The organism is Cupriavidus sp. 05N38 (assembly GCF_056397345.1).
In genome coordinates this window covers 1-56836 of record NZ_JBFTNF010000037.1, presented here as the reverse complement: position 1 = coordinate 56836, position 56836 = coordinate 1, and the positions used below count along the sequence as shown (strand labels likewise).

49 protein-coding genes and 1 pseudogene (1 of these 50 cut by a window edge) are annotated in these 56836 nt (G+C 66.1%); 24 read left to right on the top strand and 26 right to left on the bottom strand.

What is annotated here, in order from left to right; translation table 11 throughout:
- The 9 genes from AC1DK4_RS24930 to AC1DK4_RS24890 all read right to left on the bottom strand — a co-directional run.
- Positions 1–325: the beginning of a class I adenylate-forming enzyme family protein gene (locus AC1DK4_RS24930; protein WP_441615403.1), read on the bottom strand. The gene continues 1292 nt to the left of window position 1, outside the view; the window shows 325 of its 1617 coding nt (coding positions 1–325); the start codon lies at positions 323–325; its stop codon lies beyond the left edge, outside the window.
- Between the two features lie 294 nt (positions 326–619).
- Positions 620–1789: an ABC transporter substrate-binding protein gene (locus tag AC1DK4_RS24925; protein ID WP_441643301.1), complete on the bottom strand. Its 1170-nt coding sequence runs from the start codon at positions 1787–1789 to the stop codon at positions 620–622.
- Between the two features lie 41 nt (positions 1790–1830).
- Positions 1831–4110, bottom strand: a complete 2280-nt coding sequence (locus tag AC1DK4_RS24920; protein WP_441615399.1) for a 3-hydroxyacyl-CoA dehydrogenase NAD-binding domain-containing protein — start codon at positions 4108–4110, stop codon at positions 1831–1833.
- 33 nt (positions 4111–4143) lie between these two features.
- A complete protein-coding gene (locus tag AC1DK4_RS24915) occupies positions 4144–5997 on the bottom strand; it encodes an AMP-dependent synthetase/ligase (protein ID WP_441615397.1) in 1854 nt (617 codons plus the stop codon).
- Between the two features lie 176 nt (positions 5998–6173).
- A complete protein-coding gene (locus tag AC1DK4_RS24910; RefSeq protein WP_441615395.1) occupies positions 6174–6995 on the bottom strand; it encodes an ABC transporter ATP-binding protein in 822 nt (273 codons plus the stop codon).
- Positions 6992–7801: an ABC transporter ATP-binding protein gene (locus AC1DK4_RS24905; protein ID WP_441615393.1), complete on the bottom strand. Its 810-nt coding sequence runs from the start codon at positions 7799–7801 to the stop codon at positions 6992–6994. The genes AC1DK4_RS24910 and AC1DK4_RS24905 overlap by 4 nt, the downstream gene beginning before the upstream one ends.
- A 12-nt stretch (positions 7802–7813) precedes the next feature.
- Positions 7814–8890 carry a branched-chain amino acid ABC transporter permease gene (locus AC1DK4_RS24900; RefSeq protein ID WP_441615391.1) on the bottom strand — a complete coding sequence of 359 codons (1077 nt, stop codon included), beginning with the start codon at positions 8888–8890 and terminating at the stop codon, positions 7814–7816.
- Positions 8891–8897: 7 nt separating this feature from the next.
- Positions 8898–9770: a branched-chain amino acid ABC transporter permease gene (locus tag AC1DK4_RS24895; RefSeq protein WP_441615389.1), complete on the bottom strand. Its 873-nt coding sequence runs from the start codon at positions 9768–9770 to the stop codon at positions 8898–8900.
- Positions 9771–10052: 282 nt separating this feature from the next.
- Positions 10053–10358, bottom strand: a complete 306-nt coding sequence (locus tag AC1DK4_RS24890) for a DUF1484 family protein (protein ID WP_441615387.1) — start codon at positions 10356–10358, stop codon at positions 10053–10055.
- Between the two features lie 794 nt (positions 10359–11152).
- Here AC1DK4_RS24890 and AC1DK4_RS24885 point away from each other — a divergent pair.
- Together AC1DK4_RS24885 and pepN are read left to right on the top strand one after the other, a co-directional pair.
- The gene (locus tag AC1DK4_RS24885; RefSeq protein ID WP_441615385.1) at positions 11153–12310 is read left to right on the top strand and encodes a zinc-binding metallopeptidase family protein; all 1158 of its coding nucleotides are present in this window, start codon (positions 11153–11155) and stop codon (positions 12308–12310) included.
- A gap of 19 nt (positions 12311–12329) precedes the next feature.
- Complete coding sequence (pepN, locus tag AC1DK4_RS24880) at positions 12330–14975, top strand: aminopeptidase N (protein WP_441615383.1); 2646 nt, start codon at positions 12330–12332, stop codon at positions 14973–14975.
- A gap of 149 nt (positions 14976–15124) precedes the next feature.
- On the opposite strand, the gene AC1DK4_RS24875 is transcribed toward pepN, so the two are convergent.
- A complete protein-coding gene (locus tag AC1DK4_RS24875) occupies positions 15125–16243 on the bottom strand; it encodes an extracellular catalytic domain type 1 short-chain-length polyhydroxyalkanoate depolymerase (protein WP_441615381.1) in 1119 nt (372 codons plus the stop codon).
- 51 nt (positions 16244–16294) lie between these two features.
- Positions 16295–16723 carry a CopG family transcriptional regulator gene (locus tag AC1DK4_RS24870; RefSeq protein ID WP_441615440.1) on the bottom strand — a complete coding sequence of 143 codons (429 nt, stop codon included), beginning with the start codon at positions 16721–16723 and terminating at the stop codon, positions 16295–16297.
- A 791-nt stretch (positions 16724–17514) separates the two neighbouring features.
- Between AC1DK4_RS24870 and AC1DK4_RS24865 the strand changes: the two genes are divergently transcribed.
- The 8 genes from AC1DK4_RS24865 (at position 17515) to AC1DK4_RS24830 (ending at position 25985) form a co-directional block, all read left to right on the top strand.
- On the top strand, positions 17515–18399 hold the full coding sequence (locus AC1DK4_RS24865; RefSeq protein ID WP_441615379.1) for a LysR family transcriptional regulator: 885 nt from the start codon (positions 17515–17517) through the stop codon (positions 18397–18399).
- Between the two features lie 276 nt (positions 18400–18675).
- Complete coding sequence (locus AC1DK4_RS24860; RefSeq protein WP_441615378.1) at positions 18676–19689, top strand: PDR/VanB family oxidoreductase; 1014 nt, start codon at positions 18676–18678, stop codon at positions 19687–19689.
- A 57-nt stretch (positions 19690–19746) separates the two neighbouring features.
- On the top strand, positions 19747–20859 hold the full coding sequence (locus AC1DK4_RS24855) for a Rieske 2Fe-2S domain-containing protein (protein WP_477131839.1): 1113 nt from the start codon (positions 19747–19749) through the stop codon (positions 20857–20859).
- Between the two features lie 64 nt (positions 20860–20923).
- Positions 20924–22327 carry a TIGR00366 family protein gene (locus tag AC1DK4_RS24850; RefSeq protein WP_441615374.1) on the top strand — a complete coding sequence of 468 codons (1404 nt, stop codon included), beginning with the start codon at positions 20924–20926 and terminating at the stop codon, positions 22325–22327.
- A 68-nt stretch (positions 22328–22395) separates the two neighbouring features.
- Positions 22396–23577, top strand: a complete 1182-nt coding sequence (locus tag AC1DK4_RS24845) for a CaiB/BaiF CoA transferase family protein (RefSeq protein ID WP_441615438.1) — start codon at positions 22396–22398, stop codon at positions 23575–23577.
- A complete protein-coding gene (locus AC1DK4_RS24840; protein ID WP_441615372.1) occupies positions 23574–24293 on the top strand; it encodes an enoyl-CoA hydratase/isomerase family protein in 720 nt (239 codons plus the stop codon). The genes AC1DK4_RS24845 and AC1DK4_RS24840 overlap by 4 nt, the downstream gene beginning before the upstream one ends.
- 37 nt (positions 24294–24330) lie before the next feature.
- Positions 24331–25437, top strand: coding sequence for an S-(hydroxymethyl)glutathione dehydrogenase/class III alcohol dehydrogenase (locus tag AC1DK4_RS24835; protein ID WP_441615370.1), 1107 nt, complete (start codon positions 24331–24333; stop codon positions 25435–25437).
- A 167-nt stretch (positions 25438–25604) separates the two neighbouring features.
- Positions 25605–25985 carry a VOC family protein gene (locus tag AC1DK4_RS24830; protein ID WP_441615368.1) on the top strand — a complete coding sequence of 127 codons (381 nt, stop codon included), beginning with the start codon at positions 25605–25607 and terminating at the stop codon, positions 25983–25985.
- A 159-nt stretch (positions 25986–26144) separates the two neighbouring features.
- On the opposite strand, the gene AC1DK4_RS24825 is transcribed toward AC1DK4_RS24830, so the two are convergent.
- Both AC1DK4_RS24825 and panE read right to left on the bottom strand, forming a co-directional pair.
- Positions 26145–26756 (bottom strand): methyltransferase domain-containing protein, encoded by a 612-nt coding sequence (locus AC1DK4_RS24825; protein WP_441615366.1) that lies wholly within the window; start codon positions 26754–26756, stop codon positions 26145–26147.
- 95 nt (positions 26757–26851) lie between these two features.
- Positions 26852–27775 (bottom strand): 2-dehydropantoate 2-reductase, encoded by a 924-nt coding sequence (panE, locus tag AC1DK4_RS24820; protein ID WP_441615364.1) that lies wholly within the window; start codon positions 27773–27775, stop codon positions 26852–26854.
- Between the two features lie 212 nt (positions 27776–27987).
- Between panE and AC1DK4_RS24815 the strand changes: the two genes are divergently transcribed.
- Positions 27988–28410, top strand: coding sequence for an NINE protein (locus AC1DK4_RS24815; RefSeq protein ID WP_441615362.1), 423 nt, complete (start codon positions 27988–27990; stop codon positions 28408–28410).
- Positions 28411–28417: 7 nt separating this feature from the next.
- On the opposite strand, the gene AC1DK4_RS24810 is transcribed toward AC1DK4_RS24815, so the two are convergent.
- Entirely contained in the window at positions 28418–29503 is a 1086-nt protein-coding gene (locus tag AC1DK4_RS24810) for a mechanosensitive ion channel family protein (RefSeq protein WP_441615360.1), read from the bottom strand.
- On the opposite strand from AC1DK4_RS24810, the gene AC1DK4_RS24805 reads away from it, so the two are divergent.
- The 3 genes from AC1DK4_RS24805 to AC1DK4_RS24795 all read left to right on the top strand — a co-directional run bounded on the left by AC1DK4_RS24805 (position 29496) and on the right by AC1DK4_RS24795 (position 31230).
- Positions 29496–29678: a hypothetical protein gene (locus AC1DK4_RS24805; protein ID WP_441615442.1), complete on the top strand. Its 183-nt coding sequence runs from the start codon at positions 29496–29498 to the stop codon at positions 29676–29678. The genes AC1DK4_RS24810 and AC1DK4_RS24805 overlap by 8 nt on opposite strands.
- 48 nt (positions 29679–29726) lie before the next feature.
- Positions 29727–30143, top strand: a complete 417-nt coding sequence (locus AC1DK4_RS24800; protein WP_441615358.1) for a DUF1801 domain-containing protein — start codon at positions 29727–29729, stop codon at positions 30141–30143.
- Between the two features lie 145 nt (positions 30144–30288).
- A complete protein-coding gene (locus AC1DK4_RS24795; protein WP_441615357.1) occupies positions 30289–31230 on the top strand; it encodes a LysR family transcriptional regulator in 942 nt (313 codons plus the stop codon).
- Positions 31231–31274: 44 nt separating this feature from the next.
- Here AC1DK4_RS24795 and AC1DK4_RS24790 read toward each other — a convergent pair whose 3' ends face one another.
- Positions 31275–32861 carry an aldehyde dehydrogenase (NADP(+)) gene (locus tag AC1DK4_RS24790; RefSeq protein WP_441615356.1) on the bottom strand — a complete coding sequence of 529 codons (1587 nt, stop codon included), beginning with the start codon at positions 32859–32861 and terminating at the stop codon, positions 31275–31277.
- 79 nt (positions 32862–32940) lie between these two features.
- Entirely contained in the window at positions 32941–33864 is a 924-nt protein-coding gene (locus AC1DK4_RS24785; RefSeq protein WP_441615354.1) for a dihydrodipicolinate synthase family protein, read from the bottom strand.
- A 215-nt stretch (positions 33865–34079) separates the two neighbouring features.
- Here AC1DK4_RS24785 and AC1DK4_RS24780 point away from each other — a divergent pair, with 215 nt between their 5' ends.
- The 4 genes from AC1DK4_RS24780 (at position 34080) to AC1DK4_RS24765 (ending at position 38565) form a co-directional block, all read left to right on the top strand.
- Complete coding sequence (locus tag AC1DK4_RS24780; RefSeq protein WP_441615352.1) at positions 34080–35054, top strand: LysR family transcriptional regulator; 975 nt, start codon at positions 34080–34082, stop codon at positions 35052–35054.
- 97 nt (positions 35055–35151) lie between these two features.
- Positions 35152–36120 (top strand): Bug family tripartite tricarboxylate transporter substrate binding protein, encoded by a 969-nt coding sequence (locus AC1DK4_RS24775; RefSeq protein WP_441615350.1) that lies wholly within the window; start codon positions 35152–35154, stop codon positions 36118–36120.
- 31 nt (positions 36121–36151) lie between these two features.
- Positions 36152–37174, top strand: a complete 1023-nt coding sequence (locus AC1DK4_RS24770) for a 4-hydroxythreonine-4-phosphate dehydrogenase PdxA (protein ID WP_441615348.1) — start codon at positions 36152–36154, stop codon at positions 37172–37174.
- A gap of 215 nt (positions 37175–37389) precedes the next feature.
- Complete coding sequence (locus AC1DK4_RS24765; protein ID WP_441615346.1) at positions 37390–38565, top strand: L-rhamnonate dehydratase; 1176 nt, start codon at positions 37390–37392, stop codon at positions 38563–38565.
- Between the two features lie 49 nt (positions 38566–38614).
- On the opposite strand, the gene AC1DK4_RS24760 is transcribed toward AC1DK4_RS24765, so the two are convergent.
- Positions 38615–39661, bottom strand: a complete 1047-nt coding sequence (locus tag AC1DK4_RS24760; RefSeq protein WP_441615344.1) for a GntR family transcriptional regulator — start codon at positions 39659–39661, stop codon at positions 38615–38617.
- A 315-nt stretch (positions 39662–39976) separates the two neighbouring features.
- Between AC1DK4_RS24760 and AC1DK4_RS24755 the strand changes: the two genes are divergently transcribed.
- The 5 genes from AC1DK4_RS24755 (at position 39977) to AC1DK4_RS24735 (ending at position 44610) form a co-directional block, all read left to right on the top strand.
- Positions 39977–40660 (top strand): amino acid ABC transporter permease, encoded by a 684-nt coding sequence (locus AC1DK4_RS24755; RefSeq protein WP_441615343.1) that lies wholly within the window; start codon positions 39977–39979, stop codon positions 40658–40660.
- 63 nt (positions 40661–40723) lie between these two features.
- Entirely contained in the window at positions 40724–41368 is a 645-nt protein-coding gene (locus tag AC1DK4_RS24750; protein WP_441615341.1) for an amino acid ABC transporter permease, read from the top strand.
- Positions 41369–41402: 34 nt separating this feature from the next.
- Positions 41403–42131: an amino acid ABC transporter ATP-binding protein gene (locus AC1DK4_RS24745; RefSeq protein WP_441615340.1), complete on the top strand. Its 729-nt coding sequence runs from the start codon at positions 41403–41405 to the stop codon at positions 42129–42131.
- Positions 42132–42184: 53 nt separating this feature from the next.
- Positions 42185–42982 carry a transporter substrate-binding domain-containing protein gene (locus AC1DK4_RS24740; RefSeq protein ID WP_441615338.1) on the top strand — a complete coding sequence of 266 codons (798 nt, stop codon included), beginning with the start codon at positions 42185–42187 and terminating at the stop codon, positions 42980–42982.
- A 59-nt stretch (positions 42983–43041) separates the two neighbouring features.
- Positions 43042–44610 carry a UxaA family hydrolase gene (locus AC1DK4_RS24735; protein WP_441615336.1) on the top strand — a complete coding sequence of 523 codons (1569 nt, stop codon included), beginning with the start codon at positions 43042–43044 and terminating at the stop codon, positions 44608–44610.
- A gap of 143 nt (positions 44611–44753) precedes the next feature.
- On the opposite strand, the gene AC1DK4_RS24730 is transcribed toward AC1DK4_RS24735, so the two are convergent.
- The 7 genes from AC1DK4_RS24730 to AC1DK4_RS24700 form a co-directional block, all read right to left on the bottom strand.
- A complete protein-coding gene (locus AC1DK4_RS24730; RefSeq protein ID WP_441650008.1) occupies positions 44754–46337 on the bottom strand; it encodes an acyl-CoA synthetase in 1584 nt (527 codons plus the stop codon).
- Positions 46338–46409: 72 nt separating this feature from the next.
- The gene (locus tag AC1DK4_RS24725; RefSeq protein ID WP_441615332.1) at positions 46410–47195 is read right to left on the bottom strand and encodes an enoyl-CoA hydratase/isomerase family protein; all 786 of its coding nucleotides are present in this window, start codon (positions 47193–47195) and stop codon (positions 46410–46412) included.
- A 26-nt stretch (positions 47196–47221) separates the two neighbouring features.
- A complete protein-coding gene (locus AC1DK4_RS24720; RefSeq protein WP_441615330.1) occupies positions 47222–49213 on the bottom strand; it encodes an acetyl/propionyl/methylcrotonyl-CoA carboxylase subunit alpha in 1992 nt (663 codons plus the stop codon).
- Positions 49214–49260: 47 nt separating this feature from the next.
- Positions 49261–50415, bottom strand: a complete 1155-nt coding sequence (locus AC1DK4_RS24715; protein ID WP_441615329.1) for an acyl-CoA dehydrogenase family protein — start codon at positions 50413–50415, stop codon at positions 49261–49263.
- Positions 50416–50468: 53 nt separating this feature from the next.
- The gene (locus AC1DK4_RS24710; protein WP_441615327.1) at positions 50469–52085 is read right to left on the bottom strand and encodes an acyl-CoA carboxylase subunit beta; all 1617 of its coding nucleotides are present in this window, start codon (positions 52083–52085) and stop codon (positions 50469–50471) included.
- A gap of 117 nt (positions 52086–52202) precedes the next feature.
- The gene (locus tag AC1DK4_RS24705) at positions 52203–53105 is read right to left on the bottom strand and encodes a phosphatidylglycerol lysyltransferase domain-containing protein (protein WP_441615325.1); all 903 of its coding nucleotides are present in this window, start codon (positions 53103–53105) and stop codon (positions 52203–52205) included.
- Complete coding sequence (locus tag AC1DK4_RS24700; RefSeq protein WP_441615323.1) at positions 53102–53914, bottom strand: TIGR03084 family metal-binding protein; 813 nt, start codon at positions 53912–53914, stop codon at positions 53102–53104. Before AC1DK4_RS24700 ends, AC1DK4_RS24705 begins: the two co-directional genes overlap by 4 nt.
- A gap of 269 nt (positions 53915–54183) precedes the next feature.
- On the opposite strand from AC1DK4_RS24700, the gene AC1DK4_RS24695 reads away from it, so the two are divergent.
- Entirely contained in the window at positions 54184–55767 is a 1584-nt protein-coding gene (locus tag AC1DK4_RS24695; protein WP_441615322.1) for a fatty acid--CoA ligase, read from the top strand.
- Positions 55768–55918: 151 nt separating this feature from the next.
- On the opposite strand, the pseudogene AC1DK4_RS24690 reads toward AC1DK4_RS24695, so the two are convergent.
- A pseudogene (locus AC1DK4_RS24690) lies at positions 55919–56026 on the bottom strand (IS5/IS1182 family transposase); the annotation flags it as partial.
- A gap of 42 nt (positions 56027–56068) precedes the next feature.
- Positions 56069–56677: an NUDIX hydrolase gene (locus tag AC1DK4_RS24685; protein ID WP_441615320.1), complete on the bottom strand. Its 609-nt coding sequence runs from the start codon at positions 56675–56677 to the stop codon at positions 56069–56071.
- Positions 56678–56836: the final 159 nt, after the last annotated feature.

Here is a 56836-nt window from a genome sequence, read left to right as displayed (position 1 = left end):
CGAGGATGTAGCGGATCGCGTCGGGCGCCAGCGCGGTGTTGACGGGCACCCACACCAGGCCCGCCTTCTGGATGCCAAGCAGCGCCACGATCATGGCGGTGGAGTTGTTGCACAGCATGCCCACGCGCTCGCCGCCGCCCATGCCCTGGCCCAGCAGGTAATGGGCGAACTGGTTGGAGGCCGCATCCAGCCCCGCATAGCTCAGGCTGTGCTCGCCCTCGATCAGCGCGGTACGCGCGCCGAAGCGCCGCGCCGAGCGGTGCACCACGTCCCCCAGCGCAATGCGGCCGATGCGCTCGCGCGCCTGTTCCGTTGCCGTGCTCATCCCTGTCTCCTGTTGTCGGTTGTCTGCTTTGCCGCATCCCGCGCGGCCTCGCCGCGGGGCCGGACTGCCCGTGTGCATCGGCGGCTGCCCCGTGATCGCGCCCACGGCCTGCCATGAGCTGCCTGCCATGAGCTGCCATGGCCGGAGCAGTTACCTCATCCGTGTTATTACGCACCGGGTCGGGTGCAGCCTATGCTTGGCCTGCACTTTCCAAAATTTGCTCTAGGCCCGCCACGTCGCTCACGCATCGTGGCGGGCTTCTTTTCTTCTGCTGCCGGCGCGTGCCGGGAGCCGCTACATCTTCGGCGGCGGCAGCAGGTCGCTGGCGGGGATCCACTTGTCGCCCGAGACCTTCATGATGCGGATGCGGTCGTTGCTCAGGCGGTTGCCGGCGGAAACATTGAAGCCCGGGTTGCCAAGCGGGTCCTGCGGCAGCTTGGTCGATTCCATGGCGGCGTTGAAGCTTTCGGCAGTCAGGTTGCGCCCGGCCTTGTCGGCAATGGTGGCGAAGGTGGTGTAGGCGTAGTAGCTGAACATCGAATACACGCCCGGGTCTTCATTGAAGCGCTTCTTGTAGGCCGCCGCCCATTGCCGGACCGCCGGGTTTGCATCGTCGGCATAAGGCAGCATGATGAAGGCCGCCGCATGCAGCCCCTCCATCGCCTTGCCGCCCAGTTGCGGCACCTGGTGCGAGTAATTGGCCGTGGTGCCGGCAAAGACCGGGTTGAAGCCGATCTTGCGTGCTTCCTGCACCGAAGCGACGTACTCGCGCATGGTGGACGCGTTGAACACCAGGTCGCAGTTGGCCGCCTTCAGCCGTGCCATCTGCGAAGAAAAATCCGTCGCGCCGCGCTTGTACGAGACTTTTTCCACCAGCGTCATGCCCTTGGCCTTGAGGTAGGCCGCCACGCCTTCCACCGATTCGCGCCCGTAGTCGTCGTCCTGATACAGCGCGCCGATGCGCTGGTAAGGCTTCTGCTTCATGAAGTAGTCCATGATCGTCATCGACATCAGGTAGTTCGACGGCCCCAGTGCGATCTTGTACGGGCTGGCTGGCTCGTACATATCGCGCGCCGCGCTCTGCGGCATGAAATTGAAGACCTTGCTCTGCAGCAGGAACGGCAGCGTGGCCATATTGGGCGCCGTGCCAAGATGGCCGACGACGGCGAACACGCCGTCCTGCGTGACCAGCTTCTGCGCCGCCAGCACGGCGCGCTTGGGCTCGTAGCCGTTGTCCTCCACCACCACACGGATCTTGCGGCCCTGCACGCCGCCGCGCGCATTGATTTCCTCCACGGCCATGGTCATGCCGTTGCGCGACTCCTTGCCGTAGTTGACGATCGGCCCCGACATGTCGGTGATCAGGCCGAGCACGATTTCCTTGTCGTTCACGCCGCGCGTCTCGGCGCCGGCCCCGGCGCTGAGCGCCAGCGCCACGGCGGCGATGGTGGTTTTCCAGATCATGGTGGTCTCCTTGTGTTGTCGTTGGCTTGCGCTTCTTCGCTTCAATGCACGCTCTGCGGCGGCTTGGGTCCCGGATGGATGGCGGCTGGCACGGCGAACTGCCCCACCCCGGCCGGCAAGGGCGGCGGCGCGGACGATGGCGGCAGCCAGCCCGACAGGCCCGGGCCGCCCTGCCCGCCCCCGGCCAGCCTGGCCAGCCTGGCCAGCAATGGCGAAATGTCCCAGTAGTCATAGGGGTTGCCGCGCTCCCGGGCATAGCGCTCCATCCCCGCCGCGATGCGCGCCAGGCCGATGCGGTCGGCCAGCCAGACCGGCCCGCCCAGGTAATCCGGGAAGCCGTAGCCGGCCGTCCATACCATGTCGATGTCGCCGGGCCGGCAAGCCACGCCCTCTTCCAGCAGCTTGGCCGCTTCGTTGACAAGCGGATAGATCAGGCGCTCGACGATCTCCTCGTCGGCAATCTCGGTGCGGCGCGGCGCGATGCCGTGCGCGCGGCCCAGCGCGGCGCAGATGCGCGCGGCCTCCGGGTCCGGCACGAGCGTGCCGGCCGGGTAGCGGTAGAAGCCCGCGCCGCTCTTGCAGCCAAGCCGGCCCAGCCTGTAGAGCGTGCGCACCACCGCGCGGTAAGCGGGATCGGGCGGCAGGCCGCCGGCCTTGCCATACTCCAGCACGATGCGCGCGGCCACGTCGATGCCGGCCAGGTCCAGCATGCGGCATGGCCCCATCGCCATGCCGTAGGCCTGCATCACCGCATCCAGCCGCGCCGGGCTGACGCCTTCCATCAGCAGGAACTCGCTCTCGCGCAGGTAGGCCTCGGCCATGCGGTTGCCGATAAAGCCGAAACACACGCCGGACACCACCGCAACCTTGCCCAGCCGGCGCGCCAGCTGCATGGCGGTCGCCAGCACATCGGGCGCCGTGGCCGCGGTACGTACCACCTCGATCAGCCGCCCGCCGTTGGACGGGTTGCGGAAATGCAGCCCCACGAAATCCGCCGGCCGCCCGCTGGCCTCGGCCAATACCTCCACATCCAGCGTGGAGGTATTGGTGGCGATGATGGCGCCGGGCTGGCAGATGCGCCCAAGCCCCGCATGGACCTGCTGCTTGAGCGCCATGTCCTCCACCACCGCCTCGATCACCAGCTCGCAGCCGGCCAGCGCGCCGTGGTCCAGCGTGCCGGCGATCAGGCCCATGCGGCTGGCCACCTGATCGGGCCGCAGCCGCCCGGCGGCGACAGCCACGTCATACTGCGCGCGCACCGATGCCAGGCCACGCGCCAGCGCAGCGTCGCTGGCCTCCACCAGCGTCACCGGCAGGCCGGCATCGGCCAGGCTCATGGCAATGCGGCTGCCCATGGTGCCGGCGCCCACCACGCCGGCGGTATGCAGGGCGCGCGGCGCCATGCCAGCCGGCAAGCCCGGCACGCGCGCGGCCTGCCGCTCGGCGAAGAACAGGTGGCGCAGCGCCTGCGACTGCGGCGATGCCACGCAGGCGGCCAGCAGGCGCGCCTCAACCGCCTCGCCCTCGGCAAACGGCAGGTTCACGGCGGCGTCCACCGCCTGCACGATGGCTGCGGCGGCCGGATAGCGCCCGTGCTCCTCGCGCGCCCGCCGCATGGCCTGTGCGAAGAAATCGTCCGGCAAGCCCGCCGCACTGGCGCGCCGCGCGGACAGCCGCCGGGCGGGAGCCCGCCTCTCCAGCAAGGCCTCCAGGTAGTTCAGCCCGACCGCCAGCGGCTCGCCGGCCACCACGGCATCGACGATGCCGGCGGCCATTGCCGCTTCGGCATCCAGCATGCGCCCGCTCAACATCAGGTCCAGCGCCAGCGCCGCCCCGCAGGCACGCGGCAGCCGCTGCGAACCCAGCGAGCCCGGCAGCAGGCCCAGTTTGATCTCCGGCAGCCCCACGCACGCACCCGGCAGTGCCACGCGGTAGTGGCAGGCCAGCGCCAGTTCCAGCCCGCCGCCCAGCGCGGTGCCGTGCAGCGCCGCCACTACCAGCCGCGGGCTGGCCTCGATGCGGGCCAGGATGCGGTTATACGGCCCGGCATCGAAATCCGGCGCGTCGAACTGCGCGATATCCCCGCCGGCAACGAAGGTCCGGCCGGCGCACCAGACCAGCAGGCCGTCCAGCCCGGCGTCCGCTTCAAAGGCAGCCACGCACGCATCCAGCCCCGCCACGGTGGCCACCGAGAGCGCGTTCACCGGCGGATGGCTGATGCACATCAGGCCGATGCGGCCATGCCGGACCAGGCTGACGGGGCCGTGCCTGACGGCCTGGCCCGCGATGCCGGTGTTTCCCATGCTGCCTGCCTTGCTCATCGCGCCTCCTGTGAGGGCTAGTGCTTCAGCGCTTCAAGCCACCTTGGCCGGATACATCGACTCGATCAGTTCGCTGTACTTGTCATTGACCAGCTTGCGCTTGAGCTTCATGGTCGGGGTCAGTTCCTCGTCCTCGGCACCCAGGCGCGTCTCCAGCAGGCGGAACGCCTTGATCTGCTCCACGCGCGCGAACTGCTGGTTCACGCGGTCGATCTCCTGCCCCACCAGTGCGATCACCTCCTTGCTGCGGCACAGCGAGCCGTAGTCGGAGAAATGCACGTCATGCTCCTGCGCCCACTGCTCCACGTTGTCCTGGTCGATCATCACCAGGCAGCTCAGGAAAGGCCGGCGGTCGCCGATCACCACCGCGTCCGTCACGTAGGGGCTGAACTTGAGCTGGTTCTCCCATTCGGAAGGCGTCACGTTCTTGCCGCCGGCCGTGATGATCAGGTCCTTCATGCGGTCGGTGATATAGAAATAGCCATCCGCGTCCACGCGGCCCACGTCGCCGGTGCGCAGCCAGCCGTCCACCATCGTCTCGGCCGTCTTGGCGGGCAGGTTCAGGTAGCCCATGAAGACCTGCGGCCCGCGCACCAGCAGCTCGCCCTCGTGCGAGATCTTTACCTCGGTATGCGGCAAGGCAATGCCGATGCTGCCCGGGCGCATGCGGCCCGGCGGGTTGCAGGTGGCCGCGCCGGTGATCTCGGTCATGCCCCACAGCTCATGCAGCTCGATGCCCAGCGCCATATACCAGCGGATCAGGTCCGGCGAGATCGGCGCGGCGCCGGTCACCGCCAGTTGCACGCGATTCAGGCCCATCATGCGGCGCACATTGCCCAGCACCAGCGTGTCGGCCAGCCACAGCTTGAGGCGCGCGCCTAGGGACAGCCGCCGCGCCTGCCCGGGCCCATGTACGCGTGCCCTGCCGGCCGCCAGCCCCCAGGCGTAGGCGCGGCGCTGCAGGCCGGTAGCCTCGCGCACGGCGATGGTCACGCTGGAATACAGCTTCTCCCACACGCGCGGCACCGCCAGGAAGGCATCCGGCTGGATCTCGCGGATATTGTCGAAAATCGTGTCCGGGTTCTCCACGAAGTTCGCCACCGCACCGCACAGGATCGCGTAATACTCGCCGAAGATCCGTTCCGACACATGGCACAGCGGCAGGAAGGCCATGCGCTCGCCGATGGTAGTGGCCGGCATGAACTCGCGCAGCGTCAGGCAACTGCGCAGCACATTGCGGTGCGACAGCATCGCCCCCTTGGGCCGCCCCGTGGTGCCGGACGTGTACACCAGCACCGCCAGCGCGTCGGCGCTGCCCTCGGCCCGCATGGCCGGCAGCCAGCCCGGCTGCCGCGCGCGCGCCTGCCGGCCCAGTGCCAGCAGCGCGTCAAGGCTCATCACGGCGGCATCATCGAAGCCGGACAGCCCCTCCATGTCGAACACCACCACGCGGCGCAGGCCCGGCAGGCGCTCGCGCACCTCCAGGTATTTGTCGAGCTGCTCCTCGTTCTCCACGAACAGCACCACGGAGCCCGAGTCCTGGCACAGGTATTCCACCTGCGACGGCGCATCGGTGGGGTAGATCCCGTTCACCACCGCGCCGGCCGTGAGCGCGCCCAGGTCGGTCCAGACCCATTCGCGGTTGGTGTTGGACAGCACCGAGACCACCTCGCCCCGCTGCAGGCCCAGCTCCGCCAGCCCCGCGGCCACGTCCGCCACGATCTCGCCCACCTCGCGCCAGCCATAGCTGCGCCAGATGCCAAGATCCTTCTGCCGCATCATCACGGCATCGCCGCGCACCTCCACCGCATGCCAGAACATCTGCGGCACGGTCTGGAACGCGGCTTCGGACAAGGGCTGCATGGTGTGCGCGGCTGGTTTTGCCATGGGCGGTTCTCCGAACGTCCTTAGAGGTTGTTTCAAAATGAAGCGAAGCGGTGCTGGCCAGGGCGGAGCATGAAATCCGGATCGCACTGCACACCGCCTGCCGGGCGCGGCCGCGGACAGTACAAAGCGGTACGGCAAGGCCGCGCAATGACGCCAGGATCTTGTTGAAACAACCGCTAGCGCCAGGTCTTGCGTTTCTTCCAGCGCCGCTCCCCGCGCACGCCGCTATCCTTCATGCCGAGATAGAACTCCTTGATATCGTCCTTTTCGCGCAGCGCCGCGCAGGTATCCTCGGCCACGATGCGGCCGTTCTCCAGCACATAGCCGTAGTCCGCCGCGTTCAGCGCCATATTGGCGTTCTGCTCCACCAGCAGGATGGTGGTGCCGCGCTCGCGGTTGATGCGCACCACGATCTCGAAGATATCCTTGGTCAGCTTGGGCGACAGCCCCAGGCTCGGCTCGTCCAGCAGGATCAGCTCCGGCGCGGCCATCAGCGCGCGCGAGATCGCCAGCATCTGCTGCTGCCCGCCCGACAGCAGCCCGGCATCCTGCGCCGCGCGCTCGCGCAGCACGGGGAAATAGCCGTACACCGCCTCCATGTCGCGCGCCACGCCGTCGCGGTCGCGCCGCGTGTAGGCGCCCATCAGCAGGTTGTCGCGCACGGACAGCAGCGGGAACACCTCCCTGCCCTCCGGCACATGGCTCAGGCCACGCCGCACGATCTGCGCCGGGTCCAGCCCGGCAATGCTCTCGCCCTTGAAGGCGATGCTGCCGCGCGTGGGATCCAGTACACCGGATATGGTCTTCAATATGGTGGTCTTGCCCGCCCCGTTGGCGCCCAGCACGGTGGCGATGCTGCCCGGCGCCACCGCCAGGCTCACCCCGCGGATCGCCTTGACCGGCCCGTAGGCGCTCTCCACATTGGCCAGCGCCAGCACGGGCGCCGCCAGCATGCCGCGCAGCGCGGCGGCGTCGTTGTCGGTAGCGGCCAGCTTCATGCCGCCCTCCGCAGCGAAGCCACATCGTCCACCGTGCCCAGGTAAGCCTCGATCACGCCCGGGTGCGCCTGCACCTCGGCAGGCGTGCCCTGCGCCAGCACCTGGCCCTGGTTCATCGCCAGCACGCGGTCAGACACGCGCGACACCAGGCTCATGTCGTGCTCCACCATCAGCACGGTGATGCCCAGCTCGCTGCGGATATCGCGGATCCACCAGGCCATGTCCTCGGTTTCCTCCACATTCAGCCCGGACGAAGGCTCGTCCAGCAGCAACAGGCGCGGCCCGCTGCACAGCGCGCGCGCCAGCTCCACCACCTTGCGCACGCCGTAAGGCAGCCCCGCCACCAACGCATCGCGGTGCGCCTGCAGGTCCAGCAGCTCGATCATCTCCTCGGCCTTGCGGCGCGCCGCCAGCTCCGAGCGGCGCGCCGCCGACGTGAACAGCAGGTCTGCCCAGAAGCCAGCGGCGCGGTGCGTGTGGTGGCCGATCAGCAGGTTCTGCAGCACCGTGGCGTGCTCGAACAACTCGATGTTCTGGAACGTGCGCGCAATGCCCTGCGCCGCAATCGCGTGCGGCGGCATGCGCGTGAGTGGCTGGCCCTGCCACAGGATTTCCCCGCCGGTGGGCGGATAGATGCGGCTGATCAGGTTGAACACCGTGGTCTTGCCCGCCCCGTTCGGCCCGATCAGCGTAAACACCTCGCCCGCGCGCACGTCGAAGCTCACGCCGTTGAGCGCCAGCACGCCGCCAAAGCGCACGGTCAGGTCGCGCACGCTCAGCAAGGGTTCGGAATGGCTATGCGACATGACGCACCCTCCTTATTTCAGGCGCTCGGAGCGCTGGAACGCCTTCTGCCGCCGGAACATGCCCTGGCGGTAGAACGGAAACAGCTCCAGGTAAGTGCGGATCTTGCACCAGCGCCCGTACAGCCCCATCGGCTCGAACAACACAAAACCCATCAGCACCAGCCCGTACACCAGCGCCTGCAAGCCGCTCGCCTGCGCCACCGCAGGCGGCAGCCAGTCCTTGGCCAGCACGATCAGCTGCGGCATCACGATCAGGAACGCCGCCCCCAGGAACGCGCCGTGCACCGAACCCAGCCCGCCCACCACGACCAGCAACAACAGATCGATGGACTGCCCGATGCCGAACTGCTCCGGCGAGATAAAGCGCAGCTTGTGCGCATACAACGCCCCGGCCAGCCCCACCAGCCCCGCCGACAACGCGAACGACAAGGTCTTGTAGCGCGCCAGGTGAATCCCCATGCTCTGCGCCGAGATCTCCGAATCCCGGATGGCGATGAAGGCCCGCCCGGTCGCGCCGCGCAGCAGGTTCAGCACCCCCAGCGTCGCCAGCAGGCACACCGCCAGCGACAAGTAATAGAACGCCACCGGGCTATCCAGCGTATAACCGGCCACCTCCGGCGCCGCCACCGGCAGCCCCGCGTTGCCCCCGGTCACCCCCTCCCAGCGCGCCATCACCTCCTCCATGATGAAACCGAAGGCCAGCGTGGCAATCGCCAGATAGATGCCCTTCACCCGCAGCGCCGGCAGTCCCACCACCACACCCGTCGCCGCGGACAACACAGCCGACGCCACCAGGGCCGGCACGAACGGCACGCCATGCCCGGTCAGCCACGCCTGCGCATACGCCCCCACGCCCAGGAACGCCGCATGCCCGATCGACAGCAGCCCGGTATAGCCGGCCAGCACCATCAGCCCCAGCCCCGCAATCGCATAGATCAGCACAAAGCCCAGCTGCGCAATCCAGTAACTGCCGGCCCAGGCCGGCGCCACCAGCAAACACGCCAGCAGCAGCACGTACCACAAGGCCTGCCCGGGCTTTCCGGCCAGGCGCAGGTCCTGGCGATAATCGGTCTTGAAGAGGAATCGCATCGCGTCTCTACACCTTCTTGCGCAGGTTCTCGCCAAACAACCCGTTAGGCCTGACCGCCAGCACGATCAGCACCACCACATACGCCGCCACATCCTTGAAGCCCTCCGGCAGGTAAAACCCCGCCAGCGACTCCACCACCCCGATCACCAGCCCGCCCACGATGGCCCCCGGCAGGCTGCCAAAGCCCCCCACCACCGCCGCCGGAAACGCCTTCAGCCCCAGCAAGCCCATGCTGGCATGCACAAACGTGATCGGCGCCAGCAACAACCCCGCCAGCGCCGCCACCGCCGCCGACAAGCCCCACACCAGCCCGTTCAGCCGCCGCACCGGAATGCCCATGTAATAGGCGGCAAGCTGGTTCTGCGAACTCGCCTGCATCGCCACCCCGATCCGGCTATAGCGGAACACCCCGTACAACAACACGCACAAGCCCGCCGTCGCCCCGATCACCGCCACCTGCTCCACGCTCAGCACCAGCGCGCCCGCGCGCCACACCATGCCCTGGTAAGGCACCGGCAACGTATGCGTACCCGCCCCGATGCCCGGCACCATGGTGATTACGCCGCGCATCACATACCCCATGCCAATGGTCAGCATCACCACCGTGAACTGCGGCTGCCCCAGGATCGGCCGGATCGCCAGCCGCTCCACCAGCATCCCGAACCCCGCCATGCCCGCGACCGTCAACGGCACCGCCAGCCACAGCGGCAACCCCATCATGGTCAGCACCACCCCGGCAAACGCGCCCAGCATCATGAACTCGCCCTGGGCAAAGTTCACGGTCTCGGTCGCCTTGTAGATCAGCACGAAACCCAGCGCGATCAGGGCGTAGATACAGCCCAGGGCAATGCCTGAGATGGTCAGTTGCAGGATCTCCAACGTTGTCTCCTGGCTTAGGGGGGGATGCCTCGCGGGCGAAGTGCCGCGCTTTCGCTGGCTGTGCCACCGTAACAAAACTAGTGGGGCGGCTCTTGTGCGGACTGGCTATGCGGAGGTGGGGATTACCCACGGGTGGGCGGTGCTGCGGTGCGGGGGGTGAGCGGTTTTGCTCGCCGGGGTTCGGAAATTTCGGCGGCGGACTTCTGTTGCTTCCGCAAGTTGGCTTACGCAATGGCCGGTACGAGACCCGTCGAGGCGGGTCTCGGGTGGGTTTTGCTGGCGTCAGTACAGGGCCTGTACCCGGTCCACTGCCTGGTCCAGTTGTCGCTTCAGCGGAGACAGCAGCGCATGCAGGCCGCTATTGGCGGCCTGCTCCCCGGCCTGCAACTCCAGCAGGGTCAGGACGGATTCCAGGCCGGCGCTCACGCGCAGGAGGTCGTCGCAGCTTTGCTGGATGGTTTCCTGGGGCCATTGGGCGGTGGGCGTGGGCTGGATTTCCGGCAGCAAGGGGTCGGCTACTAGCCGGGCTTCCCTGGCGGCTTTTCTGGCTTCGGCGGCGGTGCGTGGGCGGCGTTGGCGGGCGGTCATGTCGTGGCTCCATTTTCGAGTGCGCTGATGACTTGTGATGCTGGCACTGGGGAAATGATTGGTCCACGGACGGTCTTACCCATTGCTTGGTGCTTCCGCTTGAGTGGGAACACCGAACATATTGCGCAGGTGTTCTGTGAACGGGAAAGCAAGACGTCGGGGTCGGCCACGTGGCAGCCCTCGCTTGAGAAGCGGTCGTTCCAGAGACGGCCGTGGTTTCGCGGCGGCTATCGGACCGAGACGGCCATGAAGCGCCTTTGGCACTCACGCTCAATCGGTCATTCGGATGGCGGCTTCAGCCAGGCTAACGGACGTCGTCTCCAGCGGCGACGAGTAGTCTCATCGGCCTACCCGCATCCGTCTAGAATGCCCGCGAAAAGACCGTCCGCGCATCTCGGTACTCCTGTAGAAACATTTCCTCCATCCGAATCGCATCAGCGGTGTTTTTTGCTCTGGAAGCTGAACGGCTGACTCATAGGCAGTCTTTCACCTGCTGCTCTGGCTTGAGGGTCGTGAAACGCAGACCCGCCTCGTGCCGATACTCAACCCATGCCCCCGGTCATCGCGGGCAAGAAGCTCCTACGTCAGGCAGGCCGGCGACCCCTCCAAATCGGCATCCATTGGTAACCGTGGACCCAAAGGGCTCTGCATGTCGCTTGTGGCGCCCGCGCCCATGCTGTTCAGGCGTTGCCGGGCACGAACTGGATGACTCAAGTCAACGGGAATCTTAATCTTGCAGCTCCCCGCCTGTTGCCTATTCTTGTCTCACCGTGCTCCATCATTTGGGGGGAGACATGCACAATCTGCTGGCGTCGCTCAGCCAAGAGGTGGACACGCAGTGGAAGAGGCATGACGTGCGCGTCGAGCGCCACTCGCGTGCCTACAAGTGCCGTTGCGGCAACCACGTCTTCTTCCGCAACACGCTATGTCTGGCATGCAACTCGCCCCTGGGCTTCCTGCCGGACGAAGGCCGGCTTGGCGCACTTGAACCGGGCCCCGAACCCGGTACCTGGCGCGAGGAAGGCCGCAAGGAGTTGCTGAAGTTCTGCGCGAACCGTGACTCCCCTGCCGCGTGCAACTGGATGATATATGCGCACAATCCCCAGCCACACTGCATCGCCTGCCGGCTCAACCGCACCATCCCCGACCTCGACGACGCTGACAACGTACTCTACTGGACGAAAATCGAGGTCGCCAAGCGCCGGCTGGTTTCGCAATTGCTCGCGCTGGGCCTGCCAGTGCGATCCAAGGTGGAGGAAGATCCCGAGCACGGCCTGATGTTCGATTTCCTGCGCTCGCCGCCCGGAGGCCCGTGCGTCATGACCGGGCATGCCAGCGGCCTGATCACGCTCAACGTCGAGGAGGCCGATGATGCCAAGCGCGAGCACATCAGGCATGGCCTGCGGGAGCCCTACCGTACGCTGCTGGGGCACTTCCGCCACGAGGTGGGCCACTACTACTGGGACCGGCTGGTCTGGAACACCGGGTGGCTAGAGCCATTCCGGCTGCTCTTTGGCGATGAGCGCGCCAGCTATGCCGAGGCGCTCAAGCGCAACTACGAGCAAGGACCTCCCCCCGATTGGGCCAACGCTTACATCAGCTCATACGCGACGATGCACCCTTGGGAGGACTGGGCCGAAACGTGGGCTCACTACCTGCACGTGGTCGACAGCCTAGGCACGGCGCTAGGCTTCGGCCTGGATGCCGAGGATCTCGATGGAGACATCCAGCCGTTCACGCGAGATGCGCTGTACGCACCCGAAGACCCCGGTGCCGAGCGCTTTCTATCCCTCCTCAACGCGTGGCTCGAGGTAACCATGGTCCTCAACGAGATGGCGCGCAGCATGGGCGAACCGGATTTCTACCCCTTCGTGATGTCCAAGCCGGTCGTGGCCAAGCTGCAGTTCATCAGCATGATCGTCGTCGAAGCCTGCACCAAGCCCGATCTCTGACGCGATAGGGAGCCACAGCATGGACGTCCCAGCAGCCGCAACGGTCTATCTGAAGGATTACGCGCCGCCCAGTTTCCTGATCCCCGAGGTCGAGCTCGACGTAGACTTCGCCGCCGAGGACAATGCGCGTGTACTCGCCCGGATCACGGTCCGCCGCAACCCCAAGGCAGTCGAACCCGAGGCGCCGCTGCGGCTCGATCTTGACGAGCTTGTGGTGGAGTCGGTGGCCCTCGACGGCATCCCGCTCGGCCCGGACCGCTACATGCTCGACGAGCGCCACCTGACCCTGCGGAACGCCCCCGACGCCTTCAGGCTGACGACCGTCAGCCACCTCAACCCCAGCCAGAACACCAAGCTGATGGGGATCTATACCTCCAGCACCGGCTTCTTCAGTCTTTGCGAGGCGGAGGGCTTCCGGCGCATCACACCTTTTCTCGACCGGCCGGACGTGATGGCCCGCTATTCGGTCACGCTGCATGCCGACAAGGCCCGGTATCCCGTGCTGCTGGCCAACGGCAACCTCACCGGCCAAGGCGACGAGGCTGGCGGCCGTCACTGGGCCCGCTGGGAAGACCCCTTTCCCAAGCCCTCTTACCTCTTCGCCGTCGTGGCTGCACGGCTCGACGGCCGCGAGGACAGCTTCACGACCCGCTCAGGCCGCACGGTGCCGCTGCGCTTTTTCGTTGAGCCCGGCAAGCTGGATCAGTGCGAGTTCGCGCTGCAGTCGCTCAAGCACGCGATGAAGTGGGAGGAGGACACCTACGGCCTGGAGATCGATCTTGACCAGTACAACGTCGTCGCGGTGGGGGACTTCAACGCCGGCGCGATGGAGAACAAAGGCCTGAACATTTTCAACACCAAGCTGGTGCTTGCCCGGGCGGACATCTCCACCGACTGGGACTTCAGCTTCATCGATCGCACGGTTGCCCATGAGTACTTCCACAACTGGACCGGCAACCGCGTCACCTGCCGGGACTGGTTCCAGCTTGCGCTCAAGGAGGGGCTGACGGTCTTCCGCGAGCAGCAGTACGCTGGCGACCGATACTCGCGCGCAGTGTCGCGCATCCAGGCTGTGCGCAATCTGCGCGCGGGCCAGTTCCCGGAGGACGCCGGCCCGATGGCGCACCCGGTGAGACCGCGCTCCTACCAGCAGATCAGCAATTTCTATACTGCCACGGTCTACAGCAAGGGGGCAGAGCTGGTGCGCATGATGCGCACGCTGGTTGGCGCGTTAGCCTTCAGCAAAGGCATCGAACTCTACTTCGAACGTCATGATGGGCAAGCGGTCACGACCGATGATCTGGTGAGCGCGATCCAGGATGCAAGCGGTGTGGATCTCGCCCAGTTCAAGCTATGGTACGAGCAGGCCGGTACTCCGCGCCTGTCCATCCGCGACCGCCATGACGCGGCCACGCGTACCTACGAGCTGACCGTGACACAACACTGCCCGCCCACCCCGGGGCAGCCGGTCAAGCAGCCAATGCACATCCCGCTGGCAGTCGGTCTGATCGACGCCGATGGCCAGGAGATGCCACTGCGCCTCGAAGGTGAGGAGACGGCCCAATGCACGAGCCGAGTGCTGTCGCTACGCCAGGAGACGGCGGCATTCCGCTTCCTGGATGTGCCGGCCCGTCCCGTGCCGTCGCTGCTCCGCGACTTTTCCGCGCCTGTGGTTATCGACTACGACTACAGCGATGAGGCGCTACAACATCTTCTGAGCTACGACAGCGATCCGTTCAACCGCTGGGAAGCGGGGCAGCATCTCGCGATGAACTTGCTGCTCGCCGGTGTAGTCGATCATCGCGCCGGCCGGCCAGTGCAATTCCCGGACCACTTGGCCCGTGCCTTCGGCCGCGTGCTTGACGGCGCCGCGCGGAATCCGGCCTTCGCTGCCGAGGCACTCGCGCTGCCGTCCGAAGTAGTGATCGGCGAACAGCTCGATGAGATCGACCCTCAGGCCGTGCACGAGGTGCGGCTGGCGATGCGCAAGTTCCTGGCCGATCGGCTGCGCTCCGAGTTGCGCCGCTCGTACGACAGCTTCGCCACACCCGGTCCCTACAAGCCCGACGCCGCGTCGATCGGTCGCCGCGCGTTGCGCAATCTCTGCCTGGCCATGCTGGTGGACCTCGGCGACGAAGATTCGCACCGAATGTGCCTCGTGCAACTCCAGACCGCCGACAACATGACCGACACAATGGCGGCGCTCACCGCCATCGCCAACTGCGATTGGCCCGAGCGCCGCGATTCACTCGACGCCTTCTACGCCAAGTGGCAGGGCGAGCCGCTGGTGGTAGACAAGTGGCTCGGACTGGAGGCACTGTCCCGCTTACCCGGAACGGTCGCGCGGGTTCGCGAACTGACCGCGCATCCGGTCTTCACACTGAAGAATCCCAATAAGGTCTACGCGCTGCTGGGCAGCTTTGGCGCAAACCAGGCCCAATTCCACGCGGCCGACGGCTGCGGATACGAGCTGATGATCGAGCAAGCGGTGGCGCTTGATGAAATCAATCCGCAGGTGGCCTCCCGTATGGTGCGCAACTTCGAGCGCTACAGGCGCTTCGAGCCGCGGCGTCGCGCGCTGATGCGCGCCGCGCTGGAGGGAGTCGCGGCGACGCCGGGCCTTTCCAAGGAAACCGCCGAAGTCGTTTGCAAAGCACTTGCCTAGCTGGGCCGGCCAGCCGATCGTGGGCGAGTACTCGGCAATCATAGCGCCGGCTGCCAAGGGCTCGCCCCAGCGGGCGCGCGACGCGGCGACGGCTAGCCATGCCCCTCGCCCGCGTCTGATGAGATGTATCACGGCATATTTTGCTTGATTCAGGAACGCCGGGGATGGGCGAGGAAAAATCGCAGCATTTCCACGCTGGCATCCGGCCCTTTTGCGTCAGTGTACGACCCGCCGCTGCCGCCACCGGCCCAGGCATGCCCCGCGCCGTGAATCAGCCAGTATTCCGCATCCACGCCACCAGGCGGCAAGATCCGGTAGCGCGTGTAGGCATGGCCTGCACGGACGGTCTCGCGCTCAGTGTGCTTGTGATCGTGGCCTTGTTCGTACGGCTCGATCAGTCGCGCCCCGTTCGACGCATGCACGGTGTGATCCGCATCGCCGTGGAACACGATCAGTGGACGCACCGGCCGCGCCGGCGGCGCAATGCCGCGCCTGGAAGCGCCCGATCCCTTGCCACCCTTCATGGCCGCCAGCGCCGAAGGCAGGTCATGCGCGCACCCTGTCGGCAGCCCCGAGTGGACGCCAGCTGCGGCAAAAAGGTCCGGATAGCGCTGGATCAGCACCGCCGCCATCGCGCCACCGGCGGACAGCCCCGCAACATAGACTCGATCCGGATCGATGCTGTGGCTGGCCATGACCTCGCGAGTGATGCCCGCGATGATCGACGGCTCGCCCCGGTCGGCTTGCTGGTCGCCAGGGCGAAACCAGTTCCAGCATTTCGACGTGTTGGCATCGGCGGCCTGGATCGGGTACACGACCGCAAAGCCGAGTTTGTCCGCCAGCGCGTTCATGCGCGTGCCGGCGGCAAAGTCATCGGCATCCTGCGTGCAGCCGTGCAGCATGACCACCAAGGGCATCGGCTCCTGCAAATGCCCGGCGGGGATATAGACCTTGTAGGACCGTTGCCCGGCCTGGTTGGCAAAGGTGTGCCGTCTGAAGTGGCCGGGCATTGCAGTCGGTGGCGCGCGGCGCGGCGCGGCGGGTTCCACGGATGGCGCTGTATCGGCCCGGCCCTGTGACGTGTTGTCCGTCAACAAGGATTGCACCACTTGCGCCGGCATCGGTGCTCGCGCTTCGCCTGTGTTGCCGGTTGGCGACTGCCCGCGAAGTGCGCGCTGGATGACGGCAGTGGCCTCCATCGGGCCCGCCGTCTGCAGCAGGTGCATTGCCTCATGCATCGAGGCAAGAAAGGCGTCGTTCATTTTCATGTTGGGGTCTCTGCAGGCCTGGCGAACCAGGCGCGGCGAAATTGCCGCCTACTACCGTATGCGTCCAGCCAATGCCGCCTTGACGGCGGCTGGCGCGTGAAAGGCGCCTAGCACCACGATCGACTCGATCGTCGCCAACGCCAGTTCGGGACTGACATCCGATGCAATGCTCGCCAAACCGAGCACGTGAATGGCCAGTTTCTCGTTGGCCTTCAACGCCGCCTCGAGGTCTTGCTTCGAGAAATGCTGAAGGCCCAGAACCAGCGCCCGCCGTGTTGCCGTTTCCTGAATCGCTTGTGCATGCACGGCGAGCTGGTTGCGAATGGCGGTGCGGATCAGGTCGGTTCGGTTGGAATAGAAGCCTTCCTCCACCAATAGATCGATCTGGCCCAGATCAACCGGACCGAGGTTGATGGTGATTTTCTCTGTCTCGCCCCCCTTTGGTCTGAGCGTCGCGATCTGTGCTGTAGGCTTTTCCATCGTCACTTTTTCTCCTGGTTTGTCATGCGGGGAGGGTTCGGCGGGTTTTCCACGTCACATTTACCATCCTGAAACCATCCCCGTACCATCCATATGGATGGTTATAGTCGTGACGACGGGCTACGTCAAGCGGCGTGACGATCAAGGTTTTCTGGGGGAGCGAGCGATTTATGCGAGCAGCCTATGAGCACGCCCTTCGGTCAAACAACCGAGCCGCCAGGCTGATGCGGCACCCTGTCACGGCATCACTTGCAGCATGGGGCGGACCCGGAGTGCCCGCGTCAACTCATGCAGCTGGCCGTGGATTACTGAGGCATGCAGAACGTCGATTCTGCGATCCGCCTATGCGGTTATCCAGAGTGACCATGCGAGGCGTCGTTGAGCGAAACGCGCCGGGGATGCCTCGGAATGAGAGGTCGAAGAGGGGGGGGACGGTCGCTACGCTGGGGGCCGTAAGAGCCGTTGGTTCGACACCCCAAAGCGCGCAACAGTCTCAATATGCCCCAGGTGTTGCTATGAGGGCCCCAAGCAGTTCTACGTTGATTCGATAGCCGGGAGTAGTCCAATCGTTGGGCGCGGCCTGCCTCCTCTAGGGTGAGCCATGGTGAGCCATGCCTTGGGTGGGAGCGTCAAGCACAGGGGGCATCCGCATGACCCGCTCGCGCCACCTCCAACTAGCCGACGACGACCGTCAATTGCAAGGAGCCGCCATCGAACGGGCGCAGCCGTTAGGCCCCTGGCGTCCTGTATCCTTTCTCCTGCAATGCACTTACAGGAGGCGACAGAAAGCCGTGACGCTACAGCAACTCGAAACGTTCTACTGGATTGTTCAGCTCGACGGTTTTGCGGCGGCAGCCGAGCGACTTTGCGCTACGCAGTCCACCGTCTCCATGCGATTGCGCGAGCTTGAGCGTAGCCTCGGGGTTGAGCTTTTTGACAGGACGCAACGCAAGGCAAGGCTGACGCCGCATGGACGCGAGGTGCTCGACTATGCCGCACGCATCCTGAACCTTTCAGCGGAACTCTCGCATCGCGTTGCGGCGCCGAGCGCAGTGAGTGGCACCGTCCGCATGGGGGTTGCTGAAGTCGTATCCACTACGTGGCTCCCCGCACTGATCAAGGCCATAGCCAGGCAGTATCCGCAAGTGAGGCTGGAAATCGACGAGGCACTCACCAGCGACCTGATGGATGCCCTCACGCAGGGCGAGCTGGATCTGGTGCTGGCTCCCGGGCACACACGCATGCAGGACGTCTCCACAATCCCACTCGGCAAAGTCGAATTCGCCTGGATGGCGAGCCCGGGCCTGAAAATGGCACACAAGACTTATGCGCCGTCGGAGCTTGCGCAATACCCGCTGATCGGTTTGAAGCCCCAGTCTTTCCATAGCGCCGCCATTAACGCCTGGTTTCAGCGTGATCACGCCCATTGCCGCTATCTGGCGCGCTGCAAGAGCATGGGCGTCGCGGCTTCGCTCGCGATGGCCGAAATGGGAATTACCTATTTGCCGATTCCCAATTACCGCCGGCAACTCGACGGTGGGCAACTCGAGATTATCGGAGTCCGAGATCCTTTTGAGCCCGTCGAGTTTGTCGCCGCTGTTTCGCCTGAACACACTTATTCCCTCCCGAGCACGATTGCCGAACTCGCCGGACATATCAGCGATTTTCAGAAGTAAGGGTTTCCACCGTCGGCCGTGTAGAAATCCCTGGGCAAGGCACAAATACGCTTGATAAAGCGCGTTACAACCGACTTTTCCGAATCATTCACCGTTTCTCACCATAAAAACGTGAAGTCCCTCTCTCTCCAGACACATCAAATTTATTGATGTTATAGTGCCTGAAAATATCGCTTGAATTAAACAGTCGAAAATCTATGCTTGAGCAAACCACGACGACCTGACCGCCGCGATTTGCTCAAGCGACGCGGTCGGGGCACCCTCCAGGAGACCGCGATGGACCTCATCGTCGAAAGCAGACGCGATACCGTCACCGCAAATGACCGGGTCGCCGGAAAAATCCCCGTTTCGATCCGCTCTGTCAGCGAGCTCGCCGAAGATATCCGGGCGTTCGAGCTGGCAGACCTATTCGGCATGCCACTACCGGCATTCTCTGCAGGCGCCCATATTGACGTCCATTTGCCGGGCGGGTTGATTCGCCAGTATTCGATTTGCAGCAGCGCGCATGACACCAGCCGCTACGTCATCGCCGTCCTCAGGGAACCAGCGGGGCGAGGCGGTTCCGCCGCGATCCACCAGCTTGCCGCCGGCGACCGCATCACCATTTCCAGGCCGCGTAATCATTTTCCGCTGGCCGATGACGCTTCGCACCATGTATTCGTAGCGGGTGGCATCGGCATTACCCCTATCAAGTCCATGATGTCGGCGGCACTGGCACGGCGCGACACCTTCACGCTGTACTACAGCACCCGGTCCCCACGGCGGACGGCCTTCCTCGACGATCTCTCGCCGCTCGTGCACGCCGGCATCGCCCACATCCACCATGATGGCGGCGATCCCGCCAAAGGCCTCGACCTGAGCGCCGTCCTGCGGGAGCAGCCAGACGGCGCGCACCTCTATTACTGCGGCCCGTCACGCTTCATGGACGCAGTGGAAGCCAATTCTGCGCATTGGCACGCAGGCACCCGGCATTGCGAACGCTTCTCGGCGCCGGCGTCAAAGCCGGCCAGCGTACCTGCTGAGGCAGAGCAACCCTTCGACGTCACGCTTTCACGCTGCGGAAAGACCTTCACCGTGCCGCCCGGCAAGACCATCGTCCAGGTATTGCGGGAAAACGCGGTGGAAGTCGACGTGTCCTGCGAGGAAGGCTACTGCGGGACCTGCATGACGCGCTATCTCGACGGCGATCCCGTTCATCGCGATAGCGTCCTCGACGAGGAGGATCAGCAGGAGTTCGTGATGATCTGCTGCAGCCGCGCTAAGAGCCAGACCCTGACCCTCGACCTCTGAGCCGGCGTGCGCCGCGCTCGTTCGTCATTCCCCCCAAAAAACGTGGAGACAACTGAAATGAGCAAGTTCGAGTACGTGAAGAATTGTTGGTATCCCATCGGTTTCGCGCGGGAATTTCCCGTCCATGAGCTCAAGGGCTTCAAGATCGCCGGCAAGCCAGTCGTCATGTGGCGCACGGACGATGGAGAGGTGGTCGCCTTCGACGATCGCTGCTGTCACAAGCGCTTCCCTCTCTCCCAGAGCAAGCTGCTTGACGATGGCCGGCTCGAATGCGCGTATCACGGCCTCTGCTATGACGCGAGCGGGCAATGCGTGGAGTTTCCGTCCCAGCCGGGCAAGATCCCGCCCCAGGCGCGCCTGCATGGGGTGCCGGTGTGCGAGCGGGACGGTGTCGTCTGGGTCTGGCCAGGCGAACAGAAGGCTGCTGCCAACATTGAGCCCCCCCGCACACCGGAGGTCACTGATCCCGGCAAGGTGGGGGTCGGCTCGCCCCAGCCGCTAGAAGTGCCGGCCAACTACCTGCTGCTGATCGAAAACCTGCTCGACATCACGCACTTCTATCCCTTGCACGACGGCAACATCGGCGACAAGGAGAATAGCCTCATTCCCGTGCAACTGCAGGAAGGCATCGACGCGGGCTATGAGTACGTCAAGACGCTCCGCCACGTGCACGGCTACAAGCAGCCACCCTACCTGCGTGAGTGGTTCCACTACGAGGAAGTCGAGCGCCTGCATACGCACTGTATGGTCAGCCCGGGCCTGACGCGTGTCGAGATGCATGTAGCACCTGAGGGCCAACTCGGCACCGAGATGGAACGCGGATACACGCTGCTGCACCTGCACTACCCGGTCGACGAGGAAAACCTCGTCTGGCGCTGGAACGTGTCGTGCACGAAGGGCCATACCACGCTGAGCGACCCAGATATCCCAACTGCGCACAAGGTTGCCGAGATGTTCCCCGCCGTGGTCGCGCAGGACCAGTGGGCACTGGAACGGCAGCAGGCGATGTTCGCCTATCCGGAGGACGATTATTCCGAGCTGTTCCTTAAGACCGACAAGGCCCTGCGCCGCGCGCGCCAGATCCTGATGACCATGCAGCGGGAGGAGCGACTGGAGGAGAAGTCCGTCATCCCGATTCATCCGCTGCCCACCACTGCGGCCGTCGCATAGCGCGCAAGAAATAGCCTACAGAGGCCTCAGACGGGCCCGCAACATTCTGGTGTGGAGACAAATCATGGAAGCACAGGAACTCGCTCTTTCCGGACCGCTGTCACAGAAGACGTGGATGCAGCGCTCGATCAGCTCATGCGTATATCTGTTCGAGCGGCTGATGCCCGACCCGTTTGTCATTGTTATTCTCCTGACAGTGATGACGGCCGCCTGTGCCTCCGCCTTTGCCCCAGGTGGCACCGTCACGAACATTTTGGCCGGCTGGTACAAGGGAATCTTCGGCATCTTCACCTTCGCCTTCCAGATGGTGCTGGTGCTGGTGACAGGCTACGCGCTGGCCAGCGCACCCATGATCAAGCGTGGCCTGCAACGCCTCACAATGCTCGCCACCGGTCCCCTCTCGGCCGTTGCACTGGTCTCGATCGTCGGTGCTTTCGCAACCTTCCTAAATTGGGGCTTCGGGTTGGTGGTCGGCGCCATGCTAGCCAAGGAGGTGGCCAAGCGCGTACGGGTCGACTTTGCCTGGCTCGTCGCTGCTGGCTATACGGCCTGGGTCCTGTGGGCGTTCACCGGCATGTCGAGCTCGATTGCCCTTTCCATTGCCACGCCAGGGAATCCGCTCAATATCGTCGAGCAGCATACGCACGCCGTGGTGCCGCTCTCGCATACGGTCTTCTCCATCTGGAATCTCGCGGCTGGCCTGATTGCGACATTGCTGTTGCCGCTGGTCTTCATGATGATGCGTCCGTCCGACAGCGACATCATCGCCGCCGACCCCAAGGCCATTGAAGCCAGCGAAGCCGCGGCGACTGAGCCGAAGCGCCGCAACGGCTTGGCCGGCCTGCTCGAGCGGTCACGCCTGTGCGCACTGGTCTTCGTCGTGGCGGGCGCTGCCTACCTTGTGCAGCAATGGAGCGCGACCGGTATCCGGCTGGACATCAACACAGTGATCTTCATCTTCCTGCTAGGCGGTCTGTGCCTGCACGGCGGCGCCGGGGCCTATGTTCATGCCGTGACGGAAGCCGCCAAGGTGACCGGCCCCATGCTGCTGCAGTACCCCTTCTACGGCGGCATCATGGGCATCATGCATGCGACCGGGCTGGCGGAAGTCGCGTCGGCATCCTTCATCCGCTTCGCGTCCGGCGACACCCTGCCGTTCTGGAGCTACCTGGGCTCCATTGTCATTACCATCTTCATTCCCAGCGGCGGCGGCCACTGGGCCGTCCAAGGCCCCTTCACTATCCCGGCCGCCCAACAGCTCGGTTCCACCCTGGCCGGCACCTCGATGGCAGTGGCCGCTGGCGAACTGGCGGGCAGCCTGCTTCAACCTTTCTGGGCCATCCCGGTGGTCGCAATCGCTGGCGTCGGAGTGCAGCGGGTGCTCGGCTTCACGCTGGTCAGCTTCATCACCGCCGGGACCTTCTTCGGTCTGCTCTACCTGCTGGTCGTGCCCCACACCGGCGCCTGACGGCAATGTCCGGCGGGCGCATCCCGTCTGCCAGCCCGCTTCCCGACCTTTCACTTCTCCTCCAGACAATGAAAACTCCTGCAAAACCGGCCCTGCCCCTCGAGGGCACCCGCGTCATCGAAATCTGCAACGTGGCTGCGGGTCCCTACTGCGGCATGCTGCTTGCCGACATGGGCGCTGACGTCATCAAGATCGAGCATCCCGAGACGGGCGACACGCTGCGGAGCTGGCCGCCGATCTCGGGGGGCTATAGCGAGAACTTCGCATCGCTGAACCGGAACAAGCGCTCTGTCACCCTGAACCTGAAGGATCCCGACGATGCCGCCCGCGCCCGCGACCTGATCGCTTCGGCCGACCTGCTGATCGAGAACAACCGGCCGGGCGTCATGGATCGCCTTGGTCTCGGCTATGACGCCCTGCGCGGCGGGAGTCCCGGCCTGGTCTACTGCTCGATTTCCGCTTACGGCCAGTCAGGCCCGCGCGCTAGCGAAGGCGGCTTCGACCTGACGCTCCAGGCGATGAGCGGCATCATGAGCGTGACCGGTGAACCCGGCGGCGCGCCGGTGAAATGCGGCGTTCCGATTGCCGACTTCTCCGCCGGACTCTATGCGGCATTCTCTGCAGTATGCGCCTTGCGGCAGGCACAGGCCATTGGCGAGGGCACGCACGTCGATATCTCCATGCTGGGCGCCACCCTTGGCATCGCTGCACTGCAGACCTCCGAGTACTTTGGCAGCCGCAAGGATCCGGTCAAGTTGGGCAGCGCCCATCCACGCAACGCGCCCTACCAGGTGTTCGCCTGCCGCGACGGCTACTTCGGTATGGCGGCCGGCAACAATACCCTGTGGCGGGCAGTGTGCGCCGTCATGGCGCACGAGGAATGGCTGTCCTACGATCGCTTCGCCAATCCGACGCTGCGCGCGCGGCACCAGCGCGAACTGCGCGAGATGCTCGAAGCGGAGTTCGTCCGGGAAGACGCTGCCACCTGGCTGAGCCGGTTCCGGCAAGCGGGCGTGCCCTGCGCACCAATCAATACATATTCCGATGTGCTCGCCGACGCGCAGGTGGAACATATGCAATGGGTGCAGCCCCTCACGCTGCCCAATGGCATCGAAACCAGCACTTTCGCCTCGCCGATCCGCCTGTCCGGGGTCAATCTGCCGATCCGCCGTGGTCCGCCCGCGCTGGGCGAGCACAATGCCGAAGTGCTGGGCTCGGCGGTCCCCTCCAGTGAGGAGATAGCGCAATGAGCGATCTGCTCATCGTCGAACGCGAGGCCGGACATGTCTCGCTCACCTTGAACCGTCCAGACAAGCTCAATGCGCTTTGCCCGGGACTGGTGGAAGCCCTGATCGCCGCGGTCCGGCAGGCACACGACGACGATGCCACGATGATCCGCTTCCAAGGCGCAGGACGGAATTTTTGCGCGGGGTTCGACCTGGGAGACCTCGACCAGCAGACCGATGCCGACTTGCTGCTGCGCCTGGTCAGGATCGAAACGCTGCTGCAGATGGTCGCGTACTCGCCCTGCCTGACCACGGCATATGCGCACGGGCGCAACTTCGGCGCTGGTGTGGACCTGTTTGCCGCATGCAAGCGCCGCTATGCGACGGTCGACTCGCACTTCCGGATGCCCGGTCTGCTGTTCGACCTGGTGCTCGGCTCGCGTCGCTTCGCGGCACTGGTCGGCGCCGAGCCGGCCCGCGAAATCCTGCAGACGGCGCGTGACATTCCTGCCGAAGAGGCAGCACGGATTGGCTTGGTCTCTCGCCTGGCGGGGCAGGCCGACTGGCCGGCCCGGCTGGTCGAGGATGGTGGTGCCTCTCGCGTGCTTTCCTCCCGCGCCCGTACCGCGCTGTACGCCGCGGTGCTGCCTTCAACCGCGGACGCGGACATGGCGGCACTGGTCAGCTCGGCCGCCGAGCCGGGCCTGCGACAGCGCATTGAACACTATCTTGGCCGATAAGGCGATTCAAACTCAGCGAGAAAAGGGAGGAGATGCAATGAAGACCAAAGCCGCAGTCGCATGGGAAGCCGGTGCGCCGCTGGCGATCGAGGAAGTTGACCTCGACGGGCCGCGCGCCGGCGAGGTACTGATCGAAGTGAAGGCGACCGGCATCTGCCATACGGACTATTACACGCTGTCCGGCGCCGACCCTGAAGGCATCTTCCCGGCGATCCTCGGCCACGAGGGCGCTGGCATTGTGGTGGATGTCGGACCCAACGTCACGAGCCTGAAAGCGGGCGACCACGTGATTCCGCTATATACGCCTGAATGCCGCCAGTGCAAGTTCTGCCTGTCACGCAAGACCAACCTGTGCCAGGCGATAAGGCAGACGCAGGGCCGCGGCCTGATGCCGGACGGCACCTCTCGCTTTTCCATCGGCGGCAAGCCTCTATTTCACTACATGGGGACCTCGACCTTCGCCAATCACATCGTTGTGCCGGAAATCGCGGTCGCCAGGGTGCGGCAGGATGCGCCGTTCGACAAGATTTGCTACATCGGCTGCGGCGTGACGACCGGCGTCGGCGCGGTCATCTTTACCGCCAGGGTCGAGGCGGGTGCCAATGTTGTCGTGTTCGGACTCGGGGGAATCGGCCTGAACGTGATCCAGGCCGCGCGCATGGTGGGCGCCGACAAGATTATCGGAGTCGACCTCAATCCCGCTCGTGCAGGCATGGCAAGGCGCTTCGGCATGACGCACTTCGTCAATCCGCGCGATACCGACAACGTCGTCGACCACATCGTGCAACTGACCGACGGCGGCGCCGACTATAGCTTCGAGTGCATCGGCAACACGCGTGTCATGCGCCAGGCGCTGGAGTGCTGTCACAAGGGCTGGGGCAAATCCATCATCATCGGCGTCGCCGAAGCCGGCGCGGAGATCTCGACGCGGCCATTCCAGCTCGTGACTGGGCGTGAATGGAAAGGTTCGGCCTTTGGGGGGGCTCGCGGCCGCACCGACGTACCGAAGATTGTCGACTGGTACATGGAAGGAAAACTCAACATTGACGAGTTGATCACCCATAGCTTCCCGCTGGAGCGCATCAACGAGGGCTTCGACCTCATGAAGCATGGCGAGTCGATCCGGTCCGTGGTGCTGTACTAGGACGCGGCCATGGAACTGATATCTGAACACTGCACCCTGGCGCTGATGCCTTCATGGATGCGAGGGGCTTCGTGAGGGCTTTACGCTCCTGGCCCCGATTCGGTCGCCGCTGGCACACAGCACGGACCCAAATTTCTTCCTACCTCCAACTATCAAGGAGATACACCGTGGCAATCTTCACACATATCGTGGTCGGCACCAATGACCTGGAGCGCTCGCGCGCATTCTACGACGCCGTCCTGAGCCGACTCGGCATCCAGCGTGTCCTAGACTTCGAAACAGCATCGCTATGGGGCACCTTCGGGCCAGAGTTCATGGTCACCAAGCCCGGCAATGGCTTGCCGTCGACCTATGCCAATGGCGGCACAGTAAGCTTTGCTGCACCTAGCCGGGATGCCGTACATGCATTCCACGAGGCCGCACTCAGCCTCGGCGCCAATGATGAAGGCGCGCCGGGCCCGCGCAGCTTTACGCCTACTGCCTATGCGGCATATGTCAGGGACCCCGATGGCAATAAGATCTGTACCTATTGCTTCGAGCCGACTTAAGCGATCAAGATGCCATCGGCCCACCGATGGCATCTGCTCACGCGGTGTGCAGTGTGTTGCATCGACCGATTAAATATGCAGTCGAGGCCGGCCGGCCGCGCTTTGATCATGGCTGTCGCTTGCCAAGCCAAGAGCCATCGCAGGTGGGAAGGCCGGACTTCACAACCTCCCCAAAACCACCCCCAACTCAACCGCCCCAATAGGATGCGAAACGGCAGCAAACGGCGGCTTAGGCCACTCCCACTTGTCCGCCGGAAACAAAGCCCGCATCCCATTGATGTCACAGTGATAAGGCGGCCCTTCGACAACGCCCTCCGCGGCACTCTCGCGCCGCATCTGCATGAACAGCGCGAACAGCTGCCCGCCAGGCCGCAGCCACGCATGAAGCTGCTCGGCGTAGCGAACCCAGTGATCCGGATGCAGCGCGCACAGGCAAGTCTGCTCGTACACCGCATCCACGGGCGCGGGCGGCTGCCACTCCAGTACATCGGCCTGTTCCAGCGTCGCCTTGAGCCCGGTCTGCGCGAGCAGCTCGCCGGTGCGCGCCAGCGCCGCCGGCGCGTAGTCGATGCCGCGCACGCGCACGCCCTGCTCCGCCAGCGCGGCTACTTCCCAGCCGCTGCCGCAGCCGGGCACGATCACGTCCTCGCCGGGACGGATGGCGCCGCTGGCCAGCCATGCCTTGAGCTGCGGGCTGGCCGCGCCGCGGTCCCACGGTGTTTGGCCGGCCTCGAAGCGCGCCTGCCAGAAATCAATCGTCGGTCCTGCCATGTTGTGTCTCCATTCGCTTTGTTATAGCGGCTTGGCTTGGAAAGCCGGCGTGCGAGGATCAGCTGCGCCAGGCCGGCTACCTGCCAGATTCCCTCTCAGCCGCCGCGTGCGCGCCGTGCCTCGTAGGCCTTCAGGCTTGTCAGTGCCATTTCCAGCGTCGGCGCAGGCGTCTGGCCGCGGCGTGCCAGCAGGTCGCCCACGATCTGGTCAGACTCGATGGCCGCGCCGCGTTCGATGTCGCGCAGCATCGAGGCCATCAGCGGCGAGCCTGCGGTAAATAGCGTGGTCTTCGCCTGTTCCAGTGCCGGGGCGCGGGCGGGGTAGCCGTTGGTGGCGGCGATGGCCGCGCATTCGTCGAACAGGGCCGTGATGGTCTCGCGTCCGCGCGGGGCGGCGAGGATGTCGCCAATGGCTGCCCGCATCAGGCAGGTGGACGATGCCAGCGTGGCCAGGAACAGCCACTTTTCCCACATGTCTTGCAGCATGGCTTCGCTGCGCTGTACATCGAAACCGGCGCCGTCGAGCGCCGCGGCCAGGGCCAGCGCGCGGTCGCTGCTGCCGGCGGGGCGCTCGCCGAAGGACAATACATGGAAGGCGGACAGGTGGAGGATCGTGCCTTGTTCGTCCAGCGTGCTGGAGATCATGCAGCGCCCGCCCATCACGCGCCCGGCGCCGAAGCGAGCATCGAGCTTGTCGAGATGCTGCATGCCGTTGAGCATGGGGATGACGACGGTGCCGGGGCCCATGGCGGGCGCGAAGCCGTCCATGGCGCTGTCCAGGTCGTAGGCTTTGCAGCTCAGCAGCACCACGTCATACGGTTGCGTGATCTGTTCGGCCTGCACCAGTGGCGGGTTGGGGAAATGCAGGTCGCCGTGCGGGCTCTTGACCCGCAGGCCATGCTCGGCCAGTTGGGCGGCGCGCCGGGGGCGCACCAGGAATGTCACGTCGCGCCCGGCCTGCAACAGCCGCGCGCCGAAATAGCCGCCAATGGCGCCCGCCCCGACTACCAGAATACGCATCTTCGACTCCCGGGTCCGGCCCGGCGGGAGGCCGGGCGATGCGCCATTGTAGTGTGGGGCCGGCGATGCTGCCGGCGGGCATGCGGTCGCGCAACCCGGAGGGCGGGATTCCTTGTGGCAGGTAGACAGCCGCCCCCTGCCGGCGGCGGCCGGGTAGCTGCGGCGCCACAAGCTATGGCATCATCGCGCCAAACCACTGCACGAGGCGAACGATGAATCCATCGAGCAATCTACCGAGCATTCCACCGAGCGATACGCACAGCAAAGTCATCGGCTACCTGCTGTGGATCTTCGGCTTTACCGGCTCCCATCGCTTCTACTACGGCAAGCCCATCACCGGCACGATCTGGTTCTGCACGCTGGGCCTGCTCGGCATCGGCTGGCTGATCGACGTGTTCCTGATCCCGGGCATGGACCGCGAGGCGGACTACCGCTTCGCCGCCGGCAGGACCGACTACAACGTGGCGTGGATCCTGCTGACCTTCCTCGGCTTCTTCGGCGTGCATCGCATGTATATCGGCAAATGGATCACCGGCCTGATCTACCTGCTCACCGGCGGCCTGTTCCTGATCGGCGTGCTGTATGACTTCTGGACGCTGAACGAGCAGGTTTCGCTGAGGAACAGGACGCCCTGATACGCGCTCAGGGCGGCGACGGTGTGTTTCGCTTCGGCGCGCCTTCGTCGCCTTGGTCGCCCTCGATGCGCAGCCGTGGCAGGAACTGCGGGAATTCGCGCTGCATGAAGTCGATCAGCCCTTCGCGCACGACGCAGCGCAGGTCCCACGCCAGCCCGGAGGAAGCCGCGGTACACAGCACGCGTAGTTGCATCGTCCGCTCCGTGGCATCGGTCACTACCAGATTGAAGAAGCGCTGGTCCCACTCCGGCGCCGCGCGCACGATGCGTTCCAGCTCCTCGCGTAGCGGCGCCAGCGGCATGCCGTAGTCGACGTGGAAGAACACCGACCCCATGATCTCGGCATTGTTGCGGGTCCAGTTCTGGAAGGGCTTCTCGATGAAATACTGCAGCGGGATGATGAGACGGCGGTCGTCCCATATCCGGAGCACGACGTACGTGCCGGTAATCTCCTCCACGCGGCCCCACTCGCCTTCGACGATGAGCACGTCGTCGAGCCGGATAGGCTGCGTCAGGGCGAGCTGCAGACCGGCGATCAGGTTGCTGAACACGGGCTTGGCGGCAAAGCCGGCGATCAGGCCCAGCACGCCTGCCGAGGCCAACAGGCTGGCGCCCACCTGCCGCGCCCCGGGAAAGGTCATGAGCACCATCGCCGCACCCATCACCACCACCAGCGTCATCGCGGTGCGCGAGAGCACGCGTGTCTGCGTGTGAATGCGGCGCGCATTCATGTTGTCCTGCACGTCCACCGGGTGTGTGTCCAGGATACCCTGCGCAATGCCGGCAATGATGCGCGCCACGAGCCAGGTGGCCGCGGCGATCATCAACAGGCCATTGAAATGGCGCACGCTGCCGATCCAGGGCAGATCATCCGACGCGGCCTGCCAGACCGCCTGCAAGGCCAGCAAGGGCAAGACCACTGTCGACGGCGCGCGCGCCTTCTTCACGATCGCATGCAGCACCGGGGCCGGCCGGGTAATGCGCAAGAGCAGCAGCCCGCCGAGGCGATGCGCCAGCAGCGCGACGGCGACGGCGATCAGGGCCGCCGCCCATGTGCCGAACCAGGGGTGGGCGAGGAGGATTGCCATGTTCATCGGTCGGTCGTCCTATGTCATCGCGGCTTGCGCGATTATGCAAGGAACGACACGCAGACGGGACGGAAGTTTCACCGCCCGCGGGCGAGGCGCCGCGGCCACATGGAGCCGCGCGCTGGGATTTCCGGCAAGCCCTTGCCATGTCATCATCCTGTTCGGCGAATTCATGGGCTGATAGCGTCTGGAAGAGTCAGGAAGTTTCAGGAAGTTTCAGGAGGAGAACATGAAAAAATCGGGTTCGACCGAGGGGCTGCCGGCATCCGGGCTGATCGACAACAGAATCGCCGAGCTCGCGGACTGGCGCGGGGCGACGCTGAGCAGGATGCGCAAGCTCATCAAAGAGGCTGATCCGGACGTCGTGGAGGAGTGGAAGTGGATGGGCACTCCCGTATGGTCGCACGACGGGATCATCTGCACCGGCGAGTCTTACAAGGCAAAGGTGAAGCTGACTTTCGCCAAGGGCGCTGCGCTGGAGGACCCGGCCAGGCTCTTCAACTCAAGCCTCGACGGGAACGTCAGGCGCGCGATTGACATCCTCGAGGCAGACGAGATCGACGCGGACGCGTTCAGGGCGCTTGTCCGTGCCGCGGTCGCGCTCAATACGTCCGCTCGAAAGGCAGGCCCAAGGCGCGCGAAGTAGGCTACGGGATCGGCGTCCGCCCTGGAGCAGGACTCGCAGCCTGAGCCGCACGCGGCGGCCCTCCGGCCACATCCACCCATTGACGCCTTCTCCAAGAACCGATAAACACCATCGGTCACCGTCTGCCTGGCCCGAGCCCCCGCGCATGCCCCGCCCTTCGCTAATCCCGCCCATCAGCACCCTCTACAGCCGCATCAAGATGCAGCATCTGCGCCTGCTGCTGGCGATCGAGGAGCGCGGTTCGCTGCGGCAGGCGGCGGAGGCGGTGATGCTGACCCAGCCGGCGGTCAGCAAGATGCTGCAGGACATGGAATCGATGCTGGGCGTGTCGTTGTTCGAGCGCCATGCGCGCGGTTTGCGGCCGACGCGGTTTGGCCTGGCGGCGACGCAGTTCGCGCGGCTGGTGTTCGCGGATATGGCAGGCCTGCGTGATGAGCTGGCGGCGCTGGAATCGGGAAAGGTGGGCCGGGTGCGCGTGGGTGCGGTGATGGCGCCGACGCCGGTGCTGCTGGCCAACGTGATCCGCAGCCTGAACCGCGAGCATCCCAGGCTGGAGGTGGTGGTGCAGGTGGAAACCAGCGATCTGCTGGTGCCGCTGCTGGAGCGCGACCAGCTCGACATCGTGCTGGGCCGGGTGCCGGAGGGCTGGGACAGTAGCGGCCTGGAGTTCGAGCAACTGGGCGAGGAGAGCCTGGCGATCGTCGTCGGGCCCTTGCATCCGCTGCTCGGGCGCCGCAAGCCGGGTTTCGAGGAGCTGGCGACGTTTCCGTGGATCATGCAGCCGCGCCCGAGCCCCATGCGGGCGCTGATCGACCGTTCGTTCGAGGACGCGGGCGTGGCGCCGCCGCCCTCGACCATCGAGACGGCGGCGGTGCTAATGACGACTTCCCTGCTCGCGGACAGCGAGCTGATTGCCGTGCTGCCGGCCTCGGTGGCGGCGTTCTACGCGGGGCTGGGCGCGCTGGCCGTGCTGCCGTTGCCGCTGCCGCGCAAGCTGGGGCCCTACGGCATCGTGACGCGGCGGGGCCGGCCGCCTACCGCGTCGATGAGCCTGCTGATCGACGCGCTGCGCGCCAGGCCGGCCTAGCGCGGGCTTCGCAAGGCCCGGCTCGCGGGCCTTGCGGGCTGCGCTTAGGCGGGCCGGGGCGCCGGCCGGCCGTCCACCAGCCGGCTCAGTTGCAGCGGATTGTCCTCGCGCAAGGCGGCGGGCAGCAGCCCCGCGGGCATGTCCTGGTAGCACACCGGGCGCAGGAAGCGCGCGATGGCCAGGCTGCCCACCGAGGTGGAGCGGCCGCCATCGGAGGTGGCCGGATACGGACCGCCGTGCACCATGGCATGCCCGACTTCCACCCCGGTGCCGAAACCGTTGACGAGGATGCGCCCCACCCTGCGTTCCAGCGCGGGCAGGATGGCGCGGGCCGCATCGTGGTCGGCGTCGTCGATATGCAGCGCGGCGGTCAGCTGGCCTTCGATGACTTCCACGACATGGCGCATGGCGTCCAGGTCGGGGCAGCGCACGATTAGCCCGGCCGCGCCGAAGATCTCCGCGCGCAAGGCCTCATCGGCAAGGAACGCCTCGGCGGTGGTGGAGAACAGCGCCGCCGAGCCCTGCTGTGCGTCGCCGGCGCGGCCGCGCGCCTGCGCGCTGACCTGCGGGTGCGCGGCCAGCTTGTCCACGCCGGTGCAGTAGGCGCGCTGGATGCCTGGTGTCAGCATGGTCGCCGGCGCGGTCTGCTCGATGCTCTGCGCCGCCGCAGCGATGAAGCGCCCCAGGTCCGGGCCGTCGACAGCCAGCACCAGGCCGGGATTGGTGCAGAACTGGCCGGCGCCCAGCGTGAGCGATGCCGCGAACGCGGTACCGATGGCCTCGGCGCGGTTGGCCAGCGCGTGCGGGAACAGCAGCACCGGGTTGATGCTGCTCATTTCCGCATAGACGGGAATGACCTCCGGGCGTGCGGCCGCCAGCGCCATCAGCGCCGTGCCGCCCGCGCGCGAGCCGGTGAAGCCGACCGCCTTGATGCGGTGATCGCTGACCAGGCCCTGCCCGACCTGCAGGCCGCTATCGAACAGCAGCGAGAAGGTGCCTTCGGGCAGCCCCAGGTCGCGCACGGCTTTCTGGATGGCGCGGCCGACCAGCTCCGAGGTGCCGGGATGCGCGGGGTGGGCCTTGGCGATCACCGGGCAACCGGCCGCCAGTGCCGAGGCGGTGTCGCCACCCGCCACGGAAAACGCCAGCGGGAAATTGCTGGCGCCAAACACCGCCACCGGCCCCAGCGCGACCTGGCGCATGCGCAGGTCCGCGCGCGGCAGTGGCTTGCGTTCGGGCAGGGCCGGGTCCACGCGCACGCCGAGGAAGTCTCCTTGCCGCACCAGGTCCGCGAACAGCCGCAGCTGGCCCACGGTGCGCCCGCGTTCGCCTTCGATGCGCGCGCGCGGCAGGCCGCTTTCGCTCGCGCAGCGGTCGACCAGCGCATCGCCCAGCTCAAGGATGTTGGCAGCGATCGCTTCGAGAAAGGCCGCGCGCTTGTCGAGACTGGTTTCGCGGTAGGCGTCGAAGGCCTGCTCGGCCAGCGCGCAGGCCTGGGCCAGCTGGGCAGCGCTGGCGCCGCCGAAGGCCGGCGCCAGCTTGGCGCCGGAGGCCGCGTCGATCGCAACGATTTCGCCGTCGGTGCCGCGCACCGACTGGCTGCCGATCAATAGTTCGCCTTGGATTTGCATGTCTATTCCTGTTGACTGAGGTCTGGCCCCGCCGGGGCCAGTGGTTCCGTTCCGGTCCGGCCTGGTGCGCCGCTGGCGCTCAACGGCCCCAGCGCAGCACCATCGGATCCAGCCGGCGCGCAATCTGCAGCAGGCCCGCGCGGGTCGCCGGGTGCATCGGCTGGAGCGGATGGCGCACCGCGTCCGAGGCGATCACCCCGCCCTCTTTCATCAGCACCTTGCTGGTTGCCAGCCAGCCCTGGCGGTTCTCGTAATTGATGAGTGGCAGCCATTGCTGGTAGTGGCGCGCGGCGCCCTCGGTGTCGCCGGCCTGGTAGGCATCGACGATCAGGCGGATGCCATCGGGGAAGCCCGCGCCCGTCATCGCGCCGGTGGCGCCGGCGTCGAGATCGGCCATCAGCGTGATGGCTTCCTCGCCGTCCCACGGGCCGACGATGGCAGCGCCGCCCAGTTCGATCAGCTCGCGCAGCTTGGCCGCGGCCTGCGGCACTTCGATCTTGAAATACGACACATTGGCGAGTTCCCTGGCCATGCGCGCGAGGAAGGGCGCGGACAGCGTGGTGCCGCTGACCGGAGCGTCCTGGATCATGATCGGGATCTCGATGGCGTCGGACACCGTGGCGAAGAACTCGTAGATGGCGCGTTCGGGCATGCGGATGGTGGCGCCGTGATACGGCGGCATCACCATCACCATGGCGGCGCCCGCATCCTGCGCGGCACGGCTGCGTTCGGCGCAGATGCGCGAGCTGAAGTGCGTGGTGGTGACGATCACCGGCACGCGGCCCTCCACGTGGTCGAGCACCGCCGTCATCAGCGTGTTGCGCTCGTCGTCGGTCAGCACGAACTGCTCCGAGAAGTTGGCCAGGATGCAGATGCCGTTGGAGCCGGCATCGATCATGAAATCGATGCAACGGCGCTGGCCGTCCAGGTCAAGGCCGCCCTGCTCGTCGAAGATGGTCGGCGCTACCGGGAATACGCCGCGGTAGATGGCGGGCTTGATCATGTCTGTCTCCTTGTTGTGCGGGGGTCGCCGGCGGGGGGAATGCCGGCCGGTCGCTGCACGCAATATAAGAGCGTCCGGCACACCATGTATATTGAAACCTTTCCATCTGGTGATCGCTTTTACGACTCACCCCGCCGGCCAGACCGAACCCGACCCGGGCCCAGGCGGGGCGTCTTCCTTGAGGAGGCCCCGTTTGCGCCCGCCTGCGCACACCCATGAGAGCCACCCTCGACGTACTGATGTCGCGCCTGCGCATGAAACAGCTGCAACTGCTGATCGCGCTGGACGACCATAAATCGCTGCACCAGGCCGCATCGGCCATGGCCATGACGCAGTCGGCCGCCAGCAAGGCCCTGCAGGAGCTGGAAAACATGCTGGATGCACCGCTTTTCGAGCGGACCCACACCGGCATGCAGCCCAACCCGTTCGGCTATTGCGTGATCCGCTATGCGCGGCTGCTTGCCACCGACCTGACCGCGCTCTGCCAGGACATGGCGGAAATCCGTTCCGGCACGGCGGGGCGGCTTGCCGTCGGGGTCATCATGGGCGCGGTGACCGGCGTCCTGGTGCCGGCGCTGGCGACCTTGCAGGCAGACCAGCCCAACCTGTCGATCGAAATCGTGGAGGACACCAGCCTGCGCATGCTGAGCCTGCTGGACGATGGCCGGCTGGACCTGGTCATCGGCCGCGCGCTGGTGAGCGACCAGCCCGCCCGGTATCACTACGAGCCGCTGGACGACGAGCCGATGTCGGTGGTGGTCGGCCATGCCCATGCGGCCCCGCGCGCCAGCGAACTCGCCTTTGCGGATCTGGCCGCCTACCGCTGGATTGTCTATCCGTCCCAGATGCCGATGCATGCCCTGCTCCTGCGCGAGCTGGACCTTGCCGGCATTGGCATGCCGCCCAATGCCATCACCACCGCCTCCACGCTGGTCACCGTGGCCTTGCTCCAGGGCAGCGCCAGGCTGGTGTCGCTGCTCCCGACCAGCGTGGCGCAGCCATATGCGCGCCAGAAGATGCTGCGGATCCTGCCGGTGAAGATGCAGTCCCGGCACGAAACCTTCGGCATCGTCACGCGGCGCGGCGGCACGCTCTCGGCGGCTGCCAGGCGGTTGATCGTGGCGCTGCGCGCCGGCAAGCCCGGGGCGGCCGGGCCGGGCCAAGGTGAGCCGACGTATTCCTCCAGGTAATCGCCCATTAATAAAACATCAGTAGTGGCGAATCACTGACGGCCCTATAGTGGCCTCACCGGCACCGAGACCGGCAGACAACAGGACGGAGACAAGCATGAACAAATGGATCGCCGGCACCTTTGCCGGCCTGGCGACGCTTGCCGCCGCGACAGCGGCCGGCGCCTATGCACAGGACTCCCGGCCCGTGCGGCTGATGGTCGGCGCGGCGCCGGGCGGCGGCACCGACGTCATGGCCCGCATCGTCTCCGAAAAACTGGCCGCCATCATCAGGCAGCCCGTGGTGGTCGACAACCGGCCCGGCGCCTCCAACACCATCGCCGCGGACATCACCGCCAAGGCCGCGCCCGACGGCAACACGCTGCTGATGGGCGTGGTGACCTCGCAGGCTATCGCGCCGCACCTGCTCAAGCTGCAGTTCAATCCGCTCAAGGATCTGGTGCCGGTGGCCATGGTGTCGTCCGTGCCCAATGTGCTGGTGGTCAACAACCAGGTGCCGGCGCGCGACGTCAGGTCGCTGGTGGCGGCGATCCAGGCCAGCCCGGACAAGTACCGCTACAGCTCCTCCGGCGTCGGCAGTACCCAGCACCTCGCCGGCGCCGCCTTCGCGCGGCAGATCAACGGCAAGTTGCTGCACGTGCCGTACAAGAGCAGCAGCAGCGCGCTGGTGGACCTGATGGGCGGCCAGGTCGACATGAGTTTCGAGACCATGCCCTCCGTCATCAACCACATCAAGGCCGGCAAGCTGCGCGCCCTGGCGGTGACGGCCGAGCAGCGCTCGGCGCTGTTGCCGGGCGTGCCCACGCTGGCCGAAGCCGGTGTGCCGAACATCCAGATGAATGCCTGGTACGGCATCTATGCGCCGGCCGGCACCCCGCCCGCCACCTTGCAGAAGCTGGGCGCGGCACTGGCCACCATACTCAAGGATCCCGACACCGTCCGGCGCCTCAACGATGTCGGGGCCCAGCCCGGCACGCTGGATGCGGCGCAGTTCGATGCATTCTCGCGTGCCGAGTACGCGCGCTACGGCAAGCTGATTTCCGAACTCGGTGTCAAGCTCGACTAAACCCTCTTGCATCTTCCTGCATCCATACGACATGACTCCACGCCCAAGAATCGCCATGGTGCTCGGCGACCCCGCCGGCATCGGCCCCGAGCTGATCGCGAAGCTGCTTGCCGACCCCGCCGCCAGGCAGGCCGACATCCTGTTGATTGCCGACCGCGATGAATGGCGCCACGGCATGCAGGTAGCCGGCATCAATCCCGATGTGCGCGAAACCGATGCGCCCGCCTTTGCTGGCAACGATGCCGACGGCGCCCCGCGCCTTTACCACTGGCAGCCCGAAGGCAAGCCGGCCTACCCGCGTGGCGCCGCCAGCGCCGAGGGCGGCCGCTACAGCCTCGGCACGCTGGCTATCGCGCTGGCACTGGCGCAGTCCGGCCAGGCCGACGCGATCCTGTTCGGGCCGCTCAACAAGAGCTCGCTGCATGCCGCGGGCATGGGCCACAACGATGAATTGCACTGGTTCGCGGAGAAGCTCGGCTACCACGGCGCCTTCTGCGAGTTCAATGTGCTCGACGGGCTGTGGACATCGCGCGTGACATCGCACGTGGCCCTCAAGGATGTGCCCGCGATGATCACCCGCGACAGCGTGGGCGCCGCCATCGGCCTGATCGACAAGGCCTTGCGCGACGCCGGCATTGCGCGGCCGCGCATCGGCGTCTGCGGCCTCAATCCGCATAACGGCGACAACGGCGCCTTTGGCCGCGAGGAGATCGATTTCATCGCCCCGGCCATCGCCGCCGCGCAGGCCAGCGGCATGGCGGTGGACGGCCCCTTCCCGGCCGACACCATCTTCCTCAAGGTGCAAGGCGGCGCGGCCGAGCGGCAGTTCGACGCCATCGTCACCATGTATCACGACCAGGGCCAGATCGGCATCAAGCTGATGGGCTTCTCGCGCGGCGTCACCGTGCAGGGCGGCCTGCCGGTGCCGATCACCACGCCGGCCCACGGCACCGCCTTCGATATCACGCAGCAGGGCCGCGCGAACCTGGGCGCCACGCTGCAGGCATTCCACCTGGCCTGCCAGATGGGGGCGCAGCGCCGTGCCGCTGGCTAGGCGCGGCGGGCACGCTCCTTAGCGGGCGGGCGCCGCGCCGGCGCCGCATCGACGCAAGACATGACAAAGACGGCCCTCGATCCGGCCGGGGATGCGTGCGCGTGTACCTGTCAGGAGCGGACCCCGCGCATCCGGATCCGCGGCCGGAGCCTGAACCTGAAGCCTGAACCTGAACCTGAACCCGAACCCATCAGCACCAAAGAAGGAGCCACATCATGAAGATCACCAATGTCCGCGCCCGCGTCTTCGAATGGAAGGGCAAGACCGTGCCGCCGCAGGCGCACTTCTGCACCAATGCCACCGACATCCTGTTCGAGCGCGGCGATGCGATGGGCTCGTTCCGCTTCCACGGCTGGCTGGTGGTGGAGGTGGAGACCGATACCGGACTGGTTGGCATCGGCAACTGCGCACTCGCGCCGCGCGTGGCCAAGCAGATCGTGGACCAGTACCTGGCGCCCATCGTGATTGGCCAGGATCCGTTCGACAACGAATACCTGTGGCAGAAGATGTACCGGCGCACGCACGCGTGGGGCCGCAAGGGTATCGGCATGGCGGCGATCTCGGCGGTGGACATCGCGCTGTGGGACCTGATGGGCAAGGCGGTCGGCAAGCCTGTGTTCAAGCTGCTGGGCGGGCGCACCAAGGAAGCCATCTGGTGCTACGCCTCCAAGCTCTACAACAACGATGACCGCGACGCCTTCCTCGGCGAGGCGCAGCGCTACCTGGACCAGGGCTTCACGGCCATGAAGATGCGCTTCGGCTACGGCCCCAAGGATGGCGCCGCCGGCATGCAGAAGAACCTGGAGCAAGTGCGCCTGCTGCGCGAACTGGTGGGCGACAAGGTTGACATCATGCTGGAGTGCTACATGGGCTGGACGCTCGAGTACGCGCGCCGCATGCTGCCGCGCCTGGCCGAGTTCAACCCGCGCTGGCTGGAGGAGCCGGTCATCGCCGACGACATCGAAGGCTACGCCGAGCTGAAGAAAATGAGCCCCTTCCCCATCTCCGGCGGCGAGCACGAGTTCACCTCGTACGGCTTCAAGGACCTGCTGGAACGCCGCGCGGTGGACGTGATCCAGTACGACACCAACCGCGTGGGCGGCATCACGGCGGCACAGAAAATCAACGCCATGGCCGAGGCGTGGTCGGTGCCGGTCATCCCGCATGCCGGGCAGATGCACAACTACCACCTGACCATGGCCTCGACCGCTTCGCCGATGGCGGAATTCTTCCCGGTGCACGACGTGGAAGTCGGCAACGAGCTGTTCTACTACATCTTCAAGGGCGAACCCGCTCCCGACAGGGGCTACCTGCAGCTCGACGACAACCTGCCGGGCCTGGGGCTGACGCTCAACGAGGCCGGCTTCGGCGAGTTCGAGATCATCGGGTAAGGCTCCGCCGCCACTCAGCAGATAGCGTGAGGCACGGCCGCTTGCTGCCTCACGCGATATACGAGACCTTGGGCAGCGGGAAGGTCTCCCGTACCAGTGCCGCGCGCCGGGTCACCTTGTCGCAGGACAGTTCCAGGTGCTCGCGCAACAGATCGGCCGCTTTCTGCGGCGCGCCGTCGGCAGCGGCCTGCAGCACGGCGATGTGCTCGGACATGAACGGGTCGGCGTCCGGCATCGGCATGGCTACGCCCAGCACGTGCTTGCTCAGCGTGAGAATGCAGCGCGTGCGCTGTAGGCTGCTCAGCAGTTCCTTGTTGGGGCACTGGGACAGTAGCTGCACGTGCAGGTCGTGCTCGAGCTTGTCCATGGCGGTGCGGTTGACCTGCGGGTAGACGCGCTGCACCTTGTTCAGCTCCGCGATCATGGCCTGGATCTCGGCATTGTCGGCATGCCCGATGGCCCCGCGCAGCGCGGCGGGCTCCACCAGCGAGCGCAGTTCGTAGAGATCGTGGATGCGCTGCGCGTCCAGCGGGGTGATGACCCAGCGCAGGCGTTCGTCCTTTTCCAGGATGCCCAGGCTTTCCAGGCGCAGCAGCACGTCGCGCACCACGGTCCGGCCGACGTTGAAATGGCGGGCCAGCTCCACTTCGTTGACGCGGTAGCGGCCAAACACCGAGAGGTGCACCAGGTCGCGCTCCACCTCGTCGTAGATCAGTTCCCAGCCCAGCGTCTTGCGCGCGACATCGGGCGCGCTCTCCACGCCCAGCATCGCCGGGTCCAGGGCGATGCGCCGGGGTGCCGTGCCGGCGGGCCCGGCCACGAAGCCGCGGCCTTCGAAACGACTGACCAGCCCGTCGGCCTCCAGCTCGCGCAGCGCCTGGCGCACCGGCGAGCGCGTGGAGCGCAGTATCTCCGCGAGGTGTCCTTCGAGCAACACGGTGCCTTGCGCCAGCGTCCCCTCCACGATGGCCTTGCGCAGCAGTTCGACCATGACGGCATAGATCGGCGCATGCCTAAACCCGTCCTCGGTGTCCTGCGTGGGCGCGAAGGGGGCGGCGCGTTTGTCTTGGCGCGTTGCCGTCGATGGACTCGGCACGTTGTCTCCGGTTCTGTAGCTGGTATGGATGGTTCGGCGCGCTCATGTCCGCAAGAACACCTGCATGAGCACCTGCAAGAACACCTGCATGAGCACTGCCTGTGCGCCAGGCATAAGTATCGGCTATCTGGCTGGCGCCCAGTATCAGGCTGCACACGGAGAGATGATACACGGGTAAGCCCGAATATTGACCATTGCCGGCAATCGTCATATATTGGGACCCATGCCGGATCGCCAACGCGGATCCGAACCCGCAAAGAACGAGAGACAGGGCGCCGGGCAAACCGGCGTCACCAACAAAAGAGCGCATCCCCGATGGACTACCAGTTCGATTTCAGCTTCCTGTCCGCCAACTGGCGCGACCTGCTCGACGGGGTCTGGCTGACCTTGCGCATGTCGGTCGCCACCATCGTGTTCGGCTTTGTGCTGGGGACGGCGCTGGCGGTGGTGCGCACCGAGGGCCCGGCCTGGGCGCGCCGCTGCGTGACGGCCTATGTGGATGTGATTCGCAATACGCCGCTGGTGATCCAGGCCTTCTGGCTGTTCTTCGGGCTGGCGGCGGTGCATGTGCGCGTGCCGGCCATGGTGGCGGCGGTCCTGGCGCTGGTGGTCAATGTGTCGGCCTACACCACGGAGATCGTGCGCGCGGGGATCGAGTCGGTACCGCGCGGGCAGCTGGAGGCGGCCTCGTGCCTGGGGCTATCGCGCTGGCAGATGATGCGCCTGGTGGTACTGCCGCAGGCGGTGGAGCGCATGTACCCGGCGCTGATCAGCCAGTTCGTGCTGATGATGCTGGCTACCTCGATCATGTCGCAGATCTCGGCCGAAGAGCTCACCGCGGCGGGCTATCGCATCCAGTCGGAGACCTTCCGCGGCTTCGAGATCTACATCGTCATCGCGGTGGTGTACCTGGCGCTGTCGTGGCTGCTGCGGCTGTCGATGGCCGGCGTGGGCGCCGTGGCCTTCACGCGCCGCCGGCGCCTGAAGACACCGCTCTGATCCTCCCCTTCCCCCTTCCCTCTTCCTTCTTCCCCTTCTACTTTCGACGCGGAGCCAAGCATCATGTCCAGCCTTTCCCTGGATCAAGTCTTGTTCATCCTGCGCGGCGCGGGCTGGACCTTGCTGCTGTCCGCCATGGGCTTTTTCGGTGGCGCGCTGGTCGGCCTGCCGCTGGCTCTCGCGCGCAGCCGCGGCGGGCGCGTGCTGCGCACCGTGACGGGTGCCTTCGTGCAGCTCGTGCAGGGCGTGCCGCTGCCGGTGATCATGTTCGTGGTGTACTTCGGCATCAGCGTGGGCGGCTTTGACCTGCCCGCGCTGGTGGCCGCCGGCATCGCCATGACGGCATATTCCAGCGCCTACCTGGCCGAGATCTGGAAGGGCTGCATCCAGGCCGTGCCACGCACCCAGTGGGAAGCCGCCGAGTGCCTGGCGCTCACGCCGCTGCAACGCGTGGTGTACGTGATCCTGCCGCAGGCCGCGCGCATCGCGGTGGCACCGACGGTGGGCTTCCTGGTGCAGATCGTGAAGAACTCTTCGTACGCGGTGGTGATCGGCTTCTTCGACCTGACCTACTCGGCACGGGTGGTGAACAACTCCACCTTCGAGCCCTTCGTGGTGTTCTCGATCGCGGCCGCCCTCTACTTCGCCATCTGCTATCCGCTGTCGTCGCTGTCGTACCGGCTGGAGCGCCGCTTCAAGCGGGTGTGAGCCTGCGAGGACCAAAGAAATCATGGAGACAAGCATGGAAGATATCGTCCGCTTCGACAAGGTGAGCAAATCCTTCGGGCAGGTGGAGATCCTCAAGGGCGTAAGTTTCTCGGTGCGCGCCGGGGAGGTGGTGGCGCTGATCGGCCGCAGCGGTTCGGGCAAGAGCACTGCCCTGCGCTGCATCAACGGGCTGGAGCGCGTGAGCGGTGGCGCGCTGCATGTATGCGGGCACGCCATGCACGACGGCGATGTGCCGCTGGGCGAGCTGCGCAAGGAAGTCGGCATCGTCTTCCAGAGCTACAACCTGTTCCCGCATCTCACCGTGGAAGAGAACGTCATGCTGGCGCCGCGCAAGGTCAAGGGCGTGGGCAAGAAAGAAGCGCGCGAACTGGCCATGCACGTGCTCAAGCAAGTGGGCATGGAAGAGCGCGCCAGCTACTACCCGGAGCAACTGTCCGGCGGACAGCAGCAGCGCGTGGCGATTGCCCGTTCGCTGGCGATGCAGCCGCGCCTGATGCTGTTCGACGAAGTCACCTCGGCGCTGGACCCTGAACTCACCGGCGAGGTGCTCAAGGTGATCGAGCGCCTGGCGCAAGACGGCATGACCATGGTGCTGGTCACGCACGAGATGGCCTTCGCACGGTCGGTGGCAGACCAGATCATGTTCATGCACCAGGGCATCGTCTGGGAAGGCGGCAGCGGCAAGCTGCTGGACCAGCCCGCCACGCCGGAACTCAAGCAGTTTGTCGGCAACGGCCTCTGATTCCCGCTTCGCAGAGCCCGAGCCTTTCAACGAAAACCACACGGAGACACCCCATGCACATCAACCGCCGCCTTCTCGGCTCGTTCGCCGCCCTGCTGCTCGCGGGCGCATCGGCCAGCGCCTGGTCCGATACGCTCGACACCATCAAGCAACGCAAGAAGATCCTGGTTGCCGTGGATATCGGCGCCCCGCCCTACGGCATGCTCGACAGCCAGGCCAAGCAAAGCGGCTCGGACGTGGACACGGCCCGCCTGCTGGCCAAGGACCTCGGCGTGGAACTGGAGATCGTGCCCGTGACCGGCCCCAACCGCGTGCCCTACCTGCTGACCAAGAAGGCCGACGTGGTGCTGGCCTCGTTCTCGGTAACGGACGAGCGCAAGAAGGTCATCGACTTCTCCGAACCCTACGGCGTGGTGCCGGTGGTGGTGGGCGGCCCGGCGCAAGCCAAGCTGAAATCGTTCCCCGAGCTGTCCGGCAAGACCATCGCGGTCACGCGCGGCACCACGGCCGACCAGGAACTGACCCGCGGCGCCAAGGAAATCAGCGGCGTGAACATCGTGCGCTACGAAGACGACGCCACCACCAACACCGCGGTATCCACCGGCCAGCAGGACTACCTTGCCGCGGCCATCAGCGTGATTCCGGTGGTCAAGAAGAGCAACCCCACGCGCGACCTGGAAATCAAGTTCGTGATGAAGGCCTATCCGTATGCCATCGGCGTGCGCAAGGGCGACACCGCGCTCAAGGGCTGGCTCGACACCTGGGTCAAGACCAACCTGAAGAACGGCAAGATCAACACGATCTACAAGCAGTATTTCGGCATCGCGCTGCCTGAAGAGATGCTCAAGTAAGAGACGCAACCACGGCGCAGGTCACCCTGGCGCGCAATCCAACCGCGAGTAGCCATTCCATGAGCACAGACACCCTTGCAGCAGCCCCCGCCGAAGTTCCGCGCACGTCGCGCACCATCCGGCTGCATGCCGATGACGATGTCGTCATCGCGCGTGACCAGATGGTCGCCGGCACCACGGTCGCGGAAGAAGGCGTGACCGTGATCGGCCTGATCCCGCCCGGCCACAAGATCGCCACGCGCGCCATCGCGAGCGGCGAGGCCGTGCGCCGCTACGGCCAGATCATCGGCTTTGCGAGCCAGGACATCCGCGCCGGCCAGCACGTGCACACGCATAACCTGGCGATGGGCGATTTCACGCGGGACTATGCCTACAGCGCCGAGGCCCGCACGGTGCAGGCCGAAGCGGTTCCCGCCACCTTCGACGGCATCGTGCGCGCCGACGGCAGCGTGGCCACGCGCAACTACATCGGCATCCTGACCTCGGTGAATTGCTCGGCCACCGTGGCACGCGCCATCGCGGATCGCTTCCGGCGCGATATCCATGCGGAGGCGCTGGCGGACTATCCCAATGTGGATGGCGTGGTCGCGCTCACGCATGGCGTGGGCTGCGCCGTGGATCCGCAGGGCGAAGGGCTGGCGGTATTGCAGCGCACGCTCGGCGGCTATGCCTGCCACCCGAACTTTGCCAGCGTACTGGTGATCGGCCTGGGCTGCGAGACCAACCAGATCTCCGCGCTGCTGGCCACGCAGGGACTCACCCACAGCGCGCGCCTGCAGACCTTCACCATCCAGGACACCGGCGGCACCACCAAGACCATTGCCCACGGGATCGAACTGATCAAGGCGATGCTGCCCGCGGCCAATGCCGTGGAACGCCAGCCGGTACCCGCGAGCCATCTGGTGGTGGGGCTGCAGTGCGGCGGCTCGGATGGCTACTCCGGCATCTCGGCCAATCCGGTGCTGGGCGCGGCGGTGGACCTGCTGGTGCGTCACGGCGGCACCGCCATCCTGTCGGAGACGCCGGAGATCTATGGCGCCGAGCACCTGTTGACGCGGCGCGCGCAAACGCCGGAGATCGGCCAGAAGCTGGTGGCGCGCATCCGCTGGTGGGAAGCCTATTGCGAGCGCCACGGCGCCAGCATGGACAACAACCCTTCCGCCGGCAACAAGGCGGGCGGCCTGACCACCGTGCTGGAAAAGTCGCTGGGCGGCATCGCCAAGGGCGGCTCCACCAATCTCGCCGAAGTGTACGAGTACGCGCAACCGGTGCGGGCACGCGGGCTGGTCTTCATGGACACGCCCGGCTACGACCCCATCTCCGCCACCGGGCAGGTGGCCGGCGGCGCCAACCTGATCTGCTTCACCACCGGCCGCGGCTCGGCCTACGGCTGCGCGCCCTCGCCGTCGGTGAAGCTCGCCACCAACACCGCCCTGTGGCAACGCCAGTCCGACGACATGGACCTCAACTGCGGCGCGGTACTGGACGGCAGCGCCACCATTGCCGGGCTGGGCGCGGAGCTGTTCCGGCTGATGCTGGATACCGCTTCGGGCAAACGCTCGCGCAGCGAGCTGCATGGGTACGGGCAGAACGAGTTCGTACCCTGGCAGCTGGGTGCGATTACCTGAGGGGCGACCCCCGGGGCGATCACCTGAGCCGGGCCAGCGCGCCACCGGGCACCGACCCCCGGCTCGGCGCCACTCCAGCACCAGCGCCACCTCGAACGCCCCGCCGGGATGCTTCCACGGCGCCGAACGGCGCCTTGTTCTGGCTAGGCAGTCTGCCCTGAGTCCTGGCCGGCGCCCTGCTCCCGCAGCCGCATCTTGAGCACCTTGCCGGTTGGATTGCGCGGCAACGCCCCCACCACGCGCAGTTCACGCGGCAGCTTGTACCGCGCCAGCCGGGGTTCGGCAAAGTCTTGTAGCGCTTCGAGCGTCAGGCTGAGCCCGGGCTTGAGCGCCACCACGGCCACCACATGCTCGCCCCAGCGCGGGTCGGGCGCGCCGATCACAGCGACTTCGGCGATGGCCGGGTGTTCGTACAGCACGCTTTCCACTTCGGCCGGGTAGACATTCTCGCCGCCGCTGATGACCATGTCCTTGAGGCGGTCGCAGATGTAGTAGAAGCCTTCCTCATCTGCGTAGCCGATGTCGCCGGTGCGGAACCAGCCGCCGTCGTAGAAGGCGCCGGCGGTGGCGTCGGGGCGGTTCCAGTAGCCTTTCATGATGTTGCCGCCGCGCGCGCAGACTTCGCCGCGCTGGTGAGGCTGCGTGACGGACCTGCCGTCGAAGTCGCGGATGCAGACTTCGGTGAGGATGGCCGGGGTGCCGCACGAGCCCAGCTTGTCGCGCGCGCGCTCGGGCGCGAGAAAGGTGGTGGCGGCAGCGGTCTCGGTCAGGCCGTAGCCCTGGTTGACGGGGATGCCGCGCGCGGAGAACAGGCGCAGCAGGGGCTCGGGCATGGGGGCGCCGCCTACCGAAATACTGCGCAGGCTGGAGAGATCGGCCCGCTCGAAGTCCGGGTGCTGGCTGACGAACAGCAGCATGGCAGGCACCGCGAAGCTGAGCGTCACGCGGTGCTCGGCCACGGCCTGCATCACGCTGCCGGGGTCGAAGCTGCGTTGCAGGACCAGGTGGCCGCCGGCCATCAGGATCGGCAAGGTCACGCAGCACATGCCGCCGACATGGAACAACGGGGCGAAGTTGAGCGCGACATCGGTGCTGGCGATGTCGCTCATCATCATGACGTTGAGGTTGTTGGACCAGAAGTTGCCGTGCGTGAGCATGGCGCCCTTGGGGTGGCCGGTGGTGCCGGATGTGTACATGATGGCGGCCACGTCGTCCGGGTGGGTGGCGGCCAGCGGGGGCGCCGCGGCGGCCCGCGCCATGAGGGCGTCCAGCCCTTCCCAGCCGGGTGCCGGGCCGCGCCGCAGGTAGCGCTGGCATTCCAGCCTGGGGCGGATTTCGTCGATCAGGCCGGCATAATCTTCGTCGGCGAACAGGGTGTGGACACCGGCATCGTTGAGGATGAAGGCCAGTTCCGGCCCGGTGAGCCGGAAATTGAGCGGCACGAAGATGGCGCCGAGCCAGCCGCAGGCGAACTGCGTGACCAGGAACAGCGGATCGTTCAGCCCCAGGTAGCCCACGCGCTGGCCCGGGCGCACGCCGCCGGCGGCCAGTACGGCGGCCATCTGCCCGGCCTTGATCACCAGCTCGCCATAGCTCCAGGTCTGGCCGGCGCCGGTGAGCGCGGGCCGCTGCGGCCCGCGGGCGGCGCGGCGGCACAGCCATTGGGCCATGCCCAGGGCCAGCAGGCCGGCGCTGTCGCCGGCCGCCGAGGATGGTTTTACCGACATGGCTTGTCCCGCTACGGCGTTTCCCATACGCGATTCCCCTGTCTCACAAGTTGCCGGCTGGCGCCGGTGTCATCATTTGCCCGTCCAGACCGGCTTGCGCTTCTCGTTGAAGGCAGCCAGCCCCTCGCGCGCGTCTTCGGTCATCGCCAGCAGCGCGATCTGGCTTTCGGTGTAGGCAATGCCTTCGCTAAAGCTCATCGACGCCATGGCCTGCATGGCGTACTTGCCGCGCCGGATGGCGGTGGGCGACTTGTCTGCCACGCGCGCCACCAGCCAGTCGGTGCGGGCGTCCAGCTCGGCGGACGCGGCGAGATGGTTGACCAGGCCGGCAGCCTTGGCCTCGGCGGCGGTGAACGGCTCGCCGCTGATACACCATTCGCGCACCAGGCGCGGCGGCGCCAGTGCCTGGAGCAGGCTGAGCACCTGCATGGGAAACACGCCGACCTTGACTTCGGGCAGGCCGAACAGCGCGTTGTCGGCCGCCACCGCCATGTCGGTCATGCACAGCAGGCCGATGCCGCCGGCCATGCAGGTGCCATTGATGCGGGCGATGCTGGGCAGCGTGGCTTGCTGGGCTTCGCGCAACATGTCGGCGTAGTCCAGGTTGGGTTGCGACAGGTCGAATGCAAAGCCCTTGCCGGGCTGCAGGTCGGCGCCGGCGCAGAAGGCCTTGTCGCCGGCGCCGGTCAGCACGATGGCGCGCACCGACGGGTCGGCATGCGCGGCGCGGTAGCCGGCGCGGATGCCGGCGATCACGTCCTTGTTGAGGGCGTTGCGCTTGTCGGGGCGGTTGATGGTGATCCAGAAGGCGGCGCCGCGTTTCTCGTGGACGACGGCCGGGTTGTCTGCTTCGCTCATGTAAGGGTTCCTGGTGATGGCGGCGTTCAGGCGGCCCGGGCCTGGACCTGGGCCTCGAACTCGATTTCGGCAATCACGCGCATGGCGGCGGCCTGGTCGCCTATCTGCACGTGCACGGCGCCGACGCGGCCGGCGGCCGGGGCGACGTGGATGTGCTCCATCTTCATGGCTTCCAGCGTGACCATGGGCTGGCCGGCTTCGACGCGGTCGCCGGTGGCCACCATGACATTGACCACGCGGCCGTTCATGGAAGCACGCAGCTTGCCGTCGCCGGCGGCATCGCCGGCACGTTCGGCCGCGGCGCGGGTGTGGTCTTCCACCCGCAGCGGCTGGCCCTGGTACTGCAGCAGCAAGGTGTTGCCGTCGCGGTGGCAGACCGCGCTTTCTACCAGGCCGTCGCAACTGAAACGCACGGTGTGCTCGCCGAGGGCGATGGTTTCGAAGGCAAAGCGGGCTTGGCCCAAGGCGACTTCGAAGCGGTTGCCGCCCCGGAACGCCAGGCTGGCCTGGTACTCCGTGCCTGCCACGCGGTAGCGCAGGCCGATGGGCAGCGCCGGGGCCAGGCTGGCCGACGGCACACCGCTTGCGCGGCCGGGCGCGGTCTCGTACAGCAGCAGCGCCGCCAGCGCGGCTGCCCGCTCGTTCTGCGCGGCATCGGGGCGCAGCAGCGCATCCTGGTGCTGGCCGATAAAGGCGGTGGTGGCCTGGCCGGCGGCAAACGCCGGATGCGCCAGGCAGCGGCCCAGGAAGGCCTGGTTGGTGGTGACGCCCAGCGCCACCAGGTCTTCCAGCCCGCGCGCCAGCCGGCGGCGGGCTTCTTCGCGGTCCGCGCCGTGGCTGACCAGCTTGGCGATCATGGAGTCGTAGTACGGTGGAATGGCCGCGCCGCCGCACAGCGCATGCTCCACGCGCAGCGCGGGCGGGGGCTGCCACAGCGCCACGGTGCCGCTCTGGGGCATGAAGCCCTGCTGCGCGTCTTCGGCACACAGCCGTACCTCGATGGCGTGGCCGGTGAAACGCACGTCTTGCTGCGCCAGCGGCAGCGGCTCGCCGGCGGCGATGCGCAGTTGCAGCGCCACCAGGTCCAGCCCGGTGATGGCTTCCGTGACCGGATGCTCCACCTGCAGCCGCGTGTTCATCTCCATGAAGTAGTAGTTGCCATCGCGGTCGAGCAGGAATTCCAGCGTGCCGGCGCCTTCGTAGCCGATGGCCTTGACGGCGGCCACGGCGGTGGCGCCCATGCGCGCGCGCAGCTCCGGGCTCACGGCGGGCGACGGGGCCTCTTCGATCAGTTTCTGGTGGCGGCGCTGCACGGAGCAATCGCGCTCGCCCAGGTGGATGGCGTTGCCGTAGCGGTCGGCCAGGACCTGGATCTCGATATGGCGCGGTTCGATCACGGCGCGCTCGAGGATGACCTCGGGGTCGCCGAAGGCGCCTTGCGCTTCCGAGCGGGCGCTGCGCAGCAGCTCGGGGAAGGACCTGGCATCCGGCACCAGCCGCATGCCCCGCCCGCCGCCGCCGGCGGTGGCCTTGATCATGACGGGGAAGCCGATGCGCCCGGCTTCGGCGCACAGCCGCGCCTCGTCCTGGTCTTCGCCCTGGTAGCCGGGAATGCATGGCACGTCCGCCGCCATCATCAGCCGCTTGGCGCCGGCCTTGTTTCCCATGGCCACGATGGATTCGGCCGACGGGCCGATAAAGACCAGCCCGGCCTCGCGGCAGGCGCGCGCGAAGGCGGCGTTCTCGGCCAGGAAGCCGTAGCCGGGGTGCACGGCGTCGGCGCCGGTGCGTCGCGCGGCGTCGATGATGGCTTCGATGCGCAGGTAGGATTGCGCCGGCGCGGCCTCGCCGATGTGCACGGCCTGGTCGGCCTCGGCCACGTGGCGGGCGCCGGCGTCGGCGCTGGAGTAGACCGCCACCGTGCGGTAGCCGAGCGCGGCCGCGCTGCGCATCACGCGCAAGGCGATCTCGCCGCGGTTGGCGATCAGGATCTTGTGGAATGGCGTGGACTGCTTCATGTTGCCCCGGTGTGGAGGTTGTTCTGTTCGGTCTGCCCTGCCAGCGATCACTTCCCTTGCGGGAAGGTGCCCATGAACTTGCACAGGATCTGCAGCATGACTTCGTCCGCGCCGCCGCCGATGGAGGTCAGCCGCCCGTCCCGGAAAATCCGCGAGACCGGGCTTTCCAGCACATAGCCCATGCCGCCCCAGAACTGCAGGCTGCGGTCGGATACCTCGCGCACCAGACGGCCGGCCTTGAGCTTGGCCATGGTGGCCAGGCGCGTGGCATCCTCGCCGCGCACCATCATTGCCACGGCGCGCCAGCACAGCGCGTGCAATGCTTCCACCTCGGTCTGCAGCTCGGCCAGCGTGTAGTGCACCCACTGGTTGTCGAGGATCGAGCGGCCGAAGGCCTTGCGCTCGCGGGTGTATTCGATGGTGAGGTTGATGGCCTTCTGGCACACGCCGCAGGTGTTCAGCGCGCCCCAAAGGCGCTCCACCTGGAACTGCTCCATCTGGTAGGTGAAGCCCATGCCTTCCTCGCCGATGCGCCAGCGCTGCGGCACGCGCACGTCGTCGAAGTAGAGCTGCGCGGTGTCGGAGGAGTCCATGCCGATCTTGCGGATCTTCTTGGCCACCGACACGCCGCGCGTCTTCATGGGCACCACGATGAGGGTCTTGTTGCGGTGGGGCGCGCCTTCCGAGGTGTTGGCCAGCACGCAGCAGAAGTCTGCCTGGGTGCCGTTGGTGGTCCACATCTTGCCGCCGTTGATGATGTAGTCGCCGCCGTCGCGGCGGGCGGTGGTCTTGATGGAGGCCACGTCGGAGCCGCTGCCGACCTCGGACACGCCCAGGCAGGCCACGTACTCGCCGCTGATGGCGGGCGCGAGGAATTCGCGCCGCAGTTCCTCGTTGCCGTGGTGGGCCAGCGCGGGGGTGGCCATGTCGGTCTGCACGCCGATGGCCATCGGCACGCCGCCGCAGTTGATGTCGGCCAGGGTCTCGGCCAGCACGGCGCTGTAGGAATAGTCCAGGCCGGCACCGCCGTCGGCTTCCGGCTTGGACAAGCCGAGCAGGCCCAGCGCGCCCATCTTGCGGAAGACTTCATGCGCAGGGAAAGTCTCGGCCTCTTCCCAGGCGTCCACGTGCGGGTTGACCTGCTCGGCGATAAAGCGCTTGATGGTGGCGCGCAGCGCCTCGTGTTCGGGAGTCAGTTGCATATCGCTGGTCTCGCTGGTGTCGGTTGTTCCGGATTGATCTGCTGGCGCGCGGCTCAGGGGCGCGCCACGGCAAACTGCATCGGCTGCGGCGTGCGGGCGTCGCCCTCGCGGCAGATGGCCAGCACGTTGGCCAGCACGGCGCGCGTATTGCGTGGGTCGATCACGCCGTCGTCCAGCACGTGGGCGCTGGTGACGAACACGCTCATCTGGCGGTCGAAGCGTTCGACGATGCCTTTTTGCAGCGCTTCGAGCTGTGCTGTGTCTATCTCCCCGCCTTTGCGCTTCATGGCGGCCTCGGTGACGATGGCCATGGTGCGCGCGGCTTGCTCGCCGCCCATCACGGCGGTCTTGGCGTTGGGCCAGGAGAAACAGAAGCGCGGGTGGAAGCCGCGCCCGCACATGCCGTAGTTGCCGGCGCCGAAGGACGCACCGCAGTAGATGGTGATCTGCGGCACGGTGGCGTTGCTGACCGCCTGGATCATCTTGGAGCCGTGCTTGATGATGCCGTCTTCCTCGTAGCTGCGGCCCACAATGAAGCCGGTGGTGTTGTTCAGGTAGAGGATGGGCGTGCGCGACTGGCAGCAGGCCTGGATGAAGTGGGTCGCCTTGGTGGCGCCGGCCGGGTCGATGGGGCCGTTGTTGGTGATGATGCCGAGCGGCCAGCCCTCGATCCGCACGTGGCCGCACACGGTGGCGCCACCATAGTTCTCGCCGAACTCGAGGAAGTCGGAGTCATCGGCAATGCGCGCGATGACCTCTTTCATGTCCACGGGCCGCTTGTGGTCCATCGGCATCAGGCCCAGCAGTTCCTCGGCGTCGTAGCGCGGCGGCTTGAAGGCGCGCGCGGCGCTCTGTCCGTGCTGCCAGTCGATCTTGCCGAGGATCTCGCGGGCGATGCGCAGCGCGTCGCGGTCGTCCTCGGCCAGGTAGTCGCCCAGGCCGGACACGGTGGTGTGCATGACCGCGCCGCCCAGTTCTTCCTCGGTGGCCACCTCGCCGGTGGCCGCCATCAGCAACGGCGGGCCGGCCAGGAAGGCGCGCGAGCGGCCGCGCACCATGATGATGTAGTCCGACAGGCCGGTCTGGTAGGCGCCGCCCGCCGTGGACGAGCCGTGCGTCACAGTGACCACCGGCAGCCCGGCCGCGGACAGGCGCGCCAGGTTGCGGAACAGGTTGCCGCCGCGGATGAAGTCTTCGACCTTGTAGGTCATCAGGTTGGCACCGGCGCTTTCCACCAGTTGCACGTAGGGCAGCTTGTTTTCCAGCGCGATTTCCTGCACGCGCAGTTGCTTGTCCAGCCCCTTGGGCTGCAAGGCGCCGGCGTTGATGCCCGAGTCCGAAGCGCTGATCACGCAGCGGATGCCCGAGACAAAGCCGATGCCGGCGATCAGCCCGCCGCCCGGCACGCTCTTGTCGAGGTCCGGATTATCCAGGCCGAGACCGGCCAGCGAGCATAGTTCGATGAACGGCGCGCCCGGGTCGAGCAGCAGCGCCAGCCGCTCGCGCGGCAGCAGCTGGCCGCGCTTCTCGAAGCGCTCGCGCGAAGCGGCGGAGGTGTCGGCGGCACGGCGCTCGAAGGCACGGATGCGTTCCAGCAGCGCCAGCATGCCGCTGCGGTTGGCCTGGAATGCTTCGCTGCCGCCTGAAATTCTGGATTCGATATGGGCCATGGACTTGTGAAATTGACTGTCCGGGGCTGGTGCGCGCCGGCTTGAAACCATGGTAGGGGCGGCGCTGGCCGGGGTCTTGCGAGAACTGGCTGTGCTGAGCGCGCCGCGGGCGCGTGCTCAGTCCGCCCGCAATGTGACCCGGCACTTGGGCAGCAAGGCGCCGGGCGCGTAGGACAGCTTGGTCTGGCGGAAGTTGTCCAGCCCCATGTCCTGCTCGAAGTTCAGCCACGCCACCGGCCGCGCGAAGGCCGCGCAGAAGTGGTGGAACATGTACTGGTAGATGCCCTTGTAAGCACCGAGCCCCTTGGCGAAGCGCATGGCGAACACGGCCGGACGGATTTCCTGCGCCAGCACGAAGCCGACCGGCAGGCCATCCACTTCGTAGAGGAAACCTTCCAGCCCGAGCACGCCGGCATGGCGCAGGGCTTCCAGGCATGGCGTGTCGTCGGCCTCGCCTTCGGCCTTGTGCCTGGCCTGCATCCAGCGCCGGTGGACGGACATGGCCTGCTCGGCCAGCCCCGCGTGATACGGGCGCGCGGTGACCGCGTGCGCGGCCAGCAACTGCTTCATCAGGTTGCGCTTCTTGGCCAGCGTGGTGCCGCGGTAGGCGGTGAAATTCGCTGCCGGGTAGAGATAGTCGGCGTCGGCGCGCTCGTCCGTCCAGCGGAACACGGCCGGATCGAGCCGTGCCACCTGCGCCGTGGATAGCGGATAGAAGCAATCGTGCCCGCGCAGCAGCGCGCGCAGCACGGCGTGCGGTGTGCCTTCGAGCGCAAACAGCGGCAGGACATGACGCACGCCGTCATAGGTCACGCCGCTGATATGCGGGTAGTCGCCCGCCACGAAGCGGTAGTCGTGCGCCTGCCGGAACAGGTAGAGATTGGCGAAGGCATGCTCGGACAGGCAGGTCTCGCCGGGATCGACGCTGAGCGCGCGCAGGGCCGCGTCGATGCCGGCGCCCTGCCCGATGGCCAGCGGCGCCCCGGCCGGCGTGGCCAGCGCTACGGCGGGGCCGTTCACCCGGCCTGCGCCGCGCGCACCACGCGCGTGCCGGCGGCCGGGCCGTTGGCCGGCGGGCCGGCGAAGCACTGGGCCTGGGCCAGCCACATCTGCGCCGGGCCGGGGCTGTAGGCCAGCGTGGTGTCGTCCAGGTGGCGCCGCTGCGTGACCAGCAGGCAGAAATCCTCGGCGCTGCCGCGCACGAAGTTGTCCGGCTGCGGCTCGTTCCAGGTCCAGGTGGCGCCGTCCGGCGAGGTCAGCGCGACGTAAGGCGCCGGCCCCGGCACCGGCTCGCCACGGTTGACGAAGGTCCAGCCGTAGGTGGTGGCGCCGATATGCGCGATATGGCGCAACCGCCCGCTGGGCTGGCGTATGCGGCCCACGGTATCCCACACATCCTGTCCGTGGGCCCAGGTTTCCATCAGCCGCGCCGTGGCGAAGCTGCGCGCGCTCATCGGCGGGCCGTACCAGGGCAGGCGCGCCTTGGGGTCGAGGGCGGCCAGCGTGCCGACCAGCTGTTCGTAGACCGGTTGCCAATACGCCAGCAGCGCCGGGCCGTCCAGGTGACCGTACTGCTCGCGCGCCACCGCGCTGATATGGCCACCGGCGGCCATCAGGGCATTGAGCACTTCGGCGCCGCGCAGGAAGGCTGCTGGGTCGGTGGCGGACTGCAGCGCGGTCTGGTCGAAATAGCACAGGTGGGCGATCTCGTCCCAGGCGCTCCAGCCGTAGAAGGCGCCGGGCTGGCGCCACTGCGCCGGGGTCAGGGTGGCGGCCAGGGCATGCAGCTCGCGGTATTCGGCGAGCAGGTCCTCGCAGGTGTCTTTCATGGGCAGGTCTGGTCTGGTTGGGGTCGGTCGCGTGTGGGCTGCGCAGGCTGCGCGGAGGCGGCAATCGCTTCGATTCTGTGCCCCCGGCGCGCCGGCAGTCTTGCGCTAAGTGGTCGCGGCGGCGGTGGCGCTTTACCCCGCCCGCCGCATATATGCACAAGCTAATTCATTATTTCCCAAAATACAGCCCCGCACTTATATTCGAAGGTTTTCGCCGGCCGGCGCCGAGCCGCCGCGGCCTCTCCCATCTTCGCCGTCGGAGCATTGCCTTGAGTCACGTCCTTACGCTGGGCGACACCCTTTCCTGGCCCGCGCGCTACCTGCCGCGCAAGACCGCGCTGATCGCCGGCACGGGCGACAGCCGCCGCGCCTGGACCTATGCGGAACTGGACGCCGAGGTCAACCGCCACGCCCACGCGCTGCTGTCCATCGGCATCGGCCACGGCGACGTGGTGGCGGCCTTCCTCTACAACACGCCGGCCTTCGTCTTCACCATGCTGGCGGCGGCCCGGGTGGGCGCGATCTTCAATCCCGTCAACTACCGGCTGGCGGCGCAGGAACTGGCCTTCATCCTGGAAGATGGCAAGGCGCGTGCCCTGCTGTTCGAGGCCGAAGGCGCGGCCGTGGCGCAGAAGGCGGCCGAACTGACGCCGGGCACCGCGCACTGGATCTATGCGGACCCCGATGCCGCGCCGGCCTTCGCCACGCACCGGCTGGACTCGCTGGCCGCCGCGCAGCCGGCCCATGCGCCGGGCATCGCGGTGGACGAGAACGATCCCTGCATCCTGATGTACACCAGCGGCACCACGGGCCGCCCCAAGGGCGTGCTGCACACCCACCGCAGCAAGCTGGCGCACAACGCGATGATGCACCAGGTGATGACGCTCTCACGCGAGGACGTAGGCTTGTCGGTCGCGCCGCTCAACCACACGGCCGAGCTGCACACCAGCTTCCTGCCGCGCCTGCACCTGGGCGCCACGCAGGTGCTGCTGCGGCGCTTCGACGCCGGCGAAGCGTGGGAGCTGGTGGAGCGGGAAAAGGTCACGCACTTCTTCGCCGCGCCGACCATGATCACCATGATGCTGCACCACCCCGACATCGGCACCCGCGATGTGTCCTCGCTGCGGCTGGTCGAGTACGGCGGCGCATCGATGGCGCCCCACCTGATCCGCGAATGGGACCGCACTGTGGGCGCCGGGCTGGTGCAGGTCTACGGCACCACCGAGATGGGGCCGTGCATGTCGGTGCTCTACCCGCATGAACAGCTCAGCCACGCCGGCTCGGCCGGCCTGCCGTCGCTCAACCACGACCTGGTGGTGGCGGCCCTGCGCGACGACGGCGCGCCCACCGATCCGTCCCAGCCGTGCGCACCCGGCGAAGTCGGCGAGATCCTGGTGCGCGGCCCCTGCATGATGGCCGGCTACCTGAACCGCCCCGACGCCAACGCGCGCGCCCTCGCCCACGGCTGGTACCACACCGGCGACCTGGGCAGCCTGGACGAAGACGGCTACCTGTGGGTGCGCGACCGGATCGACTACATGATCAACTCGGGCGCCGAGAACGTGTATCCGCGCGAAGTCGAGGATGCGCTGATCGAGCACCCCGCCGTGCTGGAAGTCGCCGTGATCGGCGAGCCCGACGAGACCTGGGGCCACATTGTCACGGCCCACGTGGTGGCCAAGCCGGGCGCCGAACTCAGCGCCGGCGTGCTTGACGACTTCCTGGTGCACGGCGACCGCCTGGCCGCCTACAAGCGTCCGCGCCGCTACTACCTGGTGGAGGCGCTGCCCAAGACGACGAGCGGCAAGATTCAGAAGCACTTGTTGCGCAAAGAGAGGTCGGCGTCACAATGACAGGCGCGACGACACCACGGAAACTGTTTCCATGACAGGATCCGACAGAAACCAAACCACGACTGCTGTCGGCCACAAACTCATCGCCTAGCGAAAATCGGAAAGGGAGACCCGATTTATCGATCGTTTTTGGCGCTTGCGATAAGAAGGCCTAACAAAATGACTTCCTGAGGTGACGCCAACAAATGATACAACAGGCGATTTTCAGGAAGGCTTCGTGAATGGTGGCGAGGCGCTCGGAGCGCACCCTCAATCTCTTCCCCTCCAGAAGTTCGTGCGCAAAAAATTAAGAATATTTAAATTAAAAAATATTTAGTGCATTACCCATTGATATACCTGAAAAATACACATTTGATTCTTCATTTTTTTGAACAAAAAAAATGCCCCTCAGAATCGAGGCTACATCGTAACCGGACAACATCAAAGACCCGTCCAATACCGCTCGGAATAAATCAATAAGGTCCATTTCAAACAGTTCTATGTCCGGCTCAAAAATTGAGGCGGATGTTGCCATGGCGTCATCGACAATTGCAACGAAGCTATATCCCACATTAGTGTGAGTGGACGGATTAACGATCATTTTTCCGGTTGAAAGTGGTGGCGCCAAGGGAAAGAGGCCAGTCTCCTCTCGTAACTCCCGGACTGCCGCGGCATCCGGGGTTTCGCCCTTGTCAATTAGTCCACCTGGAAGTCCGATCAAGACATCCCCATACCCGTGTCGATATTCACGAATGAGCAATACTCGCCCTTTCTTTGTGAGTGGCATAATATTTACCCAGTCTGCGCCACTTATTACATAGTACGGGTCAATTATCGATCCATCATGACGCTGACATCGATGTTGCGATAGATGCAACCACTGATCTCTAACCAACTCTTTTTTTTCAAGAATGCGCCACTTATTTATCATCCTTACCTCCGATTAAGTTATTAATTAAATCGCCATAAAGCCCCATCATTCCAGCAAATTTAATTCCGTAAATTCTGGCGTTACAATATTTTTAACCCACCCATCGATCTGGTTTTTTGAATTACGAATTTCTCAACCCGTAATTTTTCTACTGCTTTT

Excerpts from the sequence above, each read along its gene's own strand:
- AC1DK4_RS24925 (WP_441643301.1), bottom strand. The coding sequence starts at position 1,789 with ATGATCTGGAAAACCACCATCGCCGCCGTGGCGCTGGCGCTCAGCGCC.
- AC1DK4_RS24920 (WP_441615399.1), bottom strand. The coding sequence starts at position 4,110 with ATGAGCAAGGCAGGCAGCATGGGAAACACCGGCATCGCGGGCCAGGCC.
- AC1DK4_RS24915 (WP_441615397.1), bottom strand. The coding sequence starts at position 5,997 with ATGGCAAAACCAGCCGCGCACACCATGCAGCCCTTGTCCGAAGCCGCG.
- AC1DK4_RS24910 (WP_441615395.1), bottom strand. The coding sequence starts at position 6,995 with ATGAAGCTGGCCGCTACCGACAACGACGCCGCCGCGCTGCGCGGCATG.
- AC1DK4_RS24905 (WP_441615393.1), bottom strand. The coding sequence starts at position 7,801 with ATGTCGCATAGCCATTCCGAACCCTTGCTGAGCGTGCGCGACCTGACC.
- AC1DK4_RS24900 (WP_441615391.1), bottom strand. The coding sequence starts at position 8,890 with ATGCGATTCCTCTTCAAGACCGATTATCGCCAGGACCTGCGCCTGGCC.
- AC1DK4_RS24890 (WP_441615387.1), bottom strand. The coding sequence starts at position 10,358 with ATGACCGCCCGCCAACGCCGCCCACGCACCGCCGCCGAAGCCAGAAAA.
- AC1DK4_RS24885 (WP_441615385.1), top strand. The coding sequence starts at position 11,153 with ATGCACAATCTGCTGGCGTCGCTCAGCCAAGAGGTGGACACGCAGTGG.
- pepN (WP_441615383.1), top strand. The coding sequence starts at position 12,330 with ATGGACGTCCCAGCAGCCGCAACGGTCTATCTGAAGGATTACGCGCCG.
- AC1DK4_RS24875 (WP_441615381.1), bottom strand. The coding sequence starts at position 16,243 with ATGAAAATGAACGACGCCTTTCTTGCCTCGATGCATGAGGCAATGCAC.
- AC1DK4_RS24870 (WP_441615440.1), bottom strand. The coding sequence starts at position 16,723 with ATGGAAAAGCCTACAGCACAGATCGCGACGCTCAGACCAAAGGGGGGC.
- AC1DK4_RS24860 (WP_441615378.1), top strand. The coding sequence starts at position 18,676 with ATGGACCTCATCGTCGAAAGCAGACGCGATACCGTCACCGCAAATGAC.
- AC1DK4_RS24855 (WP_477131839.1), top strand. The coding sequence starts at position 19,747 with ATGAGCAAGTTCGAGTACGTGAAGAATTGTTGGTATCCCATCGGTTTC.
- AC1DK4_RS24850 (WP_441615374.1), top strand. The coding sequence starts at position 20,924 with ATGGAAGCACAGGAACTCGCTCTTTCCGGACCGCTGTCACAGAAGACG.
- AC1DK4_RS24845 (WP_441615438.1), top strand. The coding sequence starts at position 22,396 with ATGAAAACTCCTGCAAAACCGGCCCTGCCCCTCGAGGGCACCCGCGTC.
- AC1DK4_RS24840 (WP_441615372.1), top strand. The coding sequence starts at position 23,574 with ATGAGCGATCTGCTCATCGTCGAACGCGAGGCCGGACATGTCTCGCTC.
- AC1DK4_RS24835 (WP_441615370.1), top strand. The coding sequence starts at position 24,331 with ATGAAGACCAAAGCCGCAGTCGCATGGGAAGCCGGTGCGCCGCTGGCG.
- AC1DK4_RS24825 (WP_441615366.1), bottom strand. The coding sequence starts at position 26,756 with ATGGCAGGACCGACGATTGATTTCTGGCAGGCGCGCTTCGAGGCCGGC.
- panE (WP_441615364.1), bottom strand. The coding sequence starts at position 27,775 with ATGCGTATTCTGGTAGTCGGGGCGGGCGCCATTGGCGGCTATTTCGGC.
- AC1DK4_RS24815 (WP_441615362.1), top strand. The coding sequence starts at position 27,988 with ATGAATCCATCGAGCAATCTACCGAGCATTCCACCGAGCGATACGCAC.
- AC1DK4_RS24805 (WP_441615442.1), top strand. The coding sequence starts at position 29,496 with ATGTTCATCGGTCGGTCGTCCTATGTCATCGCGGCTTGCGCGATTATG.
- AC1DK4_RS24810 (WP_441615360.1), bottom strand. The coding sequence starts at position 29,503 with ATGAACATGGCAATCCTCCTCGCCCACCCCTGGTTCGGCACATGGGCG.
- AC1DK4_RS24800 (WP_441615358.1), top strand. The coding sequence starts at position 29,727 with ATGAAAAAATCGGGTTCGACCGAGGGGCTGCCGGCATCCGGGCTGATC.
- AC1DK4_RS24795 (WP_441615357.1), top strand. The coding sequence starts at position 30,289 with ATGCCCCGCCCTTCGCTAATCCCGCCCATCAGCACCCTCTACAGCCGC.
- AC1DK4_RS24790 (WP_441615356.1), bottom strand. The coding sequence starts at position 32,861 with ATGCAAATCCAAGGCGAACTATTGATCGGCAGCCAGTCGGTGCGCGGC.
- AC1DK4_RS24785 (WP_441615354.1), bottom strand. The coding sequence starts at position 33,864 with ATGATCAAGCCCGCCATCTACCGCGGCGTATTCCCGGTAGCGCCGACC.
- AC1DK4_RS24780 (WP_441615352.1), top strand. The coding sequence starts at position 34,080 with ATGAGAGCCACCCTCGACGTACTGATGTCGCGCCTGCGCATGAAACAG.
- AC1DK4_RS24775 (WP_441615350.1), top strand. The coding sequence starts at position 35,152 with ATGAACAAATGGATCGCCGGCACCTTTGCCGGCCTGGCGACGCTTGCC.
- AC1DK4_RS24770 (WP_441615348.1), top strand. The coding sequence starts at position 36,152 with ATGACTCCACGCCCAAGAATCGCCATGGTGCTCGGCGACCCCGCCGGC.
- AC1DK4_RS24765 (WP_441615346.1), top strand. The coding sequence starts at position 37,390 with ATGAAGATCACCAATGTCCGCGCCCGCGTCTTCGAATGGAAGGGCAAG.
- AC1DK4_RS24755 (WP_441615343.1), top strand. The coding sequence starts at position 39,977 with ATGGACTACCAGTTCGATTTCAGCTTCCTGTCCGCCAACTGGCGCGAC.
- AC1DK4_RS24750 (WP_441615341.1), top strand. The coding sequence starts at position 40,724 with ATGTCCAGCCTTTCCCTGGATCAAGTCTTGTTCATCCTGCGCGGCGCG.
- AC1DK4_RS24745 (WP_441615340.1), top strand. The coding sequence starts at position 41,403 with ATGGAAGATATCGTCCGCTTCGACAAGGTGAGCAAATCCTTCGGGCAG.
- AC1DK4_RS24740 (WP_441615338.1), top strand. The coding sequence starts at position 42,185 with ATGCACATCAACCGCCGCCTTCTCGGCTCGTTCGCCGCCCTGCTGCTC.
- AC1DK4_RS24735 (WP_441615336.1), top strand. The coding sequence starts at position 43,042 with ATGAGCACAGACACCCTTGCAGCAGCCCCCGCCGAAGTTCCGCGCACG.
- AC1DK4_RS24730 (WP_441650008.1), bottom strand. The coding sequence starts at position 46,337 with ATGTCGGTAAAACCATCCTCGGCGGCCGGCGACAGCGCCGGCCTGCTG.
- AC1DK4_RS24725 (WP_441615332.1), bottom strand. The coding sequence starts at position 47,195 with ATGAGCGAAGCAGACAACCCGGCCGTCGTCCACGAGAAACGCGGCGCC.
- AC1DK4_RS24720 (WP_441615330.1), bottom strand. The coding sequence starts at position 49,213 with ATGAAGCAGTCCACGCCATTCCACAAGATCCTGATCGCCAACCGCGGC.
- AC1DK4_RS24715 (WP_441615329.1), bottom strand. The coding sequence starts at position 50,415 with ATGCAACTGACTCCCGAACACGAGGCGCTGCGCGCCACCATCAAGCGC.
- AC1DK4_RS24710 (WP_441615327.1), bottom strand. The coding sequence starts at position 52,085 with ATGGCCCATATCGAATCCAGAATTTCAGGCGGCAGCGAAGCATTCCAG.
- AC1DK4_RS24700 (WP_441615323.1), bottom strand. The coding sequence starts at position 53,914 with ATGAAAGACACCTGCGAGGACCTGCTCGCCGAATACCGCGAGCTGCAT.
- AC1DK4_RS24685 (WP_441615320.1), bottom strand. The coding sequence starts at position 56,677 with ATGATAAATAAGTGGCGCATTCTTGAAAAAAAAGAGTTGGTTAGAGAT.